The sequence below is a fragment of the Mediterranea sp. ET5 genome (assembly GCF_023337025.1).
Taxonomy (GTDB): Bacteria; Bacteroidota; Bacteroidia; order Bacteroidales; family Bacteroidaceae; genus Phocaeicola_A.
In genome coordinates this window covers 1-57,671 of sequence record NZ_JAMBLN010000022.1, presented here as the reverse complement: position 1 = coordinate 57,671, position 57,671 = coordinate 1, and the positions used below count along the sequence as shown (strand labels likewise).

Below are 57,671 nucleotides of genomic sequence, written 5' to 3'. Positions count from 1 at the left end.
TCGTCACGACGGACTACCCGGGCATAAAGGGCATTCTTGTGGTTGTAGGCGTTGTAGAGACTGACGTTCCAGATGCGCTCGTAGCCGCGCTTGGTGGTCCGGCGGAAATTGAAGCCCAGGTCCAACCGATGGTAGGCAGGCAGGGACACATTGTTCGGGGAGTCAAAGACCCACTCCCAGGTGCCGTCACTGCCTGCACCGGGCACAATGGGTGCCTCCACCAGTTGCGTGGCGACGGTCATGCGGTTGCCGCTGTGGAAGTTCCAGGCGGCATAGCCCTCAATGCGTCGGGTGAACCGGTGGTGCAGGCTCAACGTCAGCTTGTGGCGGTTGTCAAACTTGTCGGGATACCAGCCGGAGAAGAATGCCGGCATCTTCCGCCTGCTCCAAGAGAGGGTGTACGAGGCTGCGGCAGACGTCTGCCCGTCGTCGTAGGTCAGTTCCGTCTCCACCCCGTATGCCTTGCCCTTCCCCGTGCGGACCAGTGACTCCCAGTGGCTCACGGCAGGCGTCAGCTGATTGCCGCCGTCATACTCCACCAGTCGGCTCATCGTCTTATAGTAAGCCTCCACGCTCAACCCGAGATGTCCGGGCAATGCCCTGTACACCCCGGCTGCATACTGTCGCGAACGCATGGGGCGGACCCTGTCGGTGGAAGGCACCCAGTAGTCCGTCGGCAGATTGATGTAGGTGTTCGACAGCTGGTGCATGAACTGGCTCATCTCCGCATAGGAGGCTTTCAGCGTAGTCCGGTCGTCGAGCTGGTAACGGACGGCCACACGCGGCTCCAACGAGTGGAAGGTCTTTCCGCTGACGTGGAACAACGTGTAGTGCAACCCGGCGTTCAGCTTCCAACGGTCGCCCAACCGGATGTCGTCTTCGGCATAGAGTGCGAACTCATGTCCCCGGTAGGACGCCCTGCCCCGCCGTCGGAGTGTATCCACCGCCTCCTCCGTCCCGGCATAATGCCGGTTATCGGTCTGTTGCGGACGGAAGAGGTGGTAGAGGTATGTCGACCCCATCCGCACATGGTGGTCCGTGCCGGGACGGTAGTCCAGCTCGGCATGGTAACCGACGTCGTCGATGGTCGAGCGGCTGCGTTGCTCCTGAAGAGACAGCTGCCAACGGTCTTCGCCCGTCTGCTTGTCATCCTCCAGGAAATAGTAGTTGGAGCGGTTGTGGGCATACAGTCCGCTGACGGAAGCAAAGAGACGGGGCGTCCACCGATACTCCCAGTTGAGCGTCGTCGCCGTGTTGCCCCACTTCATGTTGAACTTCACGTGGTAAAAATCCTTGTCGTAGTCCTGGATGTAACTGTTGTCATGCTGCTTGCTGTCCACCTTGAAGAAGTCGTTGCCCGAATAGAAACTGAGCGAGGCACGACTCCGGTCGGAGAAGATATGCGTCACCTTCGCATTGATGTCGTGGAAGGCATAACGCATGTTGAGCTTGTCAGTCCGCGAACTGTTGTAGGCGGCAAAGAACGGAGCGGTAAGTGCGTCGAGCCATGTGCGCCGCATTGCCACGTTGAACGAGGTCCGGCCCTTCCGTAAAGGACCTTCCAGCTGAAACCGTCCGTCGAGCAGCCCCAGACTGAAGGAGCCGTGCAGCTTCTCCAGGTTGCCGTCGTTGGTACGTACGTCGACCACCGACGACAGACGTCCGCCATAGCGTGCCGGGAAGCCGCTCTTGTAGAAGTCGATGTTCTTCACGATGTCGGTGTTGAAGGCAGAGAACAGACCGCCCAGGTGGTTCACCTGGTAGAGCGGCGTCCCGTCGAGCAGGAAGAGGTTCTCGTCGTTGCCTCCCCCGTGGACATACAGCCCCGAAATCAGTTCCGTGCCGGCAGCCACACCCGACAGTCCCTGCAGGGTCTTCACCACATCCGACGAACTGAGCAGGGCAAAGCCCCGGTTCAGTCCCTGCTGCGTGAGCGACACCTTGCCCGTCTGTGTAGTACTCAGAGGGGAGTTCAGGTCGGCAGTCACCAGCACCTCGTCTAGCCGGTAGTCCGGTGTCAGACGGATGTCCAGCTGACGGTCCTTCGTCAGTGTCAGCTCCAGCGTCCGTTCGCCCAGTCCCACGAAGGAGACACGCAGCCGGTGGGAACCTTCAGGCAGAGTGAGGCTGAAGAAACCGTGCTCGTTCGTCAGGGTACCGCTTCCGGTGGTCTGGTCCCACACGGTGGCGTTGATGATGGTCTCCCCGTTGTCCTGACGGACGTAGCCGCTGAGCGTGTATCTCTCCAACGGCCTCAGCACGATGTACTGACGTTCCGCCACCCACTTCAGTCCGGTGCCCCGTAGCAGTTCGTCCAGTCCCTGTGACAGCGTCATCCCGTCCAGCGGACGCCCCCGATAAGGGACATCGAGCTTCAGCGAAGCATCATAGACCAGGCGGACGGCATGGACACTCTTCAGTCGCTCCAGCTGTTGGCGGACGGTCGTCCCCGTCTGTGCCCATGCAGCCAGCGGCAACAGGCAGGACAGCAGCAGGACCGGGAACGCACGCAGAACGGAAGCCTTCATGTCCTATTCCTTATTTATATGAGTACCCAATGACTGTTCGATCAACGCCACGATGCCGTCCACCCCTTCGTCGGTATCAAACTCCGCCGTGAGCATCTTGCCGGTATCTTCGGACGAGAGACGGACGCCGTAGTAGGCGGACAATTCCCGGAGCACTTCCTCCAGCGGCGTATTCTCATAGACGAACGTTCCGGTCGCCCATGCGGCAGGATTGGGTACATCCGGATGCATCTCCTCCGGCATTCCCGCACCGTCCTTCAGGCTCGCCGCCATCCCCGGATAGAGGAAGATGCCCCCAAACGTCTCTTTGACCGCAAACGCCACCCTGCCCTCGGTGACATAGACGACGGTCTCCCCCTCCCTGCTCATCTCGTCGAACTCGAAGGCGGTGCCCAGCACACGGACGGTCCCGTACCGTCCTGTCACACGGAAGGGACAGGCAGGGTCAGGACTGACACGGAAGTAGGCTTTGCCGCTGACCAGGACACTGCGTTCCCGTCTGCCGAACTTCCCCTTCTGATAGCGGAGCGTGGATTCGGGATAGAGCGTGACCCGGCTGCTGTCCGGCAACACGTAGGTCTCCGTATGATTGGCAGCCGTCAGCTGAGTCCAGGGTTCCACTTTCTCGGCGGTAGAGAACCAACCGTAGAGTCCGTAGACAAAGAGGGCGATGGCAGCCACTCCCAGCACCCACATCAGTAGGGTTCGGTGGAGGGTGTGTCCCTGACGGCGCAATTCGAACTTACGGATGGCGCGACGGGTGTCGAAGGTGCCGGGCTTGTAGTGCCGCAACACGTAGCGCAGTGATTTTTCTTCTGATGATTTCATAGGCATTTCTGTCGATGCCGCGAGCCCCGCTCCCAAGCGACGCTTGCAGCGGTTGAAGGCAACAATCGTGTTTTTGTTGCTAAGACTCCCATCCGGGCAGATACTACTATTCCGTGAGTGTTAAAAAACACAAAGACATGATTGCAGGCGCATGGGGAAGTTCCAGCAGACAGACCATTCCCCTCTCCCACACAGCCTCGTTTATCAAAAAGCAAGCATCTCGCCTCATCTGCTTGACAGATTCGCGCCAAAACATCCTTTACGCTAACGCCTACTTTTGAAGATTTCCTTCAAAGAGCGTTCAACTGCTAAATCTGTTTAACAGAACTCACGGAAAACGCCTTCTATTTTAGAAAACTATACATTTCATTCCCGAAAAACATACAAAACGTGCCCGGAACAATATTGTTTCGCGAGCCAAACAATATAGTTTGCCGCCTCAAACAATATAGTTTCACCACCCAAACACAAATGTTTCGCGCCCGAAAGTCAAATCTTTGGAAAATGGAAGTAAAAAGAAGTGAGTTTCGCTCTCTAGAAGAAGGAGGCTGTCAACAAATCGGAAGGTAATAAAAAGAGGGACATAACAGAGTGACGAGCAGTAAAAGGATGCAATCATCCCCTTTCAGCCCTCCCCTATGCAACCGAAAGAAGTCATTTGCCGTCAATCCGTATTTTGCGAATCCTCCGAGAAGGGCCTCGAAATCCACGAAACCGTATTTGGGTGCAACGAAAGGGTGTGTAGAGAGGTTCGTTTGACAATGTGTCAGGATGGATAGGAAATGATGAAGCCACAAGGAAGAATGGGCATCCATGCTTCTTTGTGACTTCATGGCTTTTAGGTCATCCGGTGATGAAAGAGGAGTCTTGCAGCATCAACACGCATGTTCACTAGCCTCAATGGTCTCGAAAATTCCACTTGGAATTATCGCTGTTCTTGTCAAATTTGCCCAGTGAAGGCGTACTGTCGCCGATGGATACCAGCACCAGTTCCTCATCCGTCCCAGGAACCTTCTTGGGCAGGATGCGGTAAGTGCCGTCCGTGAGTTGCTCGATTCTCCACAACTGCTCGGGAGCACCTGTAAACTCAGGGACTGTCGACACCTCGGCATCAGCCGTAGCTGTCAAAGCCCGGTTCGTGCCTTCTATGACAATTTTATAATAAGGCGCCCCCAAGTACCCACCAGCATCAGGCACGGCAGTGATTGTCCACCGTTGATGCGGGCGGAACATATAGTCGCCGATCCGGACATCAATGTTACCTTTGGGCCATGTACCGATGACATCTTCCAAGGTCTGCGACTTCAACGGTTGAAGAGGTTCGTCGCTTTTCTCCCAAAAACGATGCATACCACCTTCCATCCGCACAAAGTCCACGCAGAGTTCCAGGGCATATCCCCTCCGTTCGGATTCGATTTCATAAGTACCTTCCTTGAAGACTTCACCGGCAACGGGCCAGTCATTCTTCCAGAGAAGTGGACGGACAGCAAGTACGCTGCGTCCACCTCGGTCAAAATCAGCTTCAAAATGGCACGACATCTTTTCGACACCTTCCTCCTCGATGTAGCGTCCGAAATGTCCGGCACCGGTCTGACGGTTTCCGGCTCCGATCACCATCCTTCCGCCTCCCTCCAACATGTCTCTGCCCATATTGTCCAGGTAGGGACCTGTCACCTTGCGCGAACGTCCGACCACGATATTATAGGTCGAATTGGGACCGTCACAGCAAGTGCCGTGGGTACCCAGCAGGTAGTACCAGCCATTCCGGAAAATCAAGTCGGTTGCCTCACAGCCAATCGCAATGTTGATCGGTTCATTCCCTTCCTTCCGTTTTCCTGTGGCTGGATCAAGTTCCACCAGACGGATAAAGCCGAAATAGGTACCATAGGACAACCACAGACGGCCGTCAGTCGGGTCCAACAGCAGACCGGGGTCGATGGCGTCACAGTCTTCATCGTCCTCTGACGAAGCTACGGCAATGGCTTCCGTATACTTGAAATCAGGAGAAGTGGGGTCCAACGTCTTGTTCCACATTGTCAAGACCGTACCACGGTGACTGCCTCCGAGCCCTCCTCCGGTCGCACTGTAAGCAATCAGATAGCGGTCGCCGATTTTCACGACATCGGGAGCTGCACCCCTGCCGGGTCTCACTCCGCCATCATGCCATGTCCAGCCATCTTCTGAAATCAGTCCGCCTCCTCCGGTGCCGAATGTGTAATATTTTCCCTCACATTTCATGATGGTGGAGGGGTCGTGGATATAGGGTTCTCCAATTTGTGCAGCAGCTGTTCCCGGCATCAGCAAAACGAACAAGACAGCAGCTACCCGACAGAAAGTTTTTGTTTTCATGATTTATGCACTGACTTTAGTTTTAAACACTTTCCGGTTGACAAGGGCACAGCATCCTGTCGGTCCGACGCCTTGTCAACCAGCCGATTACTGTTTGATGGTCACGTTTCTGACCGGCACTTCCTGTTCATCGAGGAAGCGTACGCAGAAATCACTCATCCCCGGACCGTTGATGACTGCTCCGCGCAGGATATTCTTCCCCTTTTTCAGGGTCAGACGTTTTGACAGGCAATCGTCCTTCACCATCCGACGGTCTCCCGAGAGCATGACGGCTTCTTCCCCATTCAGCCACCACATGGAAGCCGAGTTGGAGCCGACGGACAGCCTCACATTCGGGATATCTTCCGGACTGTCGATGACAGTCACTGCCCAAAAGAGTACCCCGTAGACCTGTTTATGAAGCTTGGATGCAAAGCGAAACAGTTTCACATTGAACAGGTTGCTTTCCAAGGCATGCCAGGTCAGCTTCTGTTTGCCGACAGTCACGTGGTCGCCGTCCTCAGGTAATACGGTAAATTGTCCAGGAAAATATTCGGTAGTAAAAGCCTCGCGAATGTAACTGTCCGTAAACACCGTGTTGCTCCGGTTGGGCTTGTCAATAGGCTCCAACAACAGCCAGCGGCGTATGAACCCGTCATCATCCGGATGCATGACCTCTGAAGTTGCCGGTGAGAAATAAGGAGCCAAAGGAAAATCGGTCTCTTTGTCTTGTGCAGGAACAGGTATGTTCAAGCCGACACCCAGGCAAAGAGCCAACAGGATTTTGCAATAGAAATTGTTCATAAGCATAGGATGTGTTTCAAGGTGACACGTTGAGTATCAGAAAAACTTCAATCAGCGAAAGAGAAGTTGGACAAAGTGATACAGGCTTTCCCTCCATACGGGCCAAGTGTGACCGCCCGGCGTTTCAAAGTAGGTGTACCTGATGCCTATCCCGTCAAAACGCTTCATCATAATCTGACAATTGTTGTATGCAATGTCTTCCTTACCGCCCATGGATATCCAGAATTGCTTCCATCCTGCATTGTACTCGTCCTTGTGGTCTTGCAGCATCCTGTAATACTTCTCGCTGTCCTCGCCTCCCCCGAAAGGAGTCCGGTTCGCCCACCATCCCGAGCTGAATACACCCAGATAGGCAAAACAATCCAAGTGGGGAATGCCTACATTCAAGGTCTGGATGCCTCCCATGGAGAGTCCTGCCAGGGCACGGTTGTCACGGTCGGTCTTTACACGGAAGTTCTTCTCTACAAACGGAATGCAATCCTTGAGCAGCTCGCTTTCAAAATCAGACGTATTGCCATCCGTCATCACCACAATCATTGGTGTCGCCTTTCCCTGCGCAATGAGGTTGTCCATAATGATATCAGTACGTCCCTGATTCGCCCAACCGCGTTCGTCTTCCCCACCGCCATGTTGCAGGTACAGCACGGGATAGGTTTGCTCCGAGGTGTCATATCCGGGCGGACAATAGACAAACAGACGTCTCCAGGCATTGGACGTCTTTGAGAAATACCGCTTCATGCGAATGTCTCCGTGAGGGACGTCTGCCAGATAAAACCGTACATCTCCATCGGGATAAGGGATTTCCACCCCACTGGTCATCATGCTGCATCCATAAAACGATTCACTGGCAGGGTCGGCAACGGCAACTCCGTCAATGAGGAGAAAGTAATAGTGAAAGCCCGGTGTGAGTGAATCGGTGGTACATCTCCATTCGCCGTCGTCGTTGCGAACGAGGTCATATTTGCGCCCCAAATCAATCTGCACCTTTCGGGCATCCGGAGCCTTTATCCTAAACTCCATGCGGTTGCCGAGCAACAGTCGCGGCCACATCGCATTGCGTACATTGAGTTCGCCACGTTTACCGGGCAACACTAAACGGTCATCCACCCTGACCGACGAATGACCGGATTGTGCCTGCAACACACCTGAACATGCTACGGCAAGTAACATCAAAGTGAGGATTCGTTTCATAAAGCTATCTGTTTTTGAATTATTAACTTGCACAAAGATACGGACCTCCCGGACTTTTCCCTTGTACTTTTGGACACATTCCTTACACTTTTAAATATTTAGTGTACGAAAGGACAAGTTATATTTATATCTTTGTACAGTTTAGAATTAAACGAGCGAGCGTATGCGCAATTTAATTTAATCATATGAAAGAATGCTTCGTACTCCTACTGTCCCTATTCTTGTTTTTGCCCTGCCGTGCAGTGCAGGATTTCACATTCACCAATCTCAACGATATGTATGGCATCTCCATGCGGGAGATAACCGCTGTCGTCCGTGACCAAGACGGATTTATCTGGGCAGCTTCGCATACAGGTATCTTGCGTGTTGCCGGAGACGACCACCGGCACTACGACCTTCCACTTGCTACGACCGACGTCATGCAAGTCAAGCTGGCTTGCCGAGGAAGCCTATTGGTCGCCACCACACAGAACGGACAGGTATACCGCTATAACCGTATCCGGAATAAATTCGAGCAATGGTTTACCCTTTCTTCCGTGCTGGGAAATGATAACTGGGTGACCAACGTCCTGATAGATGCCGAGCAGAAGGTGTGGATAAGCACCAACACCGGCATTTACCTGTGGACGGGAAAAGAAGTGCGCCTCGCAGGAACCGACAAGACAGGCTTTTCCAACATGATCTCATTGGATAACGGTCAGATACTGGCTTTTGTGGAATCGTCCGTCTATCGCGTCGACACAAAGACACGCACATTCACTCAACTCAACGGTCATCTTCCCCGGCTGATATCATCCACCCGGTACGATGCACGGAAACGTCGCGTCTGGATTGGTACGTACAACGCCGGGCTATGGCAGTATGAACTCACCGGACAAAGAACCCGACAAGTCAATGTTCCGCAACTCCCGAAGCTTGTTGTCAGAGACATACTCCTGACGGATACAGCTTCTGTCTGGGTGGGTATTGACGGCGGGGGTATCTGGATACTCGATGCTGGGACCGAGCGGGTCCGGCAAGTGATTAGCGACAATCCGGACAATCCGTCCTCCCTGCGCGGCAACAGCGTCTATTCCTTGCTCGAAGATGAACGCCACCGGATTTGGGTTGCTACCAACAGCGGAGGACTGCAATACACGGAAGCACCCGATACTGAAGTGGAACATCTGGTACATGGCATCAACAATCCGCAATCCTTACCTAATAACGAAGTCAACCACCTGGAGACTGACAGCCGGGGAAATCTCTGGATAGCAACCAGCGACGGCATCAGCCTGTATGATACCCATACCCGACAATGGAAACGACTGCATGGAGGAAGTCAGGAGATCTTTCTATCCCTGACATCGGACAAGAAAGGACACCTCTATGCCGGGACCTACGGCAAGGGAGTCTACGTTTTCGACGAAGCATCAGGGCGTGAATCGCACCATTACACAGAGCGGGATGGAGACCTCTTCGGAGTCGGAGGCTTTGTATTCGCCACTTACCTGGACAGCGAGGGTGACGTCTGGTTTGGCGGTGTCAAAGGCAAGGTTTACTGCCGCCGTTCAACCGATGGGAAAATGCGTGCCTATGATTCACAGCCGGTCTACTGCCTGAGCGAGTTGTCACCCGGACAGATTCTGCTGGGATGTGCTTACGGTCTGTTGCTGCTGGACAAGAAGACCGGAAGATTTGACATGCTCCTCTCCGGATGTACCATACACGACATTGCCGTGTCCGGACGTATGATATGGGTCTGCACTTCCGGCGACGGCGTGATTGGGTTGGACATGAACACAGCCGGCCAGACACGCATCACGACACAGCAGGGCTTGCCCAGCAACTATACGAAAAGCATCTCTCTGGTAGGCGACGACCTGTGGATTGGGACTGACAAAGGCTTGTGCTGTTACCATTCTTCCGACAAGCGAATACGGATATTCGGCTCCCGGCAACAACTCGCAAACGCCGCCTTCAGCATCAACGCGACTTGTAACCTGCCTGACGGGAGACTGGCGTTCGGAAGCAATAACGGCATATTCATCTTCCACCCTGAAGTACTGGACAACAGCCGTGCTGCAGGACGAATCTATTTCTCAGACATACGGGTCTCCGGACGTTCCATCCGGGAAATGGAAGATTTTAGGCTGGCTGTACCCATCGACAGCCTCTCCACCCTCCATTTGGGCTATCCGCAGACATCCTTTACCCTATCGGTCCTTCCACTGGGGAATCTCAGCAAATCCGCAGCTCTATCCTGGAAGTTAGTGGGGCAGGATGACACTTGGAGCACCTATACGACCAACCGCTACATCAACTACACCAACTTGCCTGCCGGTCATTACACACTCAGCATCCGACTGTATGACGGCAGCCTGTTGTCAGAACGTCAGCTTTCCATCATCGTAGACCCGCCCTTCTGGCAAACCGCTTGGTTCAGGTTAGCAGTAGCGGCAGTCATCATCGCCATCCTGGTGTTTGGTATACGTTATTATCTACAATTGTTACACCGTCGTTACTCCGATGAGAAGATACGTTTCTTTACACGAATGTCGCATGACATCCGCACCTCATTGATGCTCATCAAGGCACCGATAGAAGAACTGCTCAAGGAGAAAAATCTCTCGACATGGGGAACCGAATGCCTGAAAATGGCTTCGGAGCAGAGCTCCCGACTATCCGACACGGCGACTCAGCTGCTGGATTTTGAGAAGCTGGACCTGGGAGAAGAACAACCGTCATTTACGGACCTGGAACTCGTCGGTCTAATCAAGCGGCGAGTCGGCATCCATGCATCGTATGCCGCCGGGCAACAAATCAGTATTTCGGTCGACTGCATACCGGAAGCCTATTGGGTACAAGCCGATACGCGAATGCTTGAAAGCGTACTGGATAATCTGCTGTCCAATGCCGTAAAATACTCCCCTTCCGGTGGAAGCATTGAAGTTTCTTTCATCGGAAAAGCCTCCGAATGGACCTTACGTGTCAAGGACCATGGCATGGGTATCAGCAAAACAGGGCAACACAAGCTGTTCCAGGAATTTTACAGGAGTGACAATGCGGTCAATTCCCGAATCATAGGGTCGGGAATCGGTCTGTTGATGACCCAGAAGTATCTGCGCATCCATGACGGGAAGATACATGTAACAAGTGAATTGGGCATAGGGACGGCTTTTGACATAACCGTGCCCTTGCGCCCCGCATCTAAGGCTGCAGGACTCCTCATATCGGAGAAAGTCGAGCCTGCAGCAACTGAAGGTGCAGAAGCTCATGACATGACTGTCCTCATCGTGGAAGACAACCAGACCCTGTGTGAATTCATGCGAGGAGCCCTGCAAGCACAATTCCGCGTCGCCACAGCCTATGACGGACAACAGGCTTGGGAAATGATGACAGACTTGCAACCTGACCTTGTGGTATCCGACATTGCCATGCCACGTATGGATGGTTTTGAACTGTGCCGCAATATCAAATCAACCTATGAGACTTCCCACATCCCCGTCATCCTGCTGACAGCTCTTTCCGACAAGACGAACCAACTCCATGGACTGGGACTGGGTGCGGACAACTACCTGGTAAAGCCGTTTGATATGGAACTATTGGTCAGCCGCATCACCTCCATCATCCGTAACCGACGTACCGTTCTTCAAAAGGCTATCGAAACCAAACACGACGATGTACGCTCAATCGTGACCAACCGCATAAACGATGAATTTATCAAGAAAGCTGTAGAATGTGTACGTGCCAACATTGCCAACGAGAAATTCAGCAAAGAAGATTTTGCTTCCGCTCTCGCCATGAGCCAGTCCTTGCTTTACAAGAAAATAAAGGCTTTGACCAACCTGTCAGTCGTGGAATTTATCCGTTCCATCCGGTTGAATTACGCGTTGGAGAAACTCCGTTCGGGGGAATACAATGTAACAGAAGTGAGTGAAATGTGCGGATTCAGCACATCCGCCTATTTCAGTAAGGTTTTCAAGGAATATTTTGGCAAGACGCCTACAGAGATGATACAAAATCCAGACTTATAAGACAAGGAGGGTGCATCGTAATTGACACACCCTCCAGACATTTGTGTTTGGCAATTCAAACACTTGTGCTCCATCCATTCTACAACTTATTTATCTCCTCCACTCGGGTTCTGTTTCAGATTGATATTCACGGAGGTGGCATCATAGGGGAAGGCGAAATATTCATGCTTTCCCTTCACAAATCCGGTCGGACCATTGTTAGGGTTGGAATATTCCACATAGATGCGGTGCTTTGCTTCTCCCTTTGTGAAAAAGGCATCGTAAGTTGTCGGTATGTTCTTCCCGTTATCTTTGACGTTCTCCGTATCTCCCCAGCGCACCATGTCCGGGAAGCGAACTCCTTCCAGCCACATTTCGAAACCTTTCTCATTCTTAACTTCCTCCAAGGTGAGTCTCTCAGAGATGTGTTTTGAACCGGCACGCCGCTGGATATCCTGAAGACATTGCAGTCCGAGCCCGTCCACATCATCCGTCTGTGCACAAGCCTCAGCATACATCAAAAGGACTTCGGCATAACGGAATATCGTGAGATTCTTGAATCCCCAACTGCCTTTCACGTTATCCTCCTTCCAAGCAATGAACTTCTTCCCGAAATATCCTCCAAATCCATAAAGCCCGGTCTTGTTCTTGATTCCAATCTGATCGGATGTCTCCAGCTGCTCCCGGGTCATCCCCTTGCCTTTAGTCCCGTTCCACTCCATTTCATAGAGGAACTCGTCACCGGTCAGGAACGTCGCCTTACGACGGGGAGAATCACCATCGTTGGCCAGCATGCGTTTGGCAAAGTCCGCACGGATAGCATGACCGCCCCAACCATCAGCCCCGATAAAGGAAGGCATGGAAGCCAGTTTGTCTGTCCTCCAGTTCCAGAACTGAATGAACATCCATCCTGTACGCTGGATATAGTTGCTCCATTCCCCGATATTGGGATTCTCCACTACGTTTGCCTGGAAAATCATTTCCTCACAGAGGTCACCTGACGTATGGAAGAGATTTGCCCAACGCTCAGTCGGAACCAATTCATACTTTTTAGAATCAATCACCTGCCTGAGGTCTTTCCTGGCACCGGCATAATCGCCCATAAAGAGGCGGGCTTTCCCTGCAAGTGTGAGAGCAAACCCCTTGGTGACCTTGGAAGCGCCTACCTTGTCAGCAGGACTGGTGCGTTCATCCAGGTCACTCACCGCAGCTTCGGCTTCCGATGCACACCATTCGAGGAGTTTGTCATGCCCGCCTTCATAGTTCGCCGGTTTGGCATCTCCCGGAAGGATATGGTCCACCAAAGGAGGGCAATTCCATCCGATAGTCAGCATAAAGTGTGCCCAAGCACGGAGTGCACGCGCTTCTGCGCATACACGTTTCTTGACATTCGTTTCAGGTTCTACGTTATCAAGAATGAGATTGGTATCATAAATGACACCGTACAGTCCCCAATAGGCATTTTTAATCACTTCGTTCTGCGAGTCATAACGGAACTCATTCAGTTGTGCGCCAAAATCATTGTCACCGTATTGACTGCCTGCCGCCAACATGTCGTCTCCCGGTTCATTGAAGAGCACCGGGAGTGCAATATAGATGCCTTCATTGCCTGCTATGTTCAGACAGAAGGACTGATAAAGATTGTTGAGCGCATTCTGCGCATCATCGTCCGTACGGTAGAAATTCTCAAATGGAATGACACCCTTCTGCTCGATGTCAAGGCGATCCTCGCAAGCACCGAAAAGGAAAGCGGCACCCAAGAGTGAATATAGAATCTTTTTCATAATGAACATACTTTTGAGGTTTTCAAGTAATACGTTGCTCGACTAGAATGAGAGGCTTGCACCAAAGGTACATTTCTTCATCGTGGGATAGGAACCGATGTCGAAACCAGCCCCTCCATTCCGGCTGGTCGTTGCCGTTTCAGGGTCCATACCCGGATAATCGGAGAATGTAAAGAAGTCATCCAACGACACAAAGAGGCGAAGGTTCTTGACGGCCACTTTCTGTGTCAGTTTCTTCGGCAAAGTGTAGCCTAACTGAAGTTGCTTGATTTTGAAGTAGGCACCGCTGAACATGGAGGCACTTGAACCCCAGAAATTGAGATCGGTTGCCACTTGACGCGGGTCCGGCATGGAGGCTCCCCGATTCTCCGGAGTCCAGGCATTGTCCATATAATATCTCAGGGAGTTACGTAACGGACTGTCTGCACGGTAGAGTATGTTGAAAATCTTATTGCCTGCCACACCGGTTCCAAATGCCGTAAAATCGAAACCTTTATATTCGAGATTGATGGTAATGCCATAAGTGAACTTCGGAATGGAACTGCCGATATCCGTCATATCCTCGTCGGTCAACTCTGAGGAATTCACGATTTCACCTTCATGATTACGGAATCGGGGAGCACCGGTCTCACTATCAACCCCTACATAGTCGAATGCACGGAAATACCAGATGGAGTGCCCCTCCTCAAATGCAGTATGCACTTTGTTGTTTGTTCCGTCCACTCCACCTTTGCTGGCTGTGATGCGCGGAAGGTCATCATACAGATAGGTCACTTCGTTCTTCAAGGTCGAGAAATTCGCATTTACACGGTAGGTAAGGTCACCGATATGGTCTCTCCAACCAGCTTCAAATTCAAAACCCTTGTTGTTCACTTCACCGGCATTCACCGTAGTCTGGTTGGTATACACCTCAGGCACCGGATTGATGTTGATCAGCAGGTCTTTGGTGTTTTTGTTATAGTAGTCCAGACTGACTGTCAGGCGGTCATTCAGGAAACGCATGTCAAGACCAAGGTCCAGCTGCTCGGATTTCTCCCATTTGAGATTCGGATTGGCAAGTCCGGAAGGATAAGAACCATAATATTGTTCAGGACTGTCTCCATACTGATACCAGGCTGCATTGTAGCTGATAGGTGCAGTATAGGGGTAGTTATTAAGCACATTCACATTACCGTTAATACCCCAGGAAGCACGAAACTTCATGAATGAGAGGATGTCTCGGCTCACATTTTCCGCGATAAACTTCTCATTGCTGATGTTCCAGCCTACGGCTACAGAAGGGAACTTTCCCCAACGTCTGTCCGCTGGGAGCTTGGATGTATCAAAGGCATCGGCACGGTAATTGAACTGCAGACTATAACGATTGTCAAACGTGTAAAGCAGACGACCGAAGTAAGAAAGACTGGTCGAAATACCTGGAAGGTTACCAATACTTTTTGTTGTGGTTGAGGCTGAATTTACGTAGTCGAGGTATTTGAAGTTGTCAGCATCGCCGGAGAGAATCTTATTGCCACCCGTTCCTGTAGCCGAAGCCGATACATTGTCCGAACGGAACTCTGTATAGGACATACCGAGCATCGCACCCACATTGTGCTTGTCAAACAAGGTCTTGTTGAAATTCACGAAGTTCTCCCACTGGTAGTAGTGGTTGTTGTTGGCGTTGGCAGATATGGAGTAGTCATCCGCTTTGGCCTGACCGTTCATGTAGTAGGGCTCAGAATACTCATGGCTATTGTTTTGTGAGATACGGTAAGAAAAACGCGACGTCATAATGAGGCCGTCCAGCGGGGTCAAGTCCAGGAAAGCCGTCCCGCGGATAGCGAAGCCCGAATTCTTCTGATTCCGTCGGTCACGTTGGAGCAGCGGATTCCCGTTATCATCCATTTGGAATTTGGATGTCGCATAGAATTTGCCATTCGGAGCCACAAGAATCTTCTCAGGATTCGTAGCATAGACTTCTTTCATTCCGGTGGTGAAATCATCGGTACTATCCCAATAGACAGGAGTCAACGGATCGAGCAAGAGCGCCGGTGCAAGCATGGAACCATAAGCACTTTGGTGAGTAATGTTACGGGTCGCCCACCGTTCAATCGAGGTATTGGTACCTACCCTGATCCACTTGTAGAGCTTATAGTCCGCATTGAGCTGTGCAGAAAGACGGCTATACGTATCCTTCTTTCCACGTACGATACCATCATTGTCAATGTAGTTCACCGACGTGAAAAAATGCCCTTTATCGTTGCCATCCTGAAAAGTCACAGCATGCTGAGTCGCCCAGCTCGTACCGAACACTTCCTTGATCCAGTTCGTTTCCAACGGGTTGTCGTAGTCCACACCATTAGCCTCACACATCGTCTTCATATCATAGCCGGACATCTCTTTGTATCGAATCCAGTCTTTCGCGCCAAAAAGCTCCGGAGTCTTGCCCAAACGCTGGTTAATCGCCTTAAAAGAATAGGTAATCTTAGGCCTGCCATTGGCGCCACTACCTGTCTTTGTCGTAATCAGAACGACACCATTACCTGCCTGTGCACCATAGATTGCTGCAGATGCCGCATCCTTAAGGACTTCGATGGACTCAATCATGGACGGGTCAAGATATTGGATATTATCCACCTTCAAACCATCCACAATCAACAGAGGCCCCAGCTGGTCAGAGTTGGACGAATAACCGCGGATACGGATCTTCGCACCTTCGCCGGGAGCACCGGATGTGTTCAGAATCTGAATACCCGCAGCTTTTCCTTGAAGGGCAGCACCGGCATCAACGGTCGATAAATTCTTGATGTCATCGCCGTTGACCGAGGCGACCGAACCTGTGAGGTCACTCTTACGCTGTACACCGTAACCTACAACAACAACTTCATCGAGCGTCTTCAGATCCTCCTGCATACGGATATCTATTTTCTCACGCCCGTTCACTTTGATTGTCTGCGTCTTGAAACCGACAAAAGATACGGTAAGGGTTGCGTTGCTATTCTGCACCCGGATAGTGTAGTTACCATCCAGATCGGTGATGCAACTGTTGGTCGTTCCTTCTTCACGAATTGCAACACCAATCATTGGCTCAGAATCGTTAGCTGAGACAACTGTACCCTTAACTTGGATTTGTGCCATTGCCGTTGTGCAACAGAAAATCACAAACACCAGTAACAACTGAATTCTTGATTTCATAAGCATGAATGGGTAGTTTAAGTTAAATGAATATCATAAGTCGAGCTTGCAAAAGCTACATTATCATGGAATTACTCCGAGACTCCCTGTTTGGTCTGTACGACTGTCTGCATCGTCCCATCCGGATTATAATGCAGTTCGTCCACACATACACTACGCCGTCCGATGGCTCCGGGATGTCCATCCAGCGTCAACGTTGCATTGTGATAGAACAAGTACCATTTCCCCTGAAATTCAATGATTCCCGGATGAATGGTGAAGCTGTTTTCCGCCATACCCGTCAGTTCGCCTCGCGGTGTCCATGGACCTTCCATGCTGGGAGCAGTGGCATACGAGATGGCTTCCCGTCCTTCTCCTAGGGATGCATACGTCAGGTAATACAAGTCACCATGTTTATGCAGCCAGGGACCTTCCACATAACGCGGCAGATCGACGACCTGAATATCACCATCTATCTCAATGAGGTTCGGCTTCAGCTTAGCCAGGAAGCAGGTTCCGTTTCCCCAGCACAGCCAGGCTTGTCCGTTGTCGTCAATCAGGACGGTAGGGTCTATGTCGTTCCACCAGCCACGCGGACCATTGGACGTCATGTCATCGGAAACAAGAGGCTTGCCGATGGCATCCGTGAAAGGACCAAGCGGTGTATCGCCGACAGCCACTCCAACAGCTTTTCCGGTATAAGGTTCACCAGCCTGTACCGTCGTGTAGTAATAGAACTTGCCGTTGTGCTCTATCACTTGGGATGCCCAGGCCTCTCCTACTCCCCATTTAAAATCCGTAGGTTTCAGAACAACACCGTGGTCAGTCCAGGTCTGCATGTCTTTCGTTGAATAGCAGAGCCATTCGGTGATATTGAATTCTTTCCCGCCGTGAGCCGTGTCCTGACCTTCATAATACTCATCGTGTCCCACATAAAGATACAGAGTACCGTCATGCACCAAGGGAGCCGGGTCTGCCGTAAACTTGTCTTTGATAAGCGGATTGCCGGTATTTCGGAAAGTGGGCAATTGCGGACGTTGTGCACATCCTGCCAACAAGACAAGGGCACTGAGAATAAAAAGCAATTTCTGTTTCATCATGGTATGTTTTTAATGCTTGAATGCGAATGCAATATTACACGCTCAACACACTTTCAAGCTTCTATTTTCAGGTATTTCATTTATAAAATCAGATATATGAAAGCAAATCACCCTCATTTCAGCAGCCGATCTACCGCATTTACCAAATAGATGTACTCGGGCGCCAGAGAGATGACATACTCATTCTCACTCCAATGGAACTGATAATCGTCGCGATTCTCCGGGAAATCCGGCTTCAGGAGGCGAACACCCGGCACAATGCCACCGGGAATAAAGGAATGGTCAGCCCGGTTATTGCCATAACCTATCTTCTTGGGTTGTGCCCCTACTCCTGACACGAAGGAACGGTTATGGTAGGGATGGCAACCATAGATATAGTTCAAATTGCGGAATATTAACTCAGGATTAACCATTTCAGGGAAAATCTTATGTATCTGGTAATTGGTGATACCCGTACGAAGTATCATGCCATTACCTGCCCAGTTACTCAAACTGATGCTGATGCCAAAAGGATTCCGAGTGTCCAATTTCTCCAGTTGTGCCACGTAGGCTTCAAGTTGCGGCTTTACCTGCTGCCTGAAGACATCCTCCATGAATGGCAGTATGCGAACGATGAACGACAAGTTCCAATTGAACTGGCTGGTCACTTCCGGAAGCAGTTCATCCATACGTGTCTTGTAGACTTTGTCACCAGTCGTACGCCAAAGTTCAAAAGCTGCACGGCTCTCGTGCACAACCGAGCGACGGAACTGGTTGAAAGGAGGGGTCGATACCTCCTCTGTCTCCGGCTCACGGCTGTGTTCATCCTTCCAGATAAATTCAGCGGTACGTAACGCATCTCTGGCAAGCTCAGGATTAATGTCGGGCAACACCCGTGCAGCAGCGGCAAGCGCTGTGGCAGTACCGTAATTGAGGGCAGCTGTACGGTTAGTGAATGCCATGCGGTCGTCCTCATTACCGGCTATACCGTCGGTTTTGGTAACCGCATCCCCCAAATGCCGGTATTGGTAAAGGTGTGACTCATTGATGCCGGGGATGGCATACCCCACAGCATGGACTTGCGCCACAAGCTGCAAGGTACCATGTTCGATTTGTTGCAGGATGTCTGGTTTGCCGTCAGGCAGATGCATTTCGGTATAACGTGATTCTTGGCTGACAGTCGTTTCATCGTGGGCGAGGGCAAACTCTTCCCAGGTATCTACCAGTGATTGTACGGTCTGCTGCTGCGAGGGAGTCTGTATGTCAAAGTCGCCCGCGTCGAACCAGCCACCCACATTCAGTCCCGGAATGTGCTGTCCGGGTTTGAACTTGTTGTCTGTCGAGGGTCCCTGTCGCCAACCGTCCCAATGCGCATAGTTGACCGGAGCCTGACGGGCATCGTCAAGGTGTGCTGCACCATGCCATACGTGGTAAGCCTCCCGAACAAACATGTGGTCCATCTGTACCGGCATGAAGACATCCAACGTCGGATACCAGGCACGCCGATACACATCCGTGCCAATCGGGAACGGACCACTCAGCTGCTCACCGTAAGCAATCTGATAGATACCAGGCTCCTTCACTTGCGAAAAGTCGAACTGCAGGTAGTTATAGCGAGTATACATACCCCATACAGCAGGTTTACCCGACAAGGCAACCGTCAGAGAGCCATCAGAACCAACCCGGTAAAGGGTTACATCTGAAAGCGGCTTGTCGTTCTTGTCCAATTCGATTACGGCGATTTTCTGCTGTGCCGGATGATAGCCTACCTGCGAATAGCTGATGACAGGCGTACGCAACCAATGGATGTCGGTTTCGGCCTGTATGAACCATTCAGCTATTTTCCCGGTTCTATCAGCTGGCAGCAAGGTACGCACGACGAAGGTGCCATTCTGCTGCTTGTTGCGTCCGTCAAAAAGCATCAGCTTGCTATCTTTCTGTGTGGTGCGGATGGAGACATGCCTTCGGGGATCATCCGGGGCAATCTCAACTTCAGTTCCAACAGCCATCGGAGTCGGTTCGACCGTACCGTCGATAACAGTCATGTTGTCGGCAGCAGAAGTCGGGAATAGACCGGGCTTGCCGTCCATCAGGTAGGAATGCTCGACGAATAAGGGCGGGAAGAACTCCAGATTGAGTCCTGCCACTCCCACCAATGAATCGGGGAGCGCCTTGTCCGTTGAAATACTGAGATAGAACCCTCCGTCGCGAGCCTCCCCACTCAAGGTATAAGCAAATGCATATTGCGGATATTCCAGCTCAACCTGGATGCGTTTGGCTGTCTTGTCTACCGTACGACGGATGAATCTAGGCAACTTGTCCCATTGTCCCGGTGTCGGCTTGAGACGGACATCTCCGTTGGTTGCTATTCGAATTCCGTGCTGGATGATTTCCACGGCACTCACCTTGGAGTCATCGAACATGTCATCGTAATTATTGCTGAAGACGAAATAGTTCAATCCACGGGTCTCGAAATAACTGGAATCATTGAGGACCAAGTCATTGGTTTGTGTAAAAGACGGGGACCTGTCCTGTCCGCAAGCATGAAGCATCAGCATACTGACCAAGGTCAGGACGGACTTGCGGCAAAAGGATGCGAAGTGTAAAAGGTATGTGTTCATAGGGTAATGGTATTAGTGTGCATGAGTATGCGTCCCGATTGTTAACAGGACAGAGCTATTCAAAACAGAGCCAATCGATGGCGACCGGAGCTTGTCCGACTGATTCGACCCTCAGGTTCTGTACACCGGAAGGTGCATGGAGGATATCCGTATCTAAATCCGTCCATTGTTCCGTCGGTTCGACAAGTAACCGGGAAAGGATTACTCCTTTATCACCGGTGGTCCGCAAAATAATCTCTCCGCCTTTCTCCGAACGGACACGCGCTTTAAGCCGTTTGACCGGAATGGCGCCAAAGTCCACACTGTTATAGACCAGCCAAGTGTCTGCCCGGAGAAGCAATGCCTGCCAGCCGTCGAATGGATTGGCAGGATTCAGGTAGTCAATGGTTACTCCGTAGGGACTGATTGCAGTATAACGGTCGACCTGAATCCGGTTCCGTGCAGGGGTTACTCCTACACCGCGCAAGGTAGGTTTCACTTTCCTGATAGTGCCGTCCGCATTGAAAAACAAAGAGTCGATACGCACCGAACGGTTCTTGTCAAACTGTGGGGAGTAATCATTATGGTGATAGAAGAGGTACCACTGACCGTTGTATTCCGTGATGGAATGATGATTGGTCCAGCAACCGACGGGAGATTCGTCCATGATGACGCCTTGGAAGGTAAACGGTCCCATAGGGCTGTTTCCCATAGCATACGCCAATGTTTCAGTCTTGTCCTGTACCCAAGGGAACGTAAAGTAATACTTGTCCTTGCGCTTGAATACGTAAGGTCCCTCCTTGAATCCGTCAGGTAATCCTTGCACCGGTACCGGCTCAGACGCCAATTCGGTCATAGTGGGTTTCAGCCTGGCAACCGACATGCCTCTCCCAGACCAGTAGATGTATGCTTCCCCATCGGTGTCGATGAGTACACAAGGATCGATACCGAAGATTCCGGCTATGGGTTCTGTCTCGGGAGTAAAAGGACCCTCCGGGTGGTCGGCAACGGCCACACCGATGTTGAAACCACGCCTGCCTTCACCCTTGGGAGTACTGGGAAAGTAAAGGTAGTATTTACCATCCTTGCATACACAATCGGGAGCCCACATGGAATAGGAGTCCGACTGCACCCAGGGTACTTCATTCTGGGTGAGGATGACTCCGTGGTCGGTCCAGTCGGTCAGGTTGGTCGAAGAGAATACATGGTAATCCGCCATGCAGAACCACTCTTTCAGACGGTCGACAGGACTGGGGATGTCGTGTGAAGGATAAATGTATACCTTCCCGTCAAAGACCCGCGCTGTCGGGTCTGCCGAGAACTGGTCCCTGATGACCGGATTTTGTGCCTGAAGGACACCTGCCGCGGTCATTGCAGCTGCAAGCAGAAGGAAACGTGTGTTCATGATATTGAATTTTGGTACGTGGACAAATATAGCCCGATTCCCCTTCCTGTGCCTTACACTATTGGATATTACTTTTGCATTTTCAGATAAGATTGTCCCCTCAAACCTCCCCAAACGGCCAAACATCCCGCAAAACAAAGTAAATGCGGCTTCATGGTACCCTGCAGAGGGGCTTATCTGAAGAAAATTGGAAAAAAGTTGCGCCTATGTTTTGGTACTTTCAAAAAAAGCTCTACCTTTGCAAGCGCAAATGAGAAATGCACTCTTAGCTCAGTTGGTAGAGCAATTGACTCTTAATCAATGGGTCCAGGGTTCGAGCCCCTGAGGGTGTACAAAAGAAGGAGACTTGCAAAAGCCTCCTTCTTTTTTTATGCCCTGTCCTGCAAGTCCGCACACAGAGCTACAGGAACAGCAAAGCCGTGCCCATTCCGTCAAGTGGAACCGGGCACGGCTTTGTTTATATCAGTCTCTGAAAATATCAGAACTCGGCATTCCGCGGGGTACGCGGGAACGGGATGACATCGCGGATGTTCGTCATACCTGTCACGAAGAGCAACAGACGCTCAAAGCCCAATCCGAAACCGGAGTGAGGACAGGTACCGAACTTACGTGTATCGAGATACCACCACATGTCCTTCATCGGGATGTGAAGCTCGTTGATGCGGTTGAGCAACTTGTCGTAGTCTGCCTCACGCTCCGAGCCGCCGATAATCTCGCCAATCTTCGGGAACAGCACATCCATCGCACGCACGGTCTTGCCGTCTTCGTTCTGCTTCATGTAGAAGGCCTTGATGTCCTTCGGATAATCCGTCAGGATGACAGGACGCTTGAAGTGGTCTTCCACCAGGAAACGTTCGTGCTCGGATGCCAGGTCCACACCCCAGTATACGGGGAATTCGAACTTATGGCCTTTGGCTACGGCATCTTCCAGAATCTTGATACCTTCGGTGTAAGGCAGGCGGACAAACTCTTCCTTCAGCACACTCTGCAGACGCTCGATCAGTCCCTTGTCGAACATGTCGTTGAGGAACTTCACATCGTCATAACAGTTGTCAAGTGCCCACTGCACGCAGAATTTGATGAATTCTTCCGCCAGGTCCATGTTGTCGGTAATGTCGTTGAAGGCCACTTCCGGCTCAATCATCCAGAACTCCGCCAAGTGACGCGGCGTGTTCGAATTTTCAGCACGGAACGTCGGACCGAACGTATAGATGGCACCGAGTGAAGTAGCTGCCAACTCACCTTCGAGCTGTCCGGAGACAGTCAGGCTGGCCTGCTTGCCGAAGAAGTCGTCGTCATAGATGATGGAACCCTTCTCATCCTTCTTCAGGTCATACAGGTTCATGGTCGTCACCTGGAACATCTGTCCGGCACCCTCACAGTCAGAAGCCGTGATGATGGGTGTATGGAAATAGAAGAAGCCCTTGTCATGGAAGAACTTGTGGATGGCATACGCCATGTGGTGACGGATGCGGAACACCGCACCGAACGTGTTCGTACGCGGACGCAAGTGGGCTATCTCCCGAAGGAATTCCATCGAGTGACCCTTCTTCTGCAAGGGATAGGTATTGTCGCAAGCACCCAACACCTCGATTTCCGTAGCCTGGATTTCCACAGCCTGACCGGAACCGACGGAAGCCACCAGCACACCGTTCACGCTCAGACAGGCACCGGTCGTGATGAGTTTCAGCATGTCGGCGTCGAACTTCTCCACATCGACCACCACCTGTACATTATTGATAGTAGAACCATCATTGATAGCCACGAAGTTGACTTGTTTACTACCGCGGCGGGTACGTACCCAGCCTTTCACATTGACTTGCGCACCGACGTCGGTACGCTTCAGCAGGTCGACAACCTTTGTTCTACGAATTGTTTCCATAATATATCATGTAACTAAAGTTCCGCATGCACCCGGTCTGACAGTAGACAAGGCATGAGTAGCCCTGTCCTCCCACACCTTGCGCATGCGAAAGTTGAAAAATGTTTTACTCGAAAGCACCCATGCGGAGCATGTTGACTTCCTTCTCTGTCAGGTATCTCCACTGTCCGCGACGCAGGTTCTTCTTGGTCAGTCCGGCAAAGAACACACGGTCGAGCTTGGTGACACGATAACCCAGCGATTCAAAGATACGGCGCACGATGCGGTTCTTTCCGGAGTGGATTTCAATGCCCACCTGCGACTTGTCGGTATCGGAAGCATAGCTGATGGAGTCAGCGTGGATTTCGCCGTCATCGAGCGTGATGCCTGCGGCAATCTTGTCGAGGTCAGCCTGAGCCACGTTCTTGTCACAGTGTACGTGATAGATTTTCTTCTTCAGGTACTTCGGATGGGTCAGCTTCGAAGCCAGGTCGCCATCGTTCGTCAGCAGCAGCACACCGGTCGTGTTGCGGTCCAGACGGCCCACCGGATAGATGCGCTCCTTGCAGGCACCCTTCACGCAGTCCATGACTGTCTTACGTTCCCGCGGATCTTCTGAAGTCGTCACACAATCCTTCGGCTTGTTCAGCAGCACGTATACCTTGCGTTCGATGGTCACCGGCTGGTCGTGGAACTTCACCTCGTCGCTGCGCTTGATCTTCGTACCCAGTTCAGTCACCACTTCACCGTTCACCGAAACGACTCCGGCAGTGATGTATTCGTCAGCCTCGCGACGTGAACATACGCCGGCATTGGCAAGATATTTGTTCAGACGGATCGGCTCGTTCGGGTCGGTCAGCACATCCTTGTATTCAAACTGCTTCTTGCGGCTGTACTTCGCATTCGGGTCATAATCGGCCGTCCGACGACGGAAGCCGCCCTGACCGCGGTTGTTGTTGTAGCCACCCTGACGGTATCCTCCGCCCTGTCCATAAGAGTTTCCACCCCGGTTGTAGCCACCGCCATTGTTATAACCACCGTTGTTGTAGTTGTTCTGCCGACGGAAGCCCGAACGTTGTTGCGACTGCTGTCCGTCGCCGTTTTCCCAGCGGTTGCCGTTCGGCTCGTAGCGGTTGCCTCCGTTATTGTCATAACGGTTGCCGTTGTCGTAGCGGTTGCCGTTGTTATAGTTGTTCTGACGCCAGGGACGTCTTTCACCGTTGTTCGCATTGCGGAAGTTCGGGTTGTAGCTGCGCTGACGGTCATTCTGACGGTTGTAGTTGTTCTGACGGTCGCCGCCACGGTATCCCTGATTGCCGTCGCTGTGGTAAGCGGGCGCATTTCCTCCGCCTATACGCGGACGACGCGGGCGCTGTCCTTCATTGCCGTCAGCACGGTATGCCGGTTCACCTGCAGGGGGTGTCGGACGGCTGATGCGCGGACGACGCGGACGGTCCTGATTGTATGAGTTTCCTCCACCTTCACCTCCGAAGCGGTTGAACGAAGAAGGACGGAACGCACGCCCCTCGGCGTTGTTGTTTTCGTCGCGGTTGTAATTCACCTTTCTATACTCTCTATTAAACGAACGTGATTCTTCGCGTGCATTGGAATTCTCTTCCGAATTCTCCTGCCAGTTTTCTTGATCTGTACTCATGTTTTTACGGTTTATGGTATATTAAAATGTTCGCCCTCGCGGGCTAATGTTAACTTTACATGCCTGTGTAGTTGTGCGGAGTGATGGCACGCAACTCCTTCTTGATGTCCTCACTTACATTGAGCTGCTCGATGAACTCCTTGATGGATGCTTCGGTAATCGCCTGATTCGTACGCGTCAGAGCCTTCAGCGCCTCGTAGGGATGCGGGTAAGCCTCACGACGCAGGATGGTCTGGATGGCTTCTGCCACCACGCTCCAGCAGTTGTCCAGGTCACGGTAGATGGCAGGCTCGTTGAGCAACAGCTTGCGGAGTCCCTTCAGCGAACTCTGGATGGCGATGACCGTGTGTCCGAAAGGAACACCGACGTTACGCAACACCGTGGAGTCAGTCAAATCGCGTTGCAGGCGGGATACCGGCAACTTGCTCGACAGGTGTTCGAGCACGGCATTCGCCATGCCGAGATTTCCTTCCGCGTTCTCAAAGTCGATGGGGTTCACCTTGTGCGGCATGGCACTCGAACCGACCTCGCCGGCCTTGATGCGCTGCTTGAAGTATTCCATCGAGATGTATTGCCAGAAGTCGCGGTTCATGTCAATCATGATGGTGTTGATGCGCTTCATGGCATCGAAAATGGCACCCAGGTTGTCGTAGTTGGAAATCTGCGTCGTGTACTGCTCACGCTCCAGCCCGAGCTTTTCAGCCACAAACTTGTTGGCAAATGCCTTCCAGTCATATTGCGGATAAGCCACATGGTGTGCGTTGAGGTTTCCCGTCGCACCGCCGAACTTGGCAGTGATGGGTGAAGCCTTCAGCACGGCAAGCTGACGTTCCAGTCGGTAAACGAAGACCATTATCTCTTTTCCCAGACGGGTGGGTGATGCCGGTTGTCCGTGAGTCTTTGCCAGCATCGGGATGTCTGCCCACTCATCGGCATACGTACGCAACTGGGCAATCAGCTCCTCCAGCTGGGGATAGTAGACGTCGTTGAGTGCATCCTTGATGGAAAGGGGCACCGACGTATTGTTGATGTCCTGAGAAGTCAGTCCGAAATGAATAAACTCCTTGTAGGCTTCCAGTCCTCCGATGCGGTCGAACTGTTCCTTGATGAAGTATTCAACGGCTTTCACATCGTGATTGGTCACGCTCTCTATCTCCTTCACGCGGGCAGCATCCGCCTCCGAGAAATTACGGTAGATATTTCTGAATGTTTCAAACAGGTTGTGGTCGATGCCGTCCAATTGCGGCAGAGGAAGTTCACACAACGTGATAAAATACTCTATTTCAACCTGCACACGGTATTTGATAAGTGCATATTCTGAAAAGTAAGAAGCCAAAGCTCCCGCTTTGCTCCTGTATCGTCCATCAATCGGCGAAATCGCCGTGAGAATATCAAGCTCCATAAAAAATTTAATTCGATAATTATCAGATTGCAAAAATAGTGGTTTTTATCGAGACCCATCCAAACATCGGTCGATAATCTTTCTTTAAAAAGTTATAATACTCAATCGCTTTGAGAAGCCTTTCGGCGGTTACTGGTGGATAGTTCATTTCAACGCCTTGATTGCAGCAAAGGACAGTGCGGACAGTTGTGAAGTGTTTCACTTGGTCATTTTCACTTAGTCACTTTCGTAGGGGAAGTGACTAAGTCAAGTGACCAAGTCAAGAGGATGCTCGAATATATTTTTGTTTCTTTCTTCAGATAAGTGATGCTATAATCAATTATTACCTAAGGAAATGTGGACGATTGACAAGTCCTCTATGCGGCACACGTATTTCGCCACGCTGTCGGACTTCTTCACCGAGAGTTCGAGTCATGCCAAGAGCCTGGAATTACCGGAAGACAAATAGAAAGCAAAAGTCCTTATTTGCTTTCACAATTTCCCGAATCCCGTTTTTTCAGCTAACGCGTACTTCGAGGAAATGCGGCAAACTAGCGAGCAAATGCTAAATCTGCTTCACATTGACAAGCCAGACTGCCTATGATTTTAATAGTTGTTCACACAAAACACTTCTTTTTCATGCGCGAAACAATATTGTTTGAGACGTCAAACACTTGTGTTTGGCACGTGAAACAATATTGTTTGACGAGTGAAACAATATTGTTTGGTCCGTCGATGTATGAAAAAGAGAAAAACGAAACAAAAATCTTGACATCCGCTCTCCAGAAGGAACGAGAGCACGCAACTTTTGCAACTATTAAATCGTACCCAACGGGAAGCCTCATCTTCTCAGAAAGTTATCGTAGCAGACACTCCTCCTCTCCCGGAGCAACCATTTTCCATCAAACGCCGACAATGTGTATTTTGCGAATCGCTCCAGAAGGACATTTTTGCTCATCGACTCGTCTTCGGGTGCAAGGAAGCCCCTTCTCAAACGATTCGTTTGACGTTTTGACACTTTGTCAATCCGGGGAGAAAGAGACGGAATACCTGCCTGAATGTTGTATCTTTGCTTGGAGATTCCAAGATATTTTGCGAACATTGCAAAACCTAAAAGAGACCTATGATTGATTTTGACGAATACCTGCATCAAAGTGAACCGGACAAGCGGGCAAAAAGTTATGCCTGGCAGACCGCCATCGGTCTTCAAGCCGTCGATGGACTGAAAACGTCCGACTATCTGCTGGACACCGTCCGTAAAGACATCGAAGGAGAGATTGACATCGACGAAGTTTCCCGACTGATACACAGCTATTATGAATCAAAGGGAATCCATACTGAGGAAGACGAAGAACAGCATGAGGCAGACAAGGCTTCCGTCAATATCCGACGACTATTGACGGAACAGACCTTTGCATTCACATTGGTGGGACTGACTTCCATCCACCGACGGATTTTTGACGGGATATTCAAATTCGCCGGTCAAATCAGAGACTACAACATCTCCAAAAGGGAATGGGTATTGCGAGGAGAAAGTGTCCTCTATGTTTCTGCCCCGGATATCCGGAGGGCCATCGAATATGACCTGGAACAGGAACGGCAGTTCGACTATTCCGGAGTAAATCCGGAAGGCTTCATCCGGCATTTTGCCCGGTTCATTGCAGGACTGTGGCAGATACATCCTTTTGGAGAGGGAAATACCCGGACAACAGCCGTATTCGCCATCAAGTATTTACGTTCCATGGGATTTCACATCGAAAACGACCTGTTTGCCAAACATGCGTGGTACTTCAGAAACGCATTGGTGCGTGCCAACTATCAGAATATCCAAAAAGGCATCACGGCCAACCGCGAATATCTGGAACGCTTCCTTCGCAACCTGCTGATGGGTGAACAGAACGAACTGCGCAACCGTTATCTCTTGGTCAATGCCCCTGAGAAACTACCTGACCCGACAAGTAACCCGACAAGCTACCCGACAAGTAACCCGACAAGTAACGACAGTCATTGGAACATACCCAATGAGAACGTCCATCGGCTAATCGAGGTACTGAACCGTCAGCAGTTGTCCGTCAAGAGCATGCTGGCTGCCCTGGGACTGAAGAACCGGGAGAGCTTCATAGACACCTACCTGACGCCTGCCATGCAGGAGGGAGTTGTCGCCATGCTTTATCCCGACAAGCCCAAGCATCCCCGTCAGAAGTACCTGCTGACAGCCAAGGGACTCGCCCTGCTGACAGAGAAGACGAAAGGCTAGTCCCCGCATCCTCTATCCCAGGCACTGCAACAGCAACCCGACGGTGAGCAGCAATCCGAAAAGGAAGATGTTGCGTGCCGTCATGCCCAGCACCCGGTTGAGCGCACGGCCCTGATGGAGGCTGACCATGAGCTGCCAGGTCCTGATGTGGAGGAGCAGGTAGAACTGCGGCAGGATTGCTGCCCACAGATAACCGCCTGCCACAAGCGACAGGCAACCTACGCAGGAGAGGAAGCCCAGCCACAAGTAACCGGTGCTGCCGGCACGTGCCCCCCAACGGACCACCACGGTACGCTTGCCGCTGATGCGGTCCTGGTCGCGGTCGCGGAAGTTGTTGACCATGAGCAGTGTGTCAATGACCAGTCCGCAGGCTGTGGCACAGACCACGGATGCCCAGGTCCAGACACCCGTCTGCAAATAGTAGGTGAAGCAGACCGGCACCCAACCGAAGAACACCAGCACGAGCACGTCGCCCCATCCGCGATAGGACAACCCGAGGGTATAAAGGAAGGCGAACAGCACACAGACGGCTCCCACCAGCAACAACTCCCATCCGCCAATCCACAGCAACGGCAAGCCTGCCACACAGGCAAGCAGCGTAGTCACGACAATGCCTCCCTGCATGGCACGGGGCGTAATCCATCCCTGTGCACAGGCACGCTCGGGACCGAGCCGGTCGGTGCGGTCACTCCCTTTGCGGAAATCGAAATAGTCGTTGATGAAATTGGCGTCAATCTGCATGATGAAGGCAAACAGGAAGCAGAGCACACAGGGCAGGACCTGAAAGTCTGCACCCAAGTCGGCGGCTGCCAGTGCCGAACCGACCATGACCGGGACTGCCGCAGCAGAGAGGGTCTTGGGACGTGCGGCAAGCAGCCAGGCACGCGGAGAATTGGTCTTTACGTCGTTTTCCATTTGTTTCTGGTTTTACCGGAGAGAAGGCTTTGGGGAGAAAGGATGACACTACCTCTCCGCCTTCCGCCTGCAAAAGTAGGCATATTCCGGAAAAGGCAACGCGGGCGCTGCCGGCTTTTTATCGCCGGAGCGTCCGCGCTGACAAGCATCGAAAACCAATGACAGGGGAAGGGATTATTTTGCCAATGAAGCGGCAACGGCCGGTTCAAAGTCATTGGTCGAGTTGTTGGTGTCGACCAGGGTGCCGTCGGTGTTGGCCTTGCGGCGCACGGCTTTCCCATAACGGCTGGTGTCGTCGCTGTTGACGGCACAGTAGGTGAAGCCGGCATCGAGCGCACTGCCGAAGGGATTGTAGGCAAAGCCTTCCTTCGTACCGATTACAACCGCATCGATCACCCAGTCATTGGGAACAGCCTGGTAGTTGAACTTCGTCGAGAAGTCGCGTCCGGTCGAAGCCACCTGCCAGGAGCGTGTGCCGCTCCAGAGATAGGCATCGTTGTCCACAAAGGTGGCGGCGGTCAGGTCGGCAGGCAGGGATACCAACACAAAGCCGTGGTTCATCTGCACGTTCAGGATGTAGATGGTCATGGAGTTGGAAATCCATACATCCATGTTCGGCACATCGGGGTTGTCGACGTCCATCATCGAGCTGACGGTCGACTCGTTGTACCACTCGAAATCGGCTCCCGTCAGGTCGAACGAGGTGGCATTGGTCGCCTTGTAGTTCTGTGCATTGTTGACAATGAGAACGGATTCACGGGCGGCGAGGGTATGCTTGCCGCGGTCCTTCGGAATCACGTACAGCGACTGGATGGCAGCCACGTTGTCGCGGTTGTCCGGTTCCCATTTCTGGTTGGTCATCGTGGTGCTGAGCGTCGTGATGGCACTCTCGGCGAAAGCCACGCCCCCGATTTCCAGCTCTTCGTCGGTGTTGTTGGTCAGGATGAAGTACTGCTCCATGTTGCGCGAGTCGGTCTTTCCGGTCTCGGCAATCAGGTTGCTGGTGAGGAAGACCTCCTGGAACAACAGCTCACCCGGCTCCACGTTGCGCCAGCTCTGTGACAGGTTGAGGGTGGCGAGGTGCGAGCCATCGGTCTTGCTGACGGTCACGGCAGCCGTACGATAGTGGTCGCCCACCTCGTTGGCGGCAAGCGTCAGGACCACACTCCCCGACTTCTTCTCTTTCAGCTTCACCCAATCGGCATCCGTGGGAATGGTCACTTCATAACCTTCGTTTGCCGGCAACACGATTTCCCGGTCACCGCCCTTGGCACGCACCTTGATGGTCTGATTGCTCGGGTCGGCAGGATTCTCCGTACCTGTCTGAGTGACCACCAGCGTAGCCAGGGCACTTCCGCTGCGCACCACCAGATTGGCACTGCGCGAAGCCACTTCCCCGGATGCTTCAGCTGTCACGGTGACTTCCGTCGTGCCGGTCCCCTGCTGGGGTGAAACGGTGTACCACGACTGTCCGTCGGTCTCGATGGTCCAGTCACCGACGGTCTGCACGGTGAAAGAGGTCGTTCCGCCTGTCACTTCGAGCTTCACCTCCCGGGTCGAGAGGGTGACTTGTACATTGTCGTCATCGTCGCTACATGCTGCCATGCCTACCAGAAGGAGGAGCAGCAGCCATACGTTCTTAAGTTTTTCCATTGCTTTGTGAGTTTATGAAATTGTTGGTTTGTAATATTCCATCATCTGCGGAAGGGCACAGCCTAGAAACACAACCCTGCCGCTACCTGCAGCCTGCCGTCGCTCATGCCTTCACCGTAGAACTGCCTGCCGTAGCAAGCTGAAAGGAACAGCGCCGTGGTGAGCGACAGGCGGCGTTGGACTCGCACCCGTGCCTCTACCATAGTCCGGCTGTCGGTCCGCCGACGGTAGGACGTTTCAAGATAACGGTAGATGCGCAGGTCGGTGTCGTCGAGCGGGATATCGAAGGTCCCCGTCAGGTTGACGGCATGCCAGCCGCCTACCGAAGCATCCAGGAGCCATGCCTTCTGCAAGCGGGTAAACCCGACGGCTGCCCCGGCATTCACTTCCGCTACCTCCAGCCGACGGCGCGGATAAACATACTCCTCATTGGTCCACCGGAAGTCCGTTGACGGGCGCAGCGACCATCTGCCTGCCGGACGTTTCCACTCCACCAGCCCTTCTACCCGGGCGTCTGCCTCGCGACTCTTGTAGAGCTGTTGTCCGGCAAGGGGTTGGTTATCGTTCACATCCCCGCTGCCCATCACGTGCTCCGTTCCCTGACGGACGCTGTAGGCTCCAGTGGCCTTCACTGCCCAGTCGACGTGCTGCCCGGGATGCTTGCAGGCAAGTCCTCCCGTCAGCGTGTGGACGGTCAGCGTGGTGAGTGTCGCCGTGTTCAGCCCGTCGAGGTTGCGGTCCACCGTCCAGTGGTCATAGTCAGCCAGAGCGTACCAGCCAGCCCCGTCATGGGGTACCAGCGTCAGCGCGGCGTGATAACCCGTACCGCGATACTGCGTATCGGTGAACGAGGTGCCGGAGTAACGGCGGTAGAACGTGCCCAGTCCGGTGAAGTGCAACTCGGAGGTGTTCGCTCCGTTGGGGTCGTAGAAGTCCACGCTCTGCTGCTGCTTGTACGTGCGGATGCCGCCTGCCACTCCCAGCACATAAGTGCCCGACCGATAGCCGGCGGACAGGTCGGCAGACAGCTCGGCAGTGATGTTCCGCGGACGGGGGTCCACCTGACGATAGGCTTGCGAGGCACGGTAGCCGGCAGTGATGCCGTAGTTGAAGCGTCCGTCCATACGGGTATAGCCGCCATAGAAGTGATACTGCTCCTGCTTCAGGTCGCCCCCGATGGAGTCCGCCAGGATGTAGGGATACAGCAGGCGGTAGTCCGACGTGGAGTTCCAGCGGACGTTTCGCAGTGTCCCGTTCGTATAATCTGCTCCGGCAAAGACTGCCGAGCGGGGGGCCAGGCGGAGGTAGGACTCCACACGGAACATGCCGCCAAGGGCTTCGTTCCCTTGTGCCGGGTCAAATGCCTCGTCCTCGTGACGCCAATCCAGCTGTCCTTTCAGCTCGGTGAACGCATGGTCACTCCGAAAGAAGGCTGCCGCTGCCGAGCGGTCGGACACGAAACGTCCCGTCTGTGCGAAGGACGACAGGTGTTCCACCGTACGGAGATTGATGTCGGGCTGTGCCTTCTGTTCCTGCGCCGGAAGTGCCAGGGCGGGCAGTGCGGCAACGAATAGCAGTCCCAATCGAAAACGTCTGTTCATGAGTGTGCTGGGTTTAGTTGAGTAATGTCAGTTGGAGGACGACCGCCTCGGTATCGTTGAGCAGGGTGACGGCTTTCTCGGGGTTGGCATGTTGCGAACTGCGTACCCGCGCCGTCGTCCCGTCGGAGAATGTGGCACGTGCATCGAACGAGATGAGGTAGACCCCCTTCTGCACACGGACCGTCCCGCGGTTGTTGACGAAGAGGGGAAAATCATACTCCTGCCGGTTGTTCACGTTGCGCAGGAAGGTACCTGCCAAGGAGGCGTCTGCCTCCATCCGCACGATGGAACGCCCGTCGGGCAACGAAGTCATCAGGGTGACGTCGCAAAACAGGTGTTCATCGCCCCGGTCCTCGCAGGCGGTAAGCACCGTCAGGAGTACCAGCAGACAGGGAAACAGGAAGTGGACTTGTCGTTTCATAGGCTATCGTTACAGTTTAAAGTTCAGCTCCATGCCGAAATAGGGCTGCACATCGCGCCGCACCAGGGAGCCGTAACGGGTGCGGTAGGAGGGCGTGTAGTCCAGCAGCTTGTTGGCAAACACCGCCAGCGCAATGCGGTCGCGGTAGAGTGTCTTGGTGACTTTCAGGTTGATGTTCATGCTGAACGGTACCCGGTTGTAGTCATAGGATGTCGTGTTGAACTCGCGCACCAAGGCAGAAAGCAGGGCATTTGCCGCCGACTCTTCCGTAAAAGGGTGACGCTCGTTGTTCTTGTCGATGTACTCCAGCGGATACAGGCTCCGCGGCTTGTTCCGGCTCCCGGTGAACCACAGGCACTGGAACGAGGTGGAGAAAATCAGCCCCAGACGGGGTATCTGTGTGTCGGCGGTGAAGTTGGTGTTGAACATCTCGCGCACGTAGCCGTCCTCATCCTCGTAGTAGCCGATGTAGGGATAGGACTTTCCGTCGACCACCATCGTCGGCTTGTAGTATTCGGGCAGGCTGTTGCTATAAACAGTCTTGAACCAGGCTCCCGTGACGGTGAACTTCGTCAGCAGCGGACGGATGCGGGGTGTCGTCAGCGTGAACTCCACACCACGCTTCTGCGTACGGCTGCCGTTGACCGTACTCGAACGGGTGGTCAGCAGGGTATCGGTCACGTAGGGGGTAGTCTCCAGGGAGGGCGGTCCCGTCAGCGTCGACGCGTCGATTGCCGACTCGTCATAATCCTTGTAAACCATTGTCACCGGCTCGGAGGAAGAGCGGAAGCCGGACTTCATGTCCTCCTGGAAGTAGGTGACCGAGAGCGAACAGCCCTTCCAGTCCACATCGCCACGCACCTCCCACTTGAAGTTGCGGGCGGCGCGAAGCTTGAAATTCGTCGGGTCGAGCTTGAACACCCGCACGTTGATGCGCCGTTTCGCCGCGTCCGCCGACCAATAGTTCAGCTGGGTGATGTCGTAGTAGACGGGGTCTGGATAGAGCTGGTCCATCGTGGGCATCTTGGTGTGCCAGCCCGTACCGCCTGCCACCGTCAGCCTCATCTCATCGCCCGCCACCTGGAAGCGCGGCAGGTCCAGACGCACATTCAGGCGTGGGTCGAGATAGACACGCCCCTGCAAGTCGTAACGGCTGTCCAGGTTCATCAGGGTCTGGGCGCGCAGTCCCGCCATCCACTGCAGGCGGAAGGCACCCAATGGCAGCATGGAATTGCTCTCCACAAAGAGGGCGCCCTGGTGTTGCGCAGGTATCTCGTTAAAGGCACGCGGACGCAGGTTCATGTCGACCGAGAACGGACGGGTCGGGTCAAACACCGTACCGTCGCCGTAATTCTTGCTCATGCTCCAGTCGGCACCCGCCTTCAGTCCGTAGGATGCCTCGCCGCGCAGACGTTCAAAAGAGGTGACCACCTTTGCGTAGCCATAGAACGGACGTCCCTCCACACGCAGGGAGGCTTCGTACCGGGAAGGGACGACCGTGACGTCGTATTCCCCTTCACCCAAATTCGTCGAAAGCGGGACCTCGCCTGTCATGGCAACGTACTTCCAGCGGTCAATCAGGTCGTTCTCCATGGTGAAGGAGAGCGTCGCGTCGAGGCTGCGGAAGAAGCGTTCCTCGTCCTTGGCAGCCATGCGGAAGTTCGTGCCGAATGCCACCCGGTTGTAGGAGGACTTGTAACGTTCCAGAGGGATATCGCCGTTGTCCAGGTTCTTGTCGGACTTCTCGTCATCGAACGAACCGGTATAGTCCACGTTGCCACCCAACGTATAGCGGAAGGGCGAATCCGTCAGCCAGCGTTTATCCACACGGACGCTCCCCGTCAGTCGGTTGTAATTCTGCCGGTTGTTGCGTGGGTCGGACTTGGCGTCGAGGTAGTTCAAGCCGACATTGAGCGACAGACGGTCGGGGGCATCGCCCCACTCCATCCCCTTGCCCACATACAGAAGCTTGCTCGACATGTCCGCCTTGAAGCGGGCATTCAGGTCAGTGCCGCCCCGCTTGCGGTTCACCTTCACCATGCCGCTCGTCAAGTCGCCGTATTCCACCGACGGGATGCCGCGCACGACTTCGACCGACTCGATGTCATCCGTCGAAACGGAGCGCATGTCGACACCGCTGTTGACAAAGCTGCTGCCGTAGTTGCTGTACGCCGGGGTGGACTGCAGGTTGGCATCGTTGCTCATGGGTACCCCGTCGATGAGGAACTGCGTCCCCAACGAAGAGGTGTTGTAGTTGCTGCCCACGGGAGATGCTTCGCGCAGACGGATGACCTGGGGTGTGGCAAAATTGGGGTCGGAGGACCGTCCGCCGGGCAACAGCTCCAGCAGGTCGGCAATGCTCGACGGCTGTATGTGGCGGATGGCGTCCAAACCAATTTTCGAAGCTGTAGAAAGGGACTTCGATTCGGATGCCGTCACCACGACTTCACCGATGCGGATGGGGTTGTAGTTGACCCGCAGGCGGACGGTGCGTTGCGAACGGTCGTCCACCGTGAGGTCGGGCTGACGGAAGGTCTGTCCCATGTAGAACACCTGCATCCGGTACGTGCCCGGCGGCAGGTTGCGGAATGTACACAGTCCGGCTTCGTCGGCTGCCACCGTATAGGTTCTGCCCTCCCCTGCCGTCAGCGAACAGGCGGCGTAGGATAGAGGTTCCTTCCCTTCCGACTCAGTGAGGATGACACGAAGCCATCGTTCCACCGGGGAAGCCTGTCGGGCACGGGAGGCGGAGCATGGGACCCCGACGAAAAAGAACAACATGAGATAAATGAGGTACGTCTGTTTCTGCATCCTGAATCCTTTTAATAGTCAAACAAAAGTAGAGGAAGCCCTCCGGCGGCACAATCACCATTTTTAGGTATTTTGTTATACACCCACCAGCCAGAGGTCACCTATCGGACGAGCCGCCGGTACGGACATCCGCACCGTTTCAGAACCGCGGACGAACGTAGCGGTCGTAAGGCGACGTGAAGCTCAGGCCGGGCACCTCGTCCGAGGCAGTCTCCACGTCCAGGCTCTTCACAAGCGCATAGTCGTCCGCCCGAAGCGCATAGTAATGATTAACACCGGGCGATGAGACACAAACTGTCCAGTCAAACAGGTTTCCGAAAATGGTGAGCTGGTCGCGTGCCGGGTCGTAAGCGGGAATGCCCGTGCGGACAATCGTCCCGTCCGCCCGGATGACATGAAAGCGATGCTCCGTGTCAATGAGGAAGCCCAACAGCTGGCGGTCGCGGAACTCCGTGAGGAACACATGCTCCGCCTCTACCCCGTCGGGCAACGGGAGGGGCTTCACATAGGGTTGACCCACCGTCTGCTTCAGGTGGAAGAGCTTGCCGTCGGCATCGAGCAGGAGGTAACCGTTGTCATACTCCTTCATGGTCGTCGGGTTGCCCGACACTTCGCGGGGAGGGAAGCGGAAGCCCTTGTCCGACAACATACGGGTGTAGCGGGCACTCTTCCCGGCATCGGGCGTATTCGTGTCCATGACGATGAATTCCACCCCTTCCCCGGTAAAACGGAAGGCGTCCGCAGGCATCTCCAGGTCGACACGCTTCGGCATGGACTCCAGCAGGAAGTACAGCCCCGTCTGAGGAGCATTGACCGCCGACGGACGCATGCGGAAGTTGAACGACGTCTGTTGCACCTCGCGCGGACTGACCGCGACGCCGAACAGACTGTCCGGGAAACGTTCGTCGGCTACCAGCTGACGCATGTAGAACAACGGCAACAGGCTGTCCACTTCGTGTTCGGAATAAGTGTGCCCGGCAGGGTCCTGACGGGTGATGCCCACACCTTCGGTATACCCCGTGAGGATGAAATCGTCCAGCAGCGAGCTGTACATGACAAAACGGGAGGGAGCCGCCTTTGTCGTCAGGAAGGCATAGCACCAGGGCAGTTGCCACACCGCCAGCACGGCAAGGGTGACAAACAGGAATATCTTGCTAATACGTATCATAGATTGGTTGAGTTTAGTCCGTTATCAATCATTGTTTCCCGGCTTTGAAGCGCGACACGGAAATCCACGCCAGCAGCGACAGGGCAAACGTGTAGAGCGCCAGCCAGGGCAGGAACCCGTTGTATGCCTGAGGAACGGGGGCAAGGTAATAGGCACGCACCACCAAGGCACCTATCAGGAGATTGCACACGCGGAGCTTCCACGTCGGTTCCAGGCAGACCCACGCCGTCAGCAGGTAACCCGCAAAGCCTGCCAGATACCAGGGGGCAGCGGCAGACAGGATGTTACGTGTCAGCTCGGCAGGAAGGACCGTCGGGAGGTAGGCGAGCATCACCCCGATGTTGACGGCAAAGCAGCCTGCCAGCAGCACCACGCCGGACGCCAGCATACTGAACACCATCCGCTGTTGCGGACACGGCAGATGCAGTGTCAGCTTCAGGCACTTGCGCTGCATCTCGGGCATGAACTGCACCAGAGCGGCAAGGATGCCTGCCAACAGGGGAACAAACTGCATGTAATCGATGAACACGGCGTCCTTCAACACCATGACTTCCCAGATGTGCGCGGCTCCTTTCAGCTCGATCGCACGGTCCATGCGGAGCAGGCAGTAACCCGCCACTCCGCTCGTGACCAGCACCGCCAGCAGGAAATACCAGCGGAGCTTGATCCACTCTTTATAAAAGATGGCTTGCAGCATTTTTTCTTCGGATTTTAACTGTATCAATACTTTCCCGTCAGCCCGATGAAGGCATCTTCCAGGTTCACTTTCTCGGCTTTCAGCTCACTGTAGGGCACTTGCTGCTCGGCGAAGACCCGTTCCACCTCGGCGAGAGGCAGGAAGGAGCAGGTTTCCATCACGCCACGCACGACCGACGGATGATGGAACGCCTCGGGAAGCCGGGGCACGTAGCCTTCAGGCACACGGCAGGTATAACGGCGCAGCGTGTCAAGCAGCTGTCCGACGGGCTGCTGGGTGAGGATGCGCCCGTAGTCCATGATGATGCAGTCGTCGATGAGCCGCTCCATGTCCTGGATGATGTGCGACGTCAGGAAGACCGTCTTACCCTCTGCCCGGGCATAGTCGCGCAGGTAGTCGGAGAAGAGACGGCGGTAGCCCGGGTCAAGTCCCAGCGAGAAGTCGTCGAGGATAAGCAGTTCGGGGTTCTGTGCCAGGATCAGCCCCAGCGCCACCTGCGAACGCTGCCCGTTGGACATGCGCGAGATGATTTGCCCGGGAGCGACCTTCAGCATCCGCATCAGCTCATAGTAGGCCTCTTTCTTCCACTGACCGGGATAGAATGCCGAGTAGAAACGTTCTATCTGGGTGATGTTCATAAACTGATACTGCACGTGACCTTCGAGCAGCAGCCCGATGTTGCGGCGCAATGCCGGAGGCATCGTCTGTATGTTCTCGCCGAAGATGAGGCATTCGCCGGAACGAGGCTTCAGGTATCCGCTCAGGATGTTGATGGTCGTCGTCTTGCCCGTACCGTTCTTGCCCAGCAACCCGAGGATACGTCCGCGGGGCACCTCGAAGCTCAGGTCTTCATAGATTTTCCGTTTCCCATAGTAATGGGTCAGGTGTTTGCATGCTAAGATTGGAGACATTGTGTTGGAGTAAAGAATGAATTGTGAAGTCAGCCCGGAGACAGACGTACGTGTGCCCCGGGCAACCGGTCCAAACTCTAATGACCGATTCGGATTAAAACAGCAGGAAGCAGAGGGGGATGAGGATGCCCACAAGGAGCTCGATGCCTCCGCGTCCCCACAAGCCCTTCGGTCCCTTCACCATCCACAGTCCGGTGAGGGTAATGAGGATGAGGCACACCGAGAAGGCGTCGGCGAACCACGTCCACCAGCCGCCGGGATTGAAGTGCAGGCGCACCATCGGCGCGATGACCGGACGGGGCTTGACCGACTCATAGACAGCCTGTCCCGTCGCTACATCGACCACCAGCGAAGAGCCTCCTTTCAGGAAGACCTTCAACTGCCCGGGCTGTGGGAAGTAGAACTGCGTGAAGTTCTCCTCCTCATCCAGCGGACGGAGCAGCTCCAGCACCCGTTCGCGCGTCATCCCCTCCTTTCCGGGCAAGTTGTCAGCGACCCGGAACTCCGTCCGTCGGACCGCGTACTGAGGGTCGATGTCGTTGCGGTGGTTCATGAACAGCCCCGAAAGGGCGTAAATCAGGACCATCCCGGCAAAGAAGAACGACAAGTCGCGGTGCAGCCACCGGCAGAGCTTGCGGAAGGCAGCCCCTCTACTTGATGGCATAGCTCTGCGCTTCTACGTAATAAAATGAGAGATAATCCTTTCCGGAGTCCGCCTTACGCTGGGCTATCTTCTCGCGAAAGTCGGCGATGCGCTCCTCGGGAGTGTTTCCCGTTTCGCCGCGCGCCTTCTTCTCTGAGTCACATCCCGCCTCGCCGTCTCCGTGCGTCTTGGCCGTCTGTGCCTTCAGCTGCGCCTCCCAGTTCTGCAGGTAAGCCTCATCGATGCGCTGCTCTACGAGCGTTCCCGTCACCTCCACCATGGAGTTGATGCACTTGGTGTCGAACGCCCCCAGCTTTCCGGCTTCCACACGGATGGTCTTCGTGTCGTCACTTCCCATCATGAACATTTTCGTAGCTCCGTGCTTGCACGTGTGGGTACATACCCCTTGGAAGTTCACCTGTTGTCCTACCAACGAATCGGCACGGGCGAGCAGGTCGTCCACACTCATCACTGCCGCCGTCTGCACTTCCGTGTTTTCAGCCGACGCCGCGTTTTTACTGTTTCCCGAGCATGCCGAGAGAGTCAGGGCAACGAGAGCCATCGATGCCACCAGTAGTTGTCTTGTTTTCATGCTTGTTTATATTAATTGATTGGTATCTCTTTCCGGCACGCAAAGCTACGCCCGATAAAAAGGTGGGGCAATACCTAAAAGTAGGTATATTTACTTCAGGATTATTCAATAAATATGGAGAAGAGGTAACATGACCTTATTGACATCACTTCCTTGACAGACACCAGCAGCTGCAACCAGACAATCGGACATTCTGAATTTCCACTCCCATTTTTACCGCCCTTTTTCTTGTTATACTATCAAATTAAGCTATTTTTGAGCAAAGAATCAACTAATTGCAAGCCTTCTTGCAGGAGACCGCAGCAACAAACAGACAAATGAAAATACTTTTTCCCTTACTGACGTCAATACTTTTTCTCACCTCGTGTGCTTCGCTCAGCCACTATCCCGGCATCGGACGAACGCGGAAGTACACGTTCGAACATCCGCAGGTGCCACAGTCCTTCGACGGGTTCCGCATCGCCTTTGTCTCAGACATCCACTATCCGAGCAAGTTCAAACGGAAGCACCTGCACAACCTCGTCCGCGCCCTACGCGACTTGCAGCCGGACCTGTTGCTTCTCGGGGGTGACTACCAGGAGGGATGCGAGTACGTGGAGGAGTTGTTCACAGAGCTGGGACGCGTGCATCCGCCCTACGGCACAGCGGGAGTTTTGGGAAACAATGACTATGAACGTTGCACGGAGCAGATACGGGAATGCATGAAACGTCACCAAATCCGTGTGCTGGAACATCGCAACGACACCGTGTGGCGCGACAGCTCCTTCATTATCGTCAGTGGTGTACGCAACCCGTTCGACCTGAAGGCGAACGGCATCTCTCCCACCCTCGCCCTGCATGACAGCGACTTCGTCATTCTCCTGACGCACACGCCCGACTACGTGGAGGATGTGCCCGTGCCTCACACCGATTTGGCTTTGGCAGGTCATACACATGGCGGACAGGTCTCCTTCTTCCGTCTGTGGACGCCGCAGACAGGTTCCAAATACGGCAGTCGGCTGCTCACCGGACGGCGTACCGACAGCCACGGACTCCCCGTTATCATTACCAACGGACTGGGGACATCCCGCCTTCCCGTCCGTTTTTGCTCACCCAGTGAAATTGTGGAGATTACGTTGAAGAGGGAGTATTCTGATAACAGGAATGGCTTATGAGAAATAAAGGTTACAAAAAGACTGCATGGAAGAAAAGCCGCAAGTTTGGCGACAAGATAGCCCCCTTCCCCTCGCACCATAAAATGGTATAAGGGATATGCGGATGTCCGTATGGACAGAGATGGATGGGTAGCCCTGTTCACGGAAGTATCAGCACACAGATATTATCTGGAAAGGTTATTGCCCCATGAGATTGCACACTGCATTGCGTTCAGCCAAAGTCTGATGCGGCATTCCACGTCCAAGAATGAAAATTATGCAGATAACTTCGCGTACAATCACGAAAGAAGGAAGGCCATCAACAAAGATGTTCAGTAAGCCTCCGTCCCTCCTGACAATCACTCCTTCAGCTTCTCATTGTCAAACCACTTCCCGATAAAAATCTTGTTGTCCAGGTCAAACTGGGCACCATAACCGCAACGGACGTTGTGGCGATACTGTCCGTACCAGAAACGTCCGTCATTCCAATAATAGATGCCATAACCATGACGCTCGCCGTTCCAGGTCTCACCCACGTAACGGTCACCGTTGGCATAGGTCATCGACTCGAAACGGTAGGCCTTGGCTGTCGCGGCATCGGGTGCCGACACTCCGTCGGGAGTCTGAATGCGGAGCAGCTCGCCCGTGGTGAGGTCGTAGAGCGAATAGAATGTTTTCGAACCGACATTGGCAGTCTTGTCATCCATCAGAATGCCGAAGATGCACTCCCCGTCGCGGTACTGCCCCACCCACTGGGAACCATTGTTGTTGATGAATATGCCGTAGCCATAGAGCACGCCGTCACGCGACTGCCCCCAGTACTGGCCGTTGGCAGTATTGACCAGGCAGGTGACACACTCGGCAGCCACGTCGTTGAACACTTGTTGGAAGGCATCGGGGATGCGGTCGTAACGGTACAGGTTGTCTTGCTGTGACCAGGCGCAGAGTGCACACAGGCAGCTCAGCAGCGAGAGGTAGAGTCGTTTCATAAATACCAGTTTTCTTGTTTGATACGTTCGTAGACGGCCGGGGGAAGGAAGAAGCGTATGTCCTTGCCTTGCCGCAGACCTTCACGGATGAAGGTCGAACTGACATCGAGCAGAGGAGCCTTGACCAGCCGCACCTGGGGCGGAAGCTCTTCCGTGTTGACGTCAAAACCCGGACGGGGATAAATGATGAGCTTGTTTTCGGCAATGAGCCGCTGTGGGTTGAACCACAGGTTGAACACCTTCCAGTTGTCGCTTCCGATGATGAGGTGGAACTCGTTCTCGGGATAGGCACGCTTGAGTGCCTGGAGGGTGTGGACGGTGTAGGACGGACGGGGCTGGTGAAACTCGAAGTCGGACACGTAGAACTTGTCATACCCCTGAGTGGCAAGCCGTGCCAGCTCCAGCCGGCAATGGTCATCGAGCAGGTCGTCGTGCTGCTTCAGCGGATTCTGGGGTGTGACAAGAAACCACACTGCATCCAGACCGCCAAACTCACAGAGGTAGTTCGCCAGTGCCAGGTGGCCGATGTGTATGGGGTTGAACGAGCCACCGAAGATGCCGACTTTCCGGGGGAGCGTGTCCATCAGCGCTTCTTCCGTTTCTTAGCTCCCAGGAGGTTCACCACCTGAAGGAAGATGACGAACACCATGGCAAAAGCGATGACATACTCCTCCTTGTAGACGGCATAGCCGCCTACACCCAGTGCTGCCAGTATGATGACAATGAAAAGGATACGCATAGAGATTCTATCTGTTTAGAAAGTTACGGATTACGTCGTAGGCGCGCTGCTGGGCTTCCTCCAGGTTGTCGTTCACCACCACGACATCAAACTGCGGAGCAAATCCCAGTTCATACTCAGCCTTCGCCACACGGTCTTCAATCACTTCAGGGGCATCGGTGCCGCGTCCGACCAGCCGACGGCGCAGCTCCTCGACGGATGGCGGTTGGATGAATACCGAGAGGGCGCGTTCGCCGTAATACTTCTTGATGTTGCAGCCTCCCACGACATCGACATCGAACACGACGTTCTGTCCGGCAGTCAGTTGCTTCTCAACCTGTGACTTCAGCGTGCCGTAGAAACGTCCGGGATAGACCTCCTCGTACTCGAGGAACTCGCCCCGGGCAATGCGTTCACGGAATTCGTCGGGAGTCAGGAAGAAATATTCCACACCGTCCCGCTCCGTTCCACGCGGAGGACGGCTGGTCGCAGAGATGGAGAACGCCAGGTTCAGGTCCTGCTGCAGCAAGTGGTTGATGATGGTCGACTTGCCGGAACCCGAGGGGGCGGAAAAGATAATCAGTTTACCCATAAGACGTAAGTTTGTGTATTCGACATCACATGACATTCAGCACCTGCTCCTTGATTTGCTCCAGCTCATCCTTCATCTTCACCACGATGTTCTGCATCTCGGCATGATTGGACTTGCTTCCGGTGGTGTTGATTTCGCGGCCCATCTCCTGAGCGATGAACCCGAGCTTCTTGCCCTGCCCGTGTCCGTCGTGCATGGTCTCACGGAAGTAGCGCAAGTGGTTTGCCAGGCGCTGCTTCTCCTCGTTGATATCCAGCTTTTCGATGTAATAGATGAGTTCCTGCTCCAGGCGGTTCTTGTCATAATCGACGCTGAGCGTCTTCTCCAGCGCGTCGGTGATGCGTTCGCGGATGCGGGTGACGCGCTCCGTCTCATACACTTCGATGGATGCCAGGAGGGAGGTGATGTTGTCGAGCTTCTCGTTGAACTTGCGTTCGAGCGCTTCGCCTTCCTGCCGGCGGAAGTCCACCAGCCGGTCGATGGCTTCATGGATGGCGTCGTTGACTACCGTCCACTCTTCTTCAGAGAGCTCCTGGATTTCCACCTTGGTCAGGACGTCGGGCAGACGGAGCAAGGTCTGGAACCAGTCGGCGGGGAGAGGGATGCCGGTCGTCTCGGCAATGGTGTTTATCTGTTTGTAGTAGTTCTCAAGTACTGCCATGTTGATGGGTGTCGCCGTGTCGGCAACATCTTTCTCCACCCACAGCATGAAGTCCACCTTTCCGCGCTCCAGCCGCTTGGCTATCAGGTTGCGTATTTCCATCTCTTTCTCACGATAGAGTGGCGCGATGCGGGTGGACAGGTCGAGGGCTTTGCTGTTGAGCGACTTGATCTCGACATTGATTTTCTTTCCTTCGAATGCGACTGTCGCCTTGCCGTATCCGGTCATTGATTGTATCATATACTCTGCTATTTTTTGCAAAAGTAATTCATTCTGCCTAGTTGACCAACACCGCATTTGAAGTTTTATGGGCTTCTGCCCAGGAAGCGGAAAGCCGGGGTTCAGAATGTGTCGTCGCCCCACCAGCGGTCGAAGGTGCGCGGACACACACGGTGGATGGACTCTTCGTCGTCTTCCTCCCACTGGAAGTCAAGGTGGGGCAGCACATCGGCAGGCCATTCATAGCGTGCGGCTTCTTCGTCAAAGTCCTTGCCGTACACCTCTTCCAGGACGTTCATCACAGCATAGTCCAGCTCCTCCTGCTGCGGATATTCACTGCCCGACGGGCTGCTCAACCGACCGAAGACATCGCACAGGGAGTCTGCGTTTTCCAGTGCCGCATAGAAGATGTCCCGTCCGCGTGCCATGAGCCAGAAACGGAAATTGTCAAACCCGTCATCGCTGCATCCTCCCAGCACGACATAAGCCACTGCCCACAAGTCCTGCCGGTAAGACAGACGTCCGAAATATTCCCACCAGTAACGGAAACCCATCAGCTCCTCCACCGGGCATCGGCTCAACACTGCCTCCAGGTTGCGTCCGCCGTGAGACTCCTCGATGAGCTGCCAGAAGCGGGTCTCTGTAATCAAGGTTGCTACATCCTTTTTCATCTTTTCGTGTTTTTACAGGATTGTCATCGTGAAACTAAACCTCTTATGGTACACAAAGATAGGGAGAATCTGACAATGTACAACTTCTATTTCCCTTTTTATGGACCGGCACATGAAAAAGAGGGGACGAAGGGAAAGAAATGTCATCCGACGCTTCTCTCCGCTTCGTCCCTTGTCAACCACGACTAGTTACAGAAAAACTCTTCCTGCACACAGAGCCGTCCAGAGGGGAACCGGCTGCCGTGTCCTCTTTCTTGTGCCTGTGTCCGGATAGTCGCTACCACGGACACAGACAGCAAGACAAAGAGAAGAGTCAAAAAGAATGATTTATCCTTTGTTCGTCAGGCCTAGGTCTCATCATATATGTGTCACAGAAATCACAGACATCCTAATCACAAAGGAGACTGAATATGGGAAGAATCATGCGAACCGTCAGAGGAACTGTCGGTCCGCATGACCCATACCCAATTTCCCTCATAACATTTTTACAATGCAAAAGACGCCATTTCTGATGACATCTACACGACAAAAAGTCCGAATACACATGCAATTCGTCCTAAAGACAAGTAACCGAGGACAAATGGACACAGCTGCCTATACACAGTGAGACCGGCCTCACGACCGGTCTCACCCGCAAAATCATATCCTGAAAACGACTCTACTGTTTGTGAGAAAGTATCTGGCTGTTTCGTTGGCCCGGCAACGTGCTTGCACATCATTGCCTGAGACAAGCCGCGGAAACCCTCTGACGGCTCACAAACACCTCAAAAATCTCGGTAGCTCAATATCGTTGAATCCTAAACTGTTGCCGTCGTCAGCTTCTCGCCGGTATATTCCCGACAAGTCAGCGTCCCGTTCAGGGCGCCCAGTGCATTCTCAGCCAATGCACCCATCTCATCTTCACCCGGAATCACCACCACAGGTGCCAGGTAGCTGATTTGCTTCCTCAACAGGTCCACGCAGTAATCACTGTAGGCGATGCCGCCTGTCAGGATAATGGCTTCCGCCTTCCCCTTCAATGCCACATGCATGGCGCCAATCTGCTTGGCGACAGTGTAGAACATGGCTTCGAGGAAATCCCGGCATGCCACATCTCCCTCCAGGGCACGGTCTTCCACCGTCTTCAGGTTGTTCGTGCCCAGATAGGAGACAGCCCCGCCACGGGTTGTAATCATCTTCTTGACTTCCTTCAAGGTATATTGTCCACTGAAGCACAGTTCAGCCAGTTCGTAGGCAGGCAATGTCCCGACCCGCTCGGGGGAGAACGGGCCTTCGCCGTCAAGGGCATTGTTCACATCGATCACTCTTCCGTGCCGATGTGCACTGATGGAAATGCCGCCTCCCAGATGTCCGACGATGACATCAATGTCTTCGTATGCCACTCCCCGACTTGCCGCATAGCGACGGGCAACTGCCTTGCTGTTCAATGCGTGGAAGATGGAACGGCGTTCAATCTGCGGCAGTCCAGTCCGACGCGCCCGCTCGTCCAGCTCGTCCACCACGACAGGGTCGGCAATGTATGCCGGACAACCCGTCCGGGAAGCCCAGTCGTCTGCCAGAAACGCTCCGAGGTTGCAGGCATGTTCGTGCTCGGCATGAATCAGGTCTTCCTTCATCTTCGCATTCACCGGATAAACGCCTCCGGGTGTGGGATGAAGCAACCCGCCGCGACCGATGACTGCGTCAAACTTCGTATCAATTCCCGCCTCCTTCAGCGCCTCCGCAATCCGGTGACGACGGAAATCATACTGCTCGTTGATGTGGACAAAGCCCGCAAGTTCCTCCGTGGAATGACGGATATTGTGCACCCACACTTGCTTTTCGTTCTCATAGACCGCTATCTTGGTCGAGGTGGACCCCGGATTAATAACAAAGATTCTCATGGTTGACTGGTATTTGGGATTTACAGGTTTCAGTCAGGCAGGCTAGTGCCAGGCTGTAATATTTGGAGAGTCCCGAGTCACTGCGCGATGTCACGACCACGGGACATAACGGTCCGCGCAACGTACCTGCCATGTCGGCATTGGCAAAGAGCGTGATGGACTTGTAGAAGGTGTTTCCGGATTCGATGTTCGGGAAAATCAGTATGTCCGCATTGCCCACCACCGGCGAGGAGAGCCCCTTGATGTTGCCGCTGTGGATATCACATGCCGTCTTCACATCCATCGGACCGTCCATCTGCACACGTCCGAATTCTCCCTGGACGGCACATTCCTTCAGGACAGCATAATCGAGCGTATGGGGAAACTTCTCGTTGATTTTTTCCGAACAGTGGAGCAAGGCGATACGTGGCTCCTCCACCCCACAACAATGTGCTACTCCGACGGCATAACGTATCATCGCCTTGAACTGTGCCAGTGTGGGACGCGGGATTACCGCGGCGTCCGAGAATATCAGCAGCTTGGGGTAAGTCGGGACGTGTGCCACCGTGACATGCGTCAGCACTTCCCCCTTGGGCAGAATACCGGTTTCCTTATTAAGGACTGCACGCAGCAGGTTATCGGTATTGATTAACCCCTTCATCAGGATATCCGCCTTCTGCTCACGGACTATCTTCACCGCCAGGGCGGCTGCTTCGTCAGGAGTAGCAACGACCAACACGTCCACATGCTCCGGACAACGGCTGCGCATCTCCTCGGCATGTGCGGCAAAACGAGCATCGGCCACCAATACAAAATCGGCAATTCCTTCCTCCAAAGCACGCGAAACGGCATACTCTGTATGAGGGTCATTCGGGCAGACCACCACAACGCGCTTCCTGTGGGAGAGCGATTGCAGGTGTGCGGTCATCTGGGCAAAGTCTCTAATCGGATTCATATATCATATTTTTAGCAAATATGGTAAAAATCCGGTATAACGCAATAGTCCGAAGGAACTTTTTGCACACAATCCAGCCGTTTGAGAACATTTTGTCAATCATTCTTTCAAGCGAGCTTTCCTTCAAGAGGAAAACAGATTCCCATTTATAGCTGTCAGGCGCCTGAATGAAGAACTTTAGAAAGAGAAAATGAAGGTTCAGATTACAATTCGACAGACTTCTCTACATACTGTTAATTAAACCCAAATCGGGACATGAAGAATCATGCATCCAAGATGTACTAAACACACTTATTCATAAGATTGTACGGGGCTCGACACTACCTGATTGCCCCTCCTCAGGCTTCCGTAGCTCGAGATTCCGGCGAACGGAAAAGACCGACGCTTCTTGCGGAAAAGGTTGCCATCCTCTTGCTGAAGAGCCTGTCCACGTCTTGCTCATCTCCTTTTGCCGAGATGCTCATGAGGATACCAGGGAGATGCGCAAGACGCTGTGTCCTCTTGCGCAAGACGCCCCAACGAGCCTCTCAATGGAGTATCCAAGTTTATCTTGAGGGGAAAATCTTAAAAAAAAATTCCCTTCCTCCGTACCATGGTACCGAGAAAGGGAACAGTTGAAAACATTCGAAAAAATCAGACAACACATAAAAAAGGAGGAGGAAGAATCACTCTTGCTCCTCCTTACACGTAAACAACTAAAATTATCCACTATTTAATACCTTCCAATGCTTTCGTAGCGATAGCATCTTCGGGATCGATAGCCAAGATTTTGTTCCAGTACTCTTTTGATTCTTCGTACTTTTCAGCCACCAGGTAGTAGTAACCCAAGTAGCGGTAGCACTCAATCAAGTAGCGGTTGTAACGACTGTCTTCCTTAGCCTTGTCAGCCAACAAGGTAGCAACCTGTTCGTAGTAAGGCTTAGCCAGACCTGCCGTAGTTTCGGGGTCAAGTGCAGAGTTCGTACGTGCACGCCAGAAATTACCCAGGTAGTTATCGGGAACCAGCTCAGCCAACTTGCCGAAAGTAGAATCAGCCTTATGCAAGGCAACTGTCTTCATCTCCGGAGTATAGTTGATGCTGTCCGTGGTAGTACCTTCACCGTAATACATACGTCCCAATTGGAACACGAGGTCCGGAGTTCTCTTGTCTTCCGGCAGTGTCTCTACATATTTGTTGAACGCATTGATTGCCTCTTCATATTTACCGGCACTTTCATAGCACGATGCAATCTGATTGAGGACTTCGCTGCGCTCCTTGTTCATGTCGTATGCCTTTTCCAAAGAAACAACTGCATCCTCGTATACCTTCAAAGCCTCCAAAAGAGTACCATGGTAAAGGTAATCCAGGTAAGTCAGGTCTTCCACCTTGCATGCACCAAAGAAAGCATTGGCAGCTTCCTTCGCTTCGTCGTAACGCTTCAAGTCAATGAAGTTGTACATACGCAGACGGTTGAATACAGCATGTTGAGGATTCTTTTGCAAACCAAGATTTGCCACTTCCAAGGATTTCTCAAAGTTGTGATTGAGGAAGAGAGCGAAAGAGTATTTCACCAGGTCGTTCTCAGTTGCCTTATCGCCTTCAGCAAAACGTGCGTAAGCATCAGCAGCCTTATCGAACTGGTTGGCAGAATAATAGATTTCAGCCAACTTACGGTCAACTTCCACAGCCTGGGGGTCGATGGCTCTCAACTCTTCCAGCTTTCCGGTAGCCAGACTGGGATTGGCAGCTTTGTAGATATCAGCATACTTCAGGTATGCTTCCTTGCAATTCGGGTCGAAGTAAATAGCCTCTTCGTAACGTTGGCTGGCAGTACCCGGGTCCTTACGGGCCACAGCGATGTCTCCTTCAAAAACAGAGACGATTGCCGATTTGGAATCGGCCTTCTTAGCCAACTTTGCGTAGTCATCCGCCTGCTCCAGTTGTCCGGCATCCAAGTATGCACGACCAATGGCCAAAACCAATTCTACGTTCTTTTTATTCTTGCCTTTCAACAAATCGTCTGCTTGCTCTTCAGCCATTTCAGGATTGGTCTTGATCAAATCCTTCACTTTGGCAACGCCTGCTTTCCAATCTTCTGATTGTGCGTAGAGTGAGCTTGCTGCCACACACGCTCCTAATAAAAATAGATTTAGTCTTTTCATAGAGTGTATCAAGATAATTTTAGTCTTCTACTTATTATTGGTCATTAACTCTCACAGAGATATATCCTCTCAGAATCTCCGGCAACAGACCGGCCTTCAGGATAATGCGTTGTCCGCGATCGCTCTGCATGAAGTTGGAGAAGCCCCACGACAGTCCGTTACGGGGGTCATTCAACAGTATATAGATTGGCCGTGCCAATGGATAATCGTCATAATACAAGTAAGCCTGATAAGGCTTGTAGGAATTGTCGGGACGTGCCTGATTTTCGGCAGAGACCGACATCACCCGAATCTCATCACGGAAAGAGAGCCGTGTCGAGTCACTCCGGTTTGTCAACCAGTTTACGCCGACGACACCGATTGCTTCGGGTGTCTTGGCGACAAAATCAATTACTTCCAGATTGTTGTCCAGTGCATAGACCTTCTTGTTGTCCAAGGGCTTTCCACCACAGATGGAGTCCATGGCGTAACGCACCGTACTTGAATTCTTGTTATCAAACACAAGACAGATGTCGTCCAGCTTTGACGACGGATAAATATCTTTCCAGTTTTGCACATCACCGGTCAGAATCCGGCGTATGTCTCTGACTGAAATGAGCGTGTCAGGATTGCTTCGGTTGACAATCAACGCCAACCCATCGACAGCAACCTTGATGGCACGCGGCTGAAACTTGCGACTTTCAAATGACTGTAATTCTTGGGGTGTAAATGTACGGGTGGCAATTGCCAAGCGCACACTGTCCTTCAACAACAGGCTGATGGCTTCTACTTCCGTTGTATAAATGGGATTTATGGTAGCTGCGGGAGTCAGTCCTTCGAACACATCAATCTCTTCCTGAATGATCGGTCGGAAGCTTTCGTCGGCAGTAATATACACCGAACCGGTATTGAACGTATCCGTACGACCGTCTTTCGGCTTGGGCTGACATGCAACCAACAGGCCTAAGAGCATAAAGCTAATGAGATATGTAAAATGGGTTTTCATTCTAATTATTCGAAAGGCTAGAGATGCTGTAAATTCCACAGGAGCCATCCAGTCTGGCTGCTATTCAGAAAAGAAACAAAACTGAAGTGCTATCGTTTTTGGGATGCCGGCATCAACCGGCAATCCCAAAAACATCGCACTTAATAGAGTTGGAATGAGACAAGTCTCATTACTGTAATCTAAAGACAATAGGCACGGTATATTTTACGGACACAGCCTTACCGTTCTGCTTACCCGGAATCCACTTGGGCATTCCGCTCAACACGCGGATAGCTTCCTTGTCGCAAGAAGGATCCAATGTACGTACAACGACAACGTCGCGTACCTTACCATCTTTACCAACTACGAACTGACAAATAACACGTCCCTGAATACCGTTCTCCTGAGCAATAGCAGGATAACGAAGGTTCTTACCGATGTATTTCATCAACTCTTCCTGTCCGCCGGGGAAGGTCGGCATCTGTTCTACCATATCGAACACCTGATCCGGTTCCTCTTTGGCCTGGACAACGACTTGCTTCAGGTCGGCAATATCCGCACCATGCTCTTCATCGTTACCTTTTACGTCAGCGATAGAAATACTGGTCTTACTTGCATTCAACTCATCCTGACTCTTCATCTGGTCTTCATCAGGCACTTCCTCGTCCTTTTTGATGACCGGAGCAGTAAACTTGATGGTACTCTTCAAGGCAGGAGGGGGAGGAGTTGCTTCCACCGGTTTTACAAATTCCTTCTGCTTAACTTCGGGTTCATCCAATTGCGAAAGCGTTGTTACTTCCGTCATTGCTTCATCCACAGTCTGTTCAGGAGTAGCCAATTTTATCAAAGTCGGGAGAGCACATGCAAGAGCCACTACAAGAATCACAATGATCATTGCGCGTGTGTGACGCTTTGGAGAGTCGGCACGCATCTTATACGCACCATAAGACTTATTCTTATCTCCAAAAACGAGATCACACCATTGTAAAGAAGTCAAATCTATTTTTGCCATATCTATATTATTTTAGGTGTGATTCATTATTGTTGTGCTGCAGCTTCACTGGCCAACGTACCCTTGGCATCAAAGTTCTTGATCAAGAACTCATCACCTTCTGTAATGTCAGTGATCACATACTTACCGATATTGCAAATCTGCATTTCATCGAGAGCATCAATCAGATTCTTATAAGAAGCATCATCTGTAGCTTTGATGATGACAGTCGGGGTATTCTTTCCACCCTTAATGTCGCTCAGTTTCTCCTTATATTCATCCTCAGATATTTTCAAATCAATCTTATCTTGCTTGAGTTTGTTTACTTCATTCACGGCTGCCGCATTTCTCTTCAGCAACATAGCACGCAAACCATCTGCATTATAAGAAGTCTGCTTCAACGATGTATAATCCTCATAGTTGGGTTGTCCGTCATAATAGAAGACCCGGTCATCACCAGCCAACAGCAAAGTAATGGCTTCAGATGCCTTAACTTTTGATTTCTGGTCATCGGTCAAGTCTTCTTTCGCCGGCATACTAATCTCCATCGTCTGAGGCTTACTCATCGTGGTACACAGCATAAAGAAGGTAATCAGCAACATGTTCATATCCACCATCGGAGTAAAATCCACGCGGACATTCATCTTTTTCTGTTTGCTTTTACCTCTTTTTTCATTTGCACCTTGTTGTACTTCTGCCATATTCCTTAACCAGTTTTTTATTCTTCAACTTCCTTCAAGTTCGTAATCAAATTGTAACGATTCTCTCGAAGGTCCTGAAGTGATGACATTACTTGTTTAATTACAGAATAGGGAGTAGTCTGGTCTGCCTTGATAGCAATACGTAAATCCGGATTAGCGGCACGCGCTTGACGTACCCAAGCTTTAAATTGATTATCAACGCTGTCACAGGGGATACCCTCATTCTTCAAAATCTCGTCCTGCTTGTCAGAGGGCAATGCAAGGAATTGCTTCATCTTGCCAATTGCGACACCAAAAGTAGGAGCAAGTGAGAACTTATGTATTTCCGTCGGCGTAAATGCAATACCATACTCATTACCTACCGCCTCCAAAACAGCACGCATATCCTGCTGTTTATCCAGGCTCATGAATATTTTACCTTTCGGGTCGACCAGTATCTGAAGGATATCCGTCTCCGGAATCTTAATTTCAGACACAGAAGCAGGAGTGGAAACCATTACCGGCTCTTTCTTAATGAAGGTTGAAGTCAACATAAAGAAAGTCAGCAACAGTACGGTAACGTCACTCATTGCCGTCATGTCGATGAAAGTATCTTTCTTTTTAATTTTAGCTCTAGCCATAATTAAAATGATTTAAAAGGTGAGCCGAAATTATTTATGAGTAGCAGCAAAAGTCTGTACGATAGAGAAACCTACTTCGTCAAGGCTATAAGTCAACTTATCAATTTTGTTAGTGTAGTAGTTGTAGGAGATAACAGCCAAAGCACCAGTCAAGATACCGAATGCAGTGTTAACCAAGGCCTCAGAAATACCGGTTGACAATGCAACAGAGTCAGTACCACCACCGGCACCCAGAGCCTGGAATGAACGGATCATACCAACAACGGTACCAAGCAGACCGAACAATGTACCCAGAGTAGTAATGGTAGCGATGATCGGCAAGTTCTGCTGCATCATAGGCATTTCAAGAGCTGTAGCTTCTTCCAATTCCTTTTGGATAGCCAATACCTTTTGTTCTTTTGTCAAGCCATTGTTGTTTTCAACTTCAGCGTATTTAACCAAAGTAGCAGTTACTACGTTTGCAACAGAACCGCGTTGTTTGTCACATACTGCGTGAGCTTTCTGCAAGTCACCGGCAGCCAAAGCGTCCTTAATGTTAGCAACGAATTTCACCAAAGAACCTCTACCATAAGCAGAACGCAATGCGAAGTAACGTTCAACGCTCAATGCGATAACAGTCAGCAACAAAGTTTGGATAACCGGCACGATCACACCACCTTTATAGACAGTACCCAACAAGTTTACCGGGTGGTTGTTCGGGTCATTGTTAACAAAGTTAGAGCCATCGCCCAAGAAGAACCGGAAGATACATACTGCTACGATGAAACAGCAGATAATAACTATACCAGCATTTTTGATACCCCAAATCTTCGTAGATTTTTTCTTAGTTGTTTCCATAATAAAGCTTTTTAGTTTTTAAAGTATTTGTTTGTTTAGTTAATAAATTTCAGTTCTGTTGCCGCGGACCGAATCCAAAGTACAGGTAAAATATGAGGCATTTATCCCAAAACTATCCCATCAGCTATCGTCACAAGAGGGTCATTCAATTCTAATCATTACAGATACAACTAGATAAACATTATAAACTCTTGTAAAAAGACTTCGATTTCTTTGAAATAAATACCTGCAAAAATTGCGACAACAAAAATAGTAAATTCTAGGAGATAGATAATATAATTCACATCTTTTAATCAAAAAAACATTTTAGGGCAAGAGACACCTTACAAAATAATCTATAATAAGGGCAATACAGGAACTTAAAGACACATCAGCCTAGCATCTGTAAATAAAGTCACTAATATGGAATGACAAAGATAATACATCCAGTAAAATATACAATAATAAATCTCGGCTATAGGTCGATCCAGCCAGCTCATCGACTTTGATAAATAATGTCAGTATCTATAAAAAGGGACCGACTCTTCCACTAAAGAATCAGTCCCTTCTTAACTAACTAAGCTCAAAATCGCAATCATAGCCATTGGTGCACTCCAAAGACTATGACAAAGCATTTATTTCTCTTCGTGTGCGTCCATCTTCACCCCGCTAGTAGGATTGTCATCTTCCTCCGAACCAATCCATTTAGCTGGATAGCCTTGGTTCATATTGCAGCCATAAACAACCGGGGTGTGCTCTTTATCCTCCACAATCCTCATGCGACCGACAATACCACCGAGCATTTCGTTGCATTCCACCTGGGCATTTGTATGGTGCACACTTGCATGTAGTTCAGAATCGGTAGAGAGGTAACCTATGATACCACCGGCATAGGCGTGTATTCTATTACCAATCCGCGACCGGCCAGCAGTAACTTTTCCGTAGTTCGAGCATCGGCTCATCAGGCATCGTGCGCCACGTCCCACAATGCCACCTGCGTAGGCTGAAGACAATTTGCCGGTTCCCGTGGAATAGGAATACACATTACCCTTGTTCCGGCAGCCTTCGATGGCAGACCAATCGTCAATACTGCCGATGATACCACCACAATAGCCTATCAAGGAAACGGCAGGAAGACGGACCTCGCCATAATTGTCACATGCAGACAGTAGTGCCCGTGTCTTGGAAAGATTATCCGTAAAGGAATTACGACATCCGCAGATACCGCCAAGCTCGATATTGTTGCCGTTACATTTCAGTAAAGCGTGATTGGAACAATCGGAAATCGAACCGGATTTCAGCAGACCGACGATACCGCCAACATGAACCTCCGGCACATTCGGCACAGAAGACGAGTAGGCAAGACGCCCGTAGTTACGACATCCGGTGATACGCCCCAAGTTAACGGCAGCAATACCGCCCATATCAAAGCCACGTTTTTTCACATTAAAGGATTTCAGAGAAGCTGTCAGGGATGCACAGTTGGTGCAGTTCTCAATGCTGCCCACATTATAACCCACCAAACAGCCCATGACCGAAGGCATGTCTTCAGCAGTCAGCGAGACAGCCACGGAACCTGCAAGAGTGACATTACATATATGTCCGGCATTGTTACCGAAGAGTCCCACATAAGTATCAGTCACGTCCGGAAGGTAACCTAAGATGTGGAAGCTCTTACCGTCAAAAGTACCAGCAAAGACATGAGTACTATCGCCGATGGAAGTGAAAGGATGACCACCCAAATCCAAATCTTTGCCAAGCCTGATAGTCTTACCCTCAAATGTTACGCCCGAGTTCACCAAGTCTGCAAGTCCCTTGAGTTCGCTGCCACGAGAGAGAGTGAATACCGCGTCTGTCGCTTTATACCAATGACGGTCTGAAGAGGATCCGTTCCATGGAAAAGGAACGTTTGTGCCGGGTTTGTTCGAAAGACTGTCTGCCTCTCCGTCTTTCCATGGGGAAATTTCCGCATTCAGGGAGGGACTGTTGGTGCTCCGGTCCAAAGAGAGGGTGTACTGATACTTCGTACCAGGCTTCCAATCCTCCTGGTCCGGAGAAATGAAGAAATCATAATGCCCGGAAGGCAGTACGACAGACACCGTATGGTTTCGTGCCTCACCCGGATATACAATTGCCTCCCCCTTCGTGTCTGTAACCCGTGCAGCCAAGGAAGAAGCTGAGGAGGCTTCCGGATCGAGCCTTCTAGTTGACAGGTCGAAAGTCGCCTTAATGGGAACATCTCGTATAAATATCTGCATACCACTCAAATCCGACTCCTGCATACTTTCCTGCAGACTGACGGCAAAACTCAGTTTGCTGAGACAATGAGCGAAGTCAAGCGTCAGTGGTGTAGAAGTAGCAGAAATATCCTTCAGATTGTCGCTACAAAGCAAGTCAAAGGAAGAGGGATGCTGCTGGTCAGAGATATCCAACCCGAGCTTGTAGCCTGAAACATCCTGGAGCGGATAATAAGCCACAAAGTCCACATGCTCTTCAACCGGATAGAACAAGCGGTCTTCCTCTCCTTCGGGACAGAATGCCCCATTCTGATAGACGTAGCAAGCTGGAACTGAATTGACAACGCTCTCTTCCGACAGACCACTGCCACTCAAGTACATGAAAACACCGATGCGGTCATTGGCGTCCCAGTTCAAATCGGTAACTCTAGATATCACGCTGTTAAACGAAACTTCAATATTCGAAAGGGGAATTCTGTTTTCTTCTTCAACATTCTTCTCGCATCCCAAAAGAAGTAGTAAAGATACATAGTTCAATAAGAGCTTACATGTCATGTTCATGGTAGTTAGGGTATGGATGCAGGCAGAAGGACTTGTATCCGGGTTATTATTTTCCTTCCTTCCAAGGAATTGGTTTAAGGTTCTCATAAGGATACCGGATACACAGAAGCAGTACCTTTACGGGGTACGGCATGCATTCCTGTCAGACTCCATCATAAATGAAGTATGTGGAATGTTTAGTCGTACTGCAATATTCGCAAGATAAATCGATATAAGCAAATATTTCATAAAGATAATTACCTGAAGTTCATCCAAAAGGGAGAAAAATTCATCACAAGATGGTATCTTTTATCACCATTAAAATACAATCGAAAGATACGTTATCACCCTATACATAATACCACATAACACAGGCAGAGAATAGCACTGTAAAGAAAAGAGACCTATGTTTGTCAGGAAATAAAAATTTAAGAAAGATCAATGTCAATCATCGGTATTTATCTCTTACTTCATATCTCCCGACCTCTCACACCACCATACGTGCTGTTCAGCACACATTATTATAGCTTAGTCAGAAGCTTCTCACAGCAATTCAAAAATACCAAAACGAAGCAGAGCTTTCAAGCAGGAAGCCCATAA

The 57,671-nt window shown here is 52.0% G+C and carries 42 protein-coding genes and 1 tRNA gene (1 of these 43 running past the window's edge); 5 read left to right on the top strand and 38 right to left on the bottom strand.

Features of this window, described 5'->3' with window-relative positions; genetic code table 11:
• From M3087_RS12325 to M3087_RS12305, 5 genes are all read right to left on the bottom strand, one after another.
• A protein-coding gene (locus tag M3087_RS12325) for a TonB-dependent receptor (protein WP_249096179.1) crosses the window boundary here: on the bottom strand, positions 1-2,528 show its 5' portion. The gene continues 73 nt to the left of window position 1, outside the view; only the first 2,528 of its 2,601 coding nucleotides appear in the window; it begins with the start codon at positions 2,526-2,528; its stop codon lies off the left edge, out of view.
• Between the two features lie 3 nt (positions 2,529-2,531).
• Positions 2,532-3,356, bottom strand: coding sequence for a FecR family protein (locus M3087_RS12320; RefSeq protein ID WP_249096177.1), 825 nt, complete (start codon positions 3,354-3,356; stop codon positions 2,532-2,534).
• An 897-nt stretch (positions 3,357-4,253) separates the two neighbouring features.
• Positions 4,254-5,705: a family 43 glycosylhydrolase gene (locus M3087_RS12315; RefSeq protein ID WP_249096175.1), complete on the bottom strand. Its 1,452-nt coding sequence runs from the start codon at positions 5,703-5,705 to the stop codon at positions 4,254-4,256.
• Between the two features lie 87 nt (positions 5,706-5,792).
• Positions 5,793-6,488: an acetylxylan esterase gene (locus tag M3087_RS12310; RefSeq protein ID WP_249096172.1), complete on the bottom strand. Its 696-nt coding sequence runs from the start codon at positions 6,486-6,488 to the stop codon at positions 5,793-5,795.
• A 51-nt stretch (positions 6,489-6,539) separates the two neighbouring features.
• Entirely contained in the window at positions 6,540-7,679 is a 1,140-nt protein-coding gene (locus tag M3087_RS12305; RefSeq protein WP_249096171.1) for an alpha/beta hydrolase-fold protein, read from the bottom strand.
• Positions 7,680-7,954: 275 nt separating this feature from the next.
• Between M3087_RS12305 and M3087_RS12300 the strand changes: the two genes are divergently transcribed.
• Complete coding sequence (locus tag M3087_RS12300) at positions 7,955-11,695, top strand: response regulator (protein WP_249096166.1); 3,741 nt, start codon at positions 7,955-7,957, stop codon at positions 11,693-11,695.
• Positions 11,696-11,781: 86 nt separating this feature from the next.
• Here the strand turns inward: M3087_RS12300 and M3087_RS12295 are convergent, their stop codons facing one another.
• The 5 genes from M3087_RS12295 to M3087_RS12275 all read right to left on the bottom strand — a co-directional run bounded on the left by M3087_RS12295 (position 11,782) and on the right by M3087_RS12275 (position 21,695).
• Entirely contained in the window at positions 11,782-13,458 is a 1,677-nt protein-coding gene (locus M3087_RS12295) for a RagB/SusD family nutrient uptake outer membrane protein (protein ID WP_249096164.1), read from the bottom strand.
• Between the two features lie 42 nt (positions 13,459-13,500).
• Positions 13,501-16,575 carry a SusC/RagA family TonB-linked outer membrane protein gene (locus tag M3087_RS12290; protein ID WP_262918982.1) on the bottom strand — a complete coding sequence of 1,025 codons (3,075 nt, stop codon included), beginning with the start codon at positions 16,573-16,575 and terminating at the stop codon, positions 13,501-13,503.
• A 128-nt stretch (positions 16,576-16,703) separates the two neighbouring features.
• Positions 16,704-17,708: a glycoside hydrolase family 43 protein gene (locus M3087_RS12285; RefSeq protein WP_249096158.1), complete on the bottom strand. Its 1,005-nt coding sequence runs from the start codon at positions 17,706-17,708 to the stop codon at positions 16,704-16,706.
• 116 nt (positions 17,709-17,824) lie between these two features.
• Positions 17,825-20,311 carry a glycoside hydrolase family 9 protein gene (locus tag M3087_RS12280; protein WP_249096156.1) on the bottom strand — a complete coding sequence of 829 codons (2,487 nt, stop codon included), beginning with the start codon at positions 20,309-20,311 and terminating at the stop codon, positions 17,825-17,827.
• 55 nt (positions 20,312-20,366) lie between these two features.
• Positions 20,367-21,695: a family 43 glycosylhydrolase gene (locus M3087_RS12275; RefSeq protein WP_249096154.1), complete on the bottom strand. Its 1,329-nt coding sequence runs from the start codon at positions 21,693-21,695 to the stop codon at positions 20,367-20,369.
• Positions 21,696-21,954: 259 nt separating this feature from the next.
• Here M3087_RS12275 and M3087_RS12270 point away from each other — a divergent pair.
• A tRNA-Lys gene (locus M3087_RS12270) sits at positions 21,955-22,027 on the top strand.
• A gap of 146 nt (positions 22,028-22,173) precedes the next feature.
• Here M3087_RS12270 and asnS read toward each other — a convergent pair.
• From asnS to purB, 3 genes are all read right to left on the bottom strand, one after another.
• Entirely contained in the window at positions 22,174-23,577 is a 1,404-nt protein-coding gene (gene asnS / locus M3087_RS12265; protein ID WP_022384060.1) for an asparagine--tRNA ligase, read from the bottom strand.
• A gap of 106 nt (positions 23,578-23,683) precedes the next feature.
• Positions 23,684-25,210: a pseudouridine synthase gene (locus M3087_RS12260; protein ID WP_249096152.1), complete on the bottom strand. Its 1,527-nt coding sequence runs from the start codon at positions 25,208-25,210 to the stop codon at positions 23,684-23,686.
• Positions 25,211-25,265: 55 nt separating this feature from the next.
• The gene (purB, locus tag M3087_RS12255) at positions 25,266-26,612 is read right to left on the bottom strand and encodes an adenylosuccinate lyase (protein ID WP_106625657.1); all 1,347 of its coding nucleotides are present in this window, start codon (positions 26,610-26,612) and stop codon (positions 25,266-25,268) included.
• A 618-nt stretch (positions 26,613-27,230) separates the two neighbouring features.
• Here purB and M3087_RS12250 point away from each other — a divergent pair.
• Both M3087_RS12250 and M3087_RS12245 read left to right on the top strand, forming a co-directional pair.
• Complete coding sequence (locus M3087_RS12250) at positions 27,231-27,722, top strand: hypothetical protein (protein WP_022384056.1); 492 nt, start codon at positions 27,231-27,233, stop codon at positions 27,720-27,722.
• Positions 27,715-28,848: a Fic family protein gene (locus tag M3087_RS12245; protein WP_022384055.1), complete on the top strand. Its 1,134-nt coding sequence runs from the start codon at positions 27,715-27,717 to the stop codon at positions 28,846-28,848. Before M3087_RS12250 ends, M3087_RS12245 begins: the two co-directional genes overlap by 8 nt.
• Before the next feature lie 12 nt (positions 28,849-28,860).
• On the opposite strand, the gene menA is transcribed toward M3087_RS12245, so the two are convergent.
• The 10 genes from menA to M3087_RS12195 all read right to left on the bottom strand — a co-directional run bounded on the left by menA (position 28,861) and on the right by M3087_RS12195 (position 40,260).
• The gene (gene menA, locus M3087_RS12240; RefSeq protein WP_022384054.1) at positions 28,861-29,763 is read right to left on the bottom strand and encodes a 1,4-dihydroxy-2-naphthoate octaprenyltransferase; all 903 of its coding nucleotides are present in this window, start codon (positions 29,761-29,763) and stop codon (positions 28,861-28,863) included.
• Between the two features lie 174 nt (positions 29,764-29,937).
• Positions 29,938-31,416, bottom strand: a complete 1,479-nt coding sequence (locus M3087_RS12235; RefSeq protein ID WP_249096150.1) for a DUF4876 domain-containing protein — start codon at positions 31,414-31,416, stop codon at positions 29,938-29,940.
• Positions 31,417-31,478: 62 nt separating this feature from the next.
• Positions 31,479-33,017 carry a DUF6850 family outer membrane beta-barrel protein gene (locus tag M3087_RS12230; RefSeq protein ID WP_249096147.1) on the bottom strand — a complete coding sequence of 513 codons (1,539 nt, stop codon included), beginning with the start codon at positions 33,015-33,017 and terminating at the stop codon, positions 31,479-31,481.
• Positions 33,018-33,030: 13 nt separating this feature from the next.
• On the bottom strand, positions 33,031-33,438 hold the full coding sequence (locus tag M3087_RS12225; RefSeq protein ID WP_022383380.1) for a hypothetical protein: 408 nt from the start codon (positions 33,436-33,438) through the stop codon (positions 33,031-33,033).
• Between the two features lie 9 nt (positions 33,439-33,447).
• Complete coding sequence (locus tag M3087_RS12220; protein ID WP_249096141.1) at positions 33,448-36,249, bottom strand: TonB-dependent receptor plug domain-containing protein; 2,802 nt, start codon at positions 36,247-36,249, stop codon at positions 33,448-33,450.
• A gap of 139 nt (positions 36,250-36,388) precedes the next feature.
• A complete protein-coding gene (locus M3087_RS12215) occupies positions 36,389-37,417 on the bottom strand; it encodes a DUF4857 domain-containing protein (protein WP_022383382.1) in 1,029 nt (342 codons plus the stop codon).
• A 28-nt stretch (positions 37,418-37,445) separates the two neighbouring features.
• A complete protein-coding gene (locus M3087_RS12210) occupies positions 37,446-38,114 on the bottom strand; it encodes a hypothetical protein (protein ID WP_022383383.1) in 669 nt (222 codons plus the stop codon).
• A gap of 23 nt (positions 38,115-38,137) precedes the next feature.
• Positions 38,138-39,025 (bottom strand): ABC transporter ATP-binding protein, encoded by an 888-nt coding sequence (locus M3087_RS12205; RefSeq protein WP_249096136.1) that lies wholly within the window; start codon positions 39,023-39,025, stop codon positions 38,138-38,140.
• Positions 39,026-39,119: 94 nt separating this feature from the next.
• Entirely contained in the window at positions 39,120-39,689 is a 570-nt protein-coding gene (locus tag M3087_RS12200; RefSeq protein ID WP_249096134.1) for a PepSY-associated TM helix domain-containing protein, read from the bottom strand.
• Positions 39,676-40,260 (bottom strand): hypothetical protein, encoded by a 585-nt coding sequence (locus tag M3087_RS12195; protein WP_022383386.1) that lies wholly within the window; start codon positions 40,258-40,260, stop codon positions 39,676-39,678. Before M3087_RS12195 ends, M3087_RS12200 begins: the two co-directional genes overlap by 14 nt.
• A 317-nt stretch (positions 40,261-40,577) precedes the next feature.
• Between M3087_RS12195 and M3087_RS12190 the strand changes: the two genes are divergently transcribed.
• Positions 40,578-41,414: a metallophosphoesterase gene (locus M3087_RS12190; RefSeq protein WP_249096131.1), complete on the top strand. Its 837-nt coding sequence runs from the start codon at positions 40,578-40,580 to the stop codon at positions 41,412-41,414.
• A gap of 338 nt (positions 41,415-41,752) precedes the next feature.
• Here M3087_RS12190 and M3087_RS12185 read toward each other — a convergent pair whose 3' ends face one another.
• The 15 genes from M3087_RS12185 to M3087_RS12115 form a co-directional block, all read right to left on the bottom strand.
• Positions 41,753-42,382 (bottom strand): hypothetical protein, encoded by a 630-nt coding sequence (locus M3087_RS12185; protein ID WP_106625669.1) that lies wholly within the window; start codon positions 42,380-42,382, stop codon positions 41,753-41,755.
• Positions 42,379-42,966 carry a nicotinate (nicotinamide) nucleotide adenylyltransferase gene (nadD, locus tag M3087_RS12180; RefSeq protein WP_249096130.1) on the bottom strand — a complete coding sequence of 196 codons (588 nt, stop codon included), beginning with the start codon at positions 42,964-42,966 and terminating at the stop codon, positions 42,379-42,381. Before nadD ends, M3087_RS12185 begins: the two co-directional genes overlap by 4 nt.
• A complete protein-coding gene (locus M3087_RS12175; protein WP_022383391.1) occupies positions 42,966-43,121 on the bottom strand; it encodes a hypothetical protein in 156 nt (51 codons plus the stop codon). Before M3087_RS12175 ends, nadD begins: the two co-directional genes overlap by 1 nt.
• A gap of 7 nt (positions 43,122-43,128) precedes the next feature.
• Positions 43,129-43,692 carry a guanylate kinase gene (gmk, locus tag M3087_RS12170; protein WP_249096129.1) on the bottom strand — a complete coding sequence of 188 codons (564 nt, stop codon included), beginning with the start codon at positions 43,690-43,692 and terminating at the stop codon, positions 43,129-43,131.
• Between the two features lie 25 nt (positions 43,693-43,717).
• The gene (locus M3087_RS12165) at positions 43,718-44,593 is read right to left on the bottom strand and encodes a YicC/YloC family endoribonuclease (RefSeq protein ID WP_022383393.1); all 876 of its coding nucleotides are present in this window, start codon (positions 44,591-44,593) and stop codon (positions 43,718-43,720) included.
• A 101-nt stretch (positions 44,594-44,694) separates the two neighbouring features.
• Positions 44,695-45,243, bottom strand: a complete 549-nt coding sequence (locus M3087_RS12160; RefSeq protein ID WP_249096128.1) for a DUF4240 domain-containing protein — start codon at positions 45,241-45,243, stop codon at positions 44,695-44,697.
• 797 nt (positions 45,244-46,040) lie between these two features.
• Positions 46,041-47,126 (bottom strand): butyrate kinase, encoded by a 1,086-nt coding sequence (buk, locus tag M3087_RS12155; RefSeq protein WP_249096126.1) that lies wholly within the window; start codon positions 47,124-47,126, stop codon positions 46,041-46,043.
• Positions 47,107-48,060 carry a phosphate acyltransferase gene (locus M3087_RS12150; RefSeq protein ID WP_249096124.1) on the bottom strand — a complete coding sequence of 318 codons (954 nt, stop codon included), beginning with the start codon at positions 48,058-48,060 and terminating at the stop codon, positions 47,107-47,109. The genes buk and M3087_RS12150 overlap by 20 nt, the downstream gene beginning before the upstream one ends.
• Before the next feature lie 708 nt (positions 48,061-48,768).
• Positions 48,769-50,202, bottom strand: a complete 1,434-nt coding sequence (locus M3087_RS12145; RefSeq protein WP_249096122.1) for a tetratricopeptide repeat protein — start codon at positions 50,200-50,202, stop codon at positions 48,769-48,771.
• A gap of 34 nt (positions 50,203-50,236) precedes the next feature.
• Positions 50,237-51,187, bottom strand: a complete 951-nt coding sequence (locus tag M3087_RS12140) for a PstS family phosphate ABC transporter substrate-binding protein (protein ID WP_022383399.1) — start codon at positions 51,185-51,187, stop codon at positions 50,237-50,239.
• Between the two features lie 169 nt (positions 51,188-51,356).
• A complete protein-coding gene (locus M3087_RS12135; protein WP_022383400.1) occupies positions 51,357-52,178 on the bottom strand; it encodes an energy transducer TonB in 822 nt (273 codons plus the stop codon).
• Between the two features lie 26 nt (positions 52,179-52,204).
• Complete coding sequence (locus M3087_RS12130; RefSeq protein WP_022383401.1) at positions 52,205-52,858, bottom strand: ExbD/TolR family protein; 654 nt, start codon at positions 52,856-52,858, stop codon at positions 52,205-52,207.
• 17 nt (positions 52,859-52,875) lie between these two features.
• Complete coding sequence (locus M3087_RS12125; protein ID WP_022383402.1) at positions 52,876-53,478, bottom strand: ExbD/TolR family protein; 603 nt, start codon at positions 53,476-53,478, stop codon at positions 52,876-52,878.
• 30 nt (positions 53,479-53,508) lie between these two features.
• Complete coding sequence (locus M3087_RS12120; protein ID WP_022383403.1) at positions 53,509-54,315, bottom strand: MotA/TolQ/ExbB proton channel family protein; 807 nt, start codon at positions 54,313-54,315, stop codon at positions 53,509-53,511.
• Positions 54,316-54,929: 614 nt separating this feature from the next.
• Positions 54,930-57,179 carry a fimbrillin family protein gene (locus M3087_RS12115; protein ID WP_249096119.1) on the bottom strand — a complete coding sequence of 750 codons (2,250 nt, stop codon included), beginning with the start codon at positions 57,177-57,179 and terminating at the stop codon, positions 54,930-54,932.
• Positions 57,180-57,671 lie beyond the last annotated feature (492 nt).

What these genes read in the sequence shown, in the direction of transcription:
- M3087_RS12320 (WP_249096177.1), bottom strand. Translation starts at nt 3,356, where the DNA reads ATGAAATCATCAGAAGAAAAATCACTGCGCTACGTGTTGCGGCACTAC.
- M3087_RS12315 (WP_249096175.1), bottom strand. Translation starts at nt 5,705, where the DNA reads ATGAAAACAAAAACTTTCTGTCGGGTAGCTGCTGTCTTGTTCGTTTTG.
- M3087_RS12310 (WP_249096172.1), bottom strand. Translation starts at nt 6,488, where the DNA reads ATGAACAATTTCTATTGCAAAATCCTGTTGGCTCTTTGCCTGGGTGTC.
- M3087_RS12305 (WP_249096171.1), bottom strand. Translation starts at nt 7,679, where the DNA reads ATGAAACGAATCCTCACTTTGATGTTACTTGCCGTAGCATGTTCAGGT.
- M3087_RS12300 (WP_249096166.1), top strand. Translation starts at nt 7,955, where the DNA reads ATGTATGGCATCTCCATGCGGGAGATAACCGCTGTCGTCCGTGACCAA.
- M3087_RS12295 (WP_249096164.1), bottom strand. Translation starts at nt 13,458, where the DNA reads ATGAAAAAGATTCTATATTCACTCTTGGGTGCCGCTTTCCTTTTCGGT.
- M3087_RS12290 (WP_262918982.1), bottom strand. Translation starts at nt 16,575, where the DNA reads ATGGCACAAATCCAAGTTAAGGGTACAGTTGTCTCAGCTAACGATTCT.
- M3087_RS12285 (WP_249096158.1), bottom strand. Translation starts at nt 17,708, where the DNA reads ATGAAACAGAAATTGCTTTTTATTCTCAGTGCCCTTGTCTTGTTGGCA.
- M3087_RS12280 (WP_249096156.1), bottom strand. Translation starts at nt 20,311, where the DNA reads ATGAACACATACCTTTTACACTTCGCATCCTTTTGCCGCAAGTCCGTC.
- M3087_RS12275 (WP_249096154.1), bottom strand. Translation starts at nt 21,695, where the DNA reads ATGAACACACGTTTCCTTCTGCTTGCAGCTGCAATGACCGCGGCAGGT.
- asnS (WP_022384060.1), bottom strand. Translation starts at nt 23,577, where the DNA reads ATGGAAACAATTCGTAGAACAAAGGTTGTCGACCTGCTGAAGCGTACC.
- M3087_RS12260 (WP_249096152.1), bottom strand. Translation starts at nt 25,210, where the DNA reads ATGAGTACAGATCAAGAAAACTGGCAGGAGAATTCGGAAGAGAATTCC.
- purB (WP_106625657.1), bottom strand. Translation starts at nt 26,612, where the DNA reads ATGGAGCTTGATATTCTCACGGCGATTTCGCCGATTGATGGACGATAC.
- M3087_RS12250 (WP_022384056.1), top strand. Translation starts at nt 27,231, where the DNA reads ATGCGCGAAACAATATTGTTTGAGACGTCAAACACTTGTGTTTGGCAC.
- M3087_RS12245 (WP_022384055.1), top strand. Translation starts at nt 27,715, where the DNA reads ATGATTGATTTTGACGAATACCTGCATCAAAGTGAACCGGACAAGCGG.
- menA (WP_022384054.1), bottom strand. Translation starts at nt 29,763, where the DNA reads ATGGAAAACGACGTAAAGACCAATTCTCCGCGTGCCTGGCTGCTTGCC.
- M3087_RS12235 (WP_249096150.1), bottom strand. Translation starts at nt 31,416, where the DNA reads ATGGAAAAACTTAAGAACGTATGGCTGCTGCTCCTCCTTCTGGTAGGC.
- M3087_RS12230 (WP_249096147.1), bottom strand. Translation starts at nt 33,017, where the DNA reads ATGAACAGACGTTTTCGATTGGGACTGCTATTCGTTGCCGCACTGCCC.
- M3087_RS12225 (WP_022383380.1), bottom strand. Translation starts at nt 33,438, where the DNA reads ATGAAACGACAAGTCCACTTCCTGTTTCCCTGTCTGCTGGTACTCCTG.
- M3087_RS12220 (WP_249096141.1), bottom strand. Translation starts at nt 36,249, where the DNA reads ATGCAGAAACAGACGTACCTCATTTATCTCATGTTGTTCTTTTTCGTC.
- M3087_RS12215 (WP_022383382.1), bottom strand. Translation starts at nt 37,417, where the DNA reads ATGATACGTATTAGCAAGATATTCCTGTTTGTCACCCTTGCCGTGCTG.
- M3087_RS12210 (WP_022383383.1), bottom strand. Translation starts at nt 38,114, where the DNA reads ATGCTGCAAGCCATCTTTTATAAAGAGTGGATCAAGCTCCGCTGGTAT.
- M3087_RS12205 (WP_249096136.1), bottom strand. Translation starts at nt 39,025, where the DNA reads ATGTCTCCAATCTTAGCATGCAAACACCTGACCCATTACTATGGGAAA.
- M3087_RS12200 (WP_249096134.1), bottom strand. Translation starts at nt 39,689, where the DNA reads ATGCCATCAAGTAGAGGGGCTGCCTTCCGCAAGCTCTGCCGGTGGCTG.
- M3087_RS12195 (WP_022383386.1), bottom strand. Translation starts at nt 40,260, where the DNA reads ATGAAAACAAGACAACTACTGGTGGCATCGATGGCTCTCGTTGCCCTG.
- M3087_RS12190 (WP_249096131.1), top strand. Translation starts at nt 40,578, where the DNA reads ATGAAAATACTTTTTCCCTTACTGACGTCAATACTTTTTCTCACCTCG.
- M3087_RS12185 (WP_106625669.1), bottom strand. Translation starts at nt 42,382, where the DNA reads ATGAAACGACTCTACCTCTCGCTGCTGAGCTGCCTGTGTGCACTCTGC.
- nadD (WP_249096130.1), bottom strand. Translation starts at nt 42,966, where the DNA reads ATGGACACGCTCCCCCGGAAAGTCGGCATCTTCGGTGGCTCGTTCAAC.
- M3087_RS12175 (WP_022383391.1), bottom strand. Translation starts at nt 43,121, where the DNA reads ATGCGTATCCTTTTCATTGTCATCATACTGGCAGCACTGGGTGTAGGC.
- gmk (WP_249096129.1), bottom strand. Translation starts at nt 43,692, where the DNA reads ATGGGTAAACTGATTATCTTTTCCGCCCCCTCGGGTTCCGGCAAGTCG.
- M3087_RS12165 (WP_022383393.1), bottom strand. Translation starts at nt 44,593, where the DNA reads ATGATACAATCAATGACCGGATACGGCAAGGCGACAGTCGCATTCGAA.
- M3087_RS12160 (WP_249096128.1), bottom strand. Translation starts at nt 45,243, where the DNA reads ATGAAAAAGGATGTAGCAACCTTGATTACAGAGACCCGCTTCTGGCAG.
- buk (WP_249096126.1), bottom strand. Translation starts at nt 47,126, where the DNA reads ATGAGAATCTTTGTTATTAATCCGGGGTCCACCTCGACCAAGATAGCG.
- M3087_RS12150 (WP_249096124.1), bottom strand. Translation starts at nt 48,060, where the DNA reads ATGAATCCGATTAGAGACTTTGCCCAGATGACCGCACACCTGCAATCG.
- M3087_RS12145 (WP_249096122.1), bottom strand. Translation starts at nt 50,202, where the DNA reads ATGAAAAGACTAAATCTATTTTTATTAGGAGCGTGTGTGGCAGCAAGC.
- M3087_RS12140 (WP_022383399.1), bottom strand. Translation starts at nt 51,187, where the DNA reads ATGAAAACCCATTTTACATATCTCATTAGCTTTATGCTCTTAGGCCTG.
- M3087_RS12135 (WP_022383400.1), bottom strand. Translation starts at nt 52,178, where the DNA reads ATGGCAAAAATAGATTTGACTTCTTTACAATGGTGTGATCTCGTTTTT.
- M3087_RS12130 (WP_022383401.1), bottom strand. Translation starts at nt 52,858, where the DNA reads ATGGCAGAAGTACAACAAGGTGCAAATGAAAAAAGAGGTAAAAGCAAA.
- M3087_RS12125 (WP_022383402.1), bottom strand. Translation starts at nt 53,478, where the DNA reads ATGGCTAGAGCTAAAATTAAAAAGAAAGATACTTTCATCGACATGACG.
- M3087_RS12120 (WP_022383403.1), bottom strand. Translation starts at nt 54,315, where the DNA reads ATGGAAACAACTAAGAAAAAATCTACGAAGATTTGGGGTATCAAAAAT.
- M3087_RS12115 (WP_249096119.1), bottom strand. Translation starts at nt 57,179, where the DNA reads ATGAGAACCTTAAACCAATTCCTTGGAAGGAAGGAAAATAATAACCCG.